Origin of the sequence: Streptomyces kanamyceticus (assembly GCF_008704495.1) — a bacterium.
Lineage (GTDB): Bacteria > Actinomycetota > Actinomycetes > Streptomycetales > Streptomycetaceae > Streptomyces > Streptomyces kanamyceticus.
The window spans coordinates 9359270-9416940 of record NZ_CP023699.1 but is presented as its reverse complement, the minus strand read 5'-3'; the positions used below and the strand labels follow the sequence as shown (position 1 = coordinate 9416940).

Annotated in this window: 42 protein-coding genes and 2 pseudogenes (2 of these 44 running past the window's edge); 16 read left to right on the top strand and 28 right to left on the bottom strand. The window is 69.3% G+C overall.

Translation table 11 applies throughout. The features are described from left to right. Together CP970_RS40710 and CP970_RS40705 are read right to left on the bottom strand one after the other, a co-directional pair. Positions 1–269, bottom strand: partial view of an ABC transporter permease gene (locus tag CP970_RS40710; RefSeq protein ID WP_055544433.1) — the beginning only. The gene continues 478 nt to the left of window position 1, outside the view; only the first 269 of its 747 coding nucleotides appear in the window; the start codon lies at positions 267–269; its stop codon lies beyond the left edge, outside the window. A 2-nt stretch (positions 270–271) separates the two neighbouring features. Then, the gene (locus CP970_RS40705; RefSeq protein ID WP_055544493.1) at positions 272–1204 is read right to left on the bottom strand and encodes an ATP-binding cassette domain-containing protein; all 933 of its coding nucleotides are present in this window, start codon (positions 1202–1204) and stop codon (positions 272–274) included. Positions 1205–1313: 109 nt separating this feature from the next. On the opposite strand from CP970_RS40705, the gene CP970_RS40700 reads away from it, so the two are divergent. From CP970_RS40700 to CP970_RS40690, 3 genes are all read left to right on the top strand, one after another. Continuing rightward, on the top strand, positions 1314–2531 hold the full coding sequence (locus tag CP970_RS40700) for a sensor histidine kinase (RefSeq protein ID WP_055544434.1): 1218 nt from the start codon (positions 1314–1316) through the stop codon (positions 2529–2531). A 14-nt stretch (positions 2532–2545) separates the two neighbouring features. Beyond that, a complete protein-coding gene (locus tag CP970_RS40695) occupies positions 2546–3208 on the top strand; it encodes a response regulator transcription factor (RefSeq protein WP_055544435.1) in 663 nt (220 codons plus the stop codon). 121 nt (positions 3209–3329) lie between these two features. Beyond that, positions 3330–4487 carry an ROK family transcriptional regulator gene (locus CP970_RS40690; protein ID WP_055544436.1) on the top strand — a complete coding sequence of 386 codons (1158 nt, stop codon included), beginning with the start codon at positions 3330–3332 and terminating at the stop codon, positions 4485–4487. A gap of 80 nt (positions 4488–4567) precedes the next feature. Here the strand turns inward: CP970_RS40690 and CP970_RS40685 are convergent, their stop codons facing one another. Both CP970_RS40685 and CP970_RS40680 read right to left on the bottom strand, forming a co-directional pair. After that, positions 4568–5329: a GntR family transcriptional regulator gene (locus CP970_RS40685; RefSeq protein ID WP_055544437.1), complete on the bottom strand. Its 762-nt coding sequence runs from the start codon at positions 5327–5329 to the stop codon at positions 4568–4570. 298 nt (positions 5330–5627) lie between these two features. Beyond that, complete coding sequence (locus tag CP970_RS40680; protein ID WP_398656674.1) at positions 5628–6503, bottom strand: RNA polymerase sigma-70 factor; 876 nt, start codon at positions 6501–6503, stop codon at positions 5628–5630. Positions 6504–6676: 173 nt separating this feature from the next. Here CP970_RS40680 and CP970_RS40675 point away from each other — a divergent pair, with 173 nt between their 5' ends. After that, positions 6677–7507 (top strand): alpha/beta fold hydrolase, encoded by an 831-nt coding sequence (locus CP970_RS40675; protein ID WP_055544439.1) that lies wholly within the window; start codon positions 6677–6679, stop codon positions 7505–7507. 48 nt (positions 7508–7555) lie between these two features. Here the strand turns inward: CP970_RS40675 and CP970_RS40670 are convergent, their stop codons facing one another. After that, the gene (locus CP970_RS40670; RefSeq protein WP_055544440.1) at positions 7556–7966 is read right to left on the bottom strand and encodes a VOC family protein; all 411 of its coding nucleotides are present in this window, start codon (positions 7964–7966) and stop codon (positions 7556–7558) included. A gap of 64 nt (positions 7967–8030) precedes the next feature. Beyond that, positions 8031–8696, bottom strand: coding sequence for a maltokinase N-terminal cap-like domain-containing protein (locus CP970_RS40665; RefSeq protein ID WP_055544441.1), 666 nt, complete (start codon positions 8694–8696; stop codon positions 8031–8033). Positions 8697–8925: 229 nt separating this feature from the next. On the opposite strand from CP970_RS40665, the gene CP970_RS40660 reads away from it, so the two are divergent. Both CP970_RS40660 and CP970_RS40655 read left to right on the top strand, forming a co-directional pair. Next, positions 8926–10506, top strand: coding sequence for an alkaline phosphatase D family protein (locus tag CP970_RS40660; protein WP_055544442.1), 1581 nt, complete (start codon positions 8926–8928; stop codon positions 10504–10506). A gap of 137 nt (positions 10507–10643) precedes the next feature. Continuing rightward, entirely contained in the window at positions 10644–12146 is a 1503-nt protein-coding gene (locus CP970_RS40655; RefSeq protein WP_055544443.1) for a GNAT family N-acetyltransferase, read from the top strand. On the opposite strand, the gene CP970_RS40650 is transcribed toward CP970_RS40655, so the two are convergent. Continuing rightward, positions 12055–13383, bottom strand: a complete 1329-nt coding sequence (locus CP970_RS40650) for a trans-sulfuration enzyme family protein (protein WP_079043226.1) — start codon at positions 13381–13383, stop codon at positions 12055–12057. The genes CP970_RS40655 and CP970_RS40650 overlap by 92 nt on opposite strands. Positions 13384–13443: 60 nt before the next feature. Between CP970_RS40650 and CP970_RS40645 the strand changes: the two genes are divergently transcribed. Continuing rightward, a complete protein-coding gene (locus CP970_RS40645) occupies positions 13444–13959 on the top strand; it encodes an Lrp/AsnC family transcriptional regulator (protein WP_055544444.1) in 516 nt (171 codons plus the stop codon). Positions 13960–13991: 32 nt separating this feature from the next. Beyond that, positions 13992–15704 carry a DUF885 domain-containing protein gene (locus CP970_RS40640; protein WP_055544445.1) on the top strand — a complete coding sequence of 571 codons (1713 nt, stop codon included), beginning with the start codon at positions 13992–13994 and terminating at the stop codon, positions 15702–15704. 65 nt (positions 15705–15769) lie between these two features. On the opposite strand, the gene CP970_RS40635 is transcribed toward CP970_RS40640, so the two are convergent. Continuing rightward, the gene (locus tag CP970_RS40635; RefSeq protein ID WP_055544446.1) at positions 15770–16615 is read right to left on the bottom strand and encodes an SDR family oxidoreductase; all 846 of its coding nucleotides are present in this window, start codon (positions 16613–16615) and stop codon (positions 15770–15772) included. A gap of 82 nt (positions 16616–16697) precedes the next feature. Then, the gene (locus CP970_RS40630; protein WP_055544447.1) at positions 16698–17213 is read right to left on the bottom strand and encodes a rhodanese-like domain-containing protein; all 516 of its coding nucleotides are present in this window, start codon (positions 17211–17213) and stop codon (positions 16698–16700) included. 590 nt (positions 17214–17803) lie between these two features. Between CP970_RS40630 and CP970_RS40625 the strand changes: the two genes are divergently transcribed. Together CP970_RS40625 and CP970_RS40620 are read left to right on the top strand one after the other, a co-directional pair. Beyond that, the gene (locus tag CP970_RS40625; protein ID WP_055544495.1) at positions 17804–18544 is read left to right on the top strand and encodes a S1 family peptidase; all 741 of its coding nucleotides are present in this window, start codon (positions 17804–17806) and stop codon (positions 18542–18544) included. 160 nt (positions 18545–18704) lie between these two features. Continuing rightward, positions 18705–19151, top strand: a complete 447-nt coding sequence (locus CP970_RS40620; RefSeq protein ID WP_055544448.1) for an Lrp/AsnC family transcriptional regulator — start codon at positions 18705–18707, stop codon at positions 19149–19151. Here CP970_RS40620 and CP970_RS46090 read toward each other — a convergent pair. The 4 genes and pseudogenes from CP970_RS46090 to CP970_RS40600 all read right to left on the bottom strand — a co-directional run. After that, positions 19152–19355, bottom strand: a pseudogene (locus tag CP970_RS46090) (SbcC/MukB-like Walker B domain-containing protein); the annotation flags it as partial. 125 nt (positions 19356–19480) lie between these two features. Then, positions 19481–19789 carry a hypothetical protein gene (locus CP970_RS40610; RefSeq protein WP_150494606.1) on the bottom strand — a complete coding sequence of 103 codons (309 nt, stop codon included), beginning with the start codon at positions 19787–19789 and terminating at the stop codon, positions 19481–19483. A 214-nt stretch (positions 19790–20003) separates the two neighbouring features. Next, positions 20004–21695 carry a hypothetical protein gene (locus tag CP970_RS40605; protein WP_150494604.1) on the bottom strand — a complete coding sequence of 564 codons (1692 nt, stop codon included), beginning with the start codon at positions 21693–21695 and terminating at the stop codon, positions 20004–20006. A 53-nt stretch (positions 21696–21748) separates the two neighbouring features. Beyond that, positions 21749–22672, bottom strand: a complete 924-nt coding sequence (locus CP970_RS40600) for a hypothetical protein (protein WP_055549439.1) — start codon at positions 22670–22672, stop codon at positions 21749–21751. A 72-nt stretch (positions 22673–22744) separates the two neighbouring features. Between CP970_RS40600 and CP970_RS40595 the strand changes: the two genes are divergently transcribed. Next, on the top strand, positions 22745–23044 hold the full coding sequence (locus CP970_RS40595) for a helix-turn-helix transcriptional regulator (protein ID WP_055549437.1): 300 nt from the start codon (positions 22745–22747) through the stop codon (positions 23042–23044). A gap of 194 nt (positions 23045–23238) precedes the next feature. On the opposite strand, the gene CP970_RS40590 is transcribed toward CP970_RS40595, so the two are convergent. Beyond that, positions 23239–23787, bottom strand: coding sequence for a hypothetical protein (locus CP970_RS40590; RefSeq protein WP_150494602.1), 549 nt, complete (start codon positions 23785–23787; stop codon positions 23239–23241). Positions 23788–24446: 659 nt separating this feature from the next. On the opposite strand from CP970_RS40590, the gene CP970_RS40585 reads away from it, so the two are divergent. After that, positions 24447–24848, top strand: coding sequence for a hypothetical protein (locus CP970_RS40585; RefSeq protein ID WP_055549683.1), 402 nt, complete (start codon positions 24447–24449; stop codon positions 24846–24848). A gap of 19 nt (positions 24849–24867) precedes the next feature. Here the strand turns inward: CP970_RS40585 and CP970_RS40580 are convergent. Together CP970_RS40580 and CP970_RS40575 are read right to left on the bottom strand one after the other, a co-directional pair. After that, positions 24868–25676 (bottom strand): IS5 family transposase gene (locus CP970_RS40580; protein ID WP_224058984.1). Its coding sequence is split into 2 segments (ribosomal slippage): positions 24868–25356 and positions 25359–25676, totalling 807 coding nucleotides; the frame shifts between segments, so codons are not numbered across the junction. A 64-nt stretch (positions 25677–25740) separates the two neighbouring features. Continuing rightward, entirely contained in the window at positions 25741–26130 is a 390-nt protein-coding gene (locus CP970_RS40575) for a hypothetical protein (RefSeq protein WP_191095012.1), read from the bottom strand. A 342-nt stretch (positions 26131–26472) separates the two neighbouring features. Here CP970_RS40575 and CP970_RS40570 point away from each other — a divergent pair, with 342 nt between their 5' ends. Further along, positions 26473–26913, top strand: coding sequence for a hypothetical protein (locus tag CP970_RS40570; protein ID WP_150494600.1), 441 nt, complete (start codon positions 26473–26475; stop codon positions 26911–26913). A gap of 4466 nt (positions 26914–31379) precedes the next feature. On the opposite strand, the gene cas6e is transcribed toward CP970_RS40570, so the two are convergent. The 5 genes from cas6e to CP970_RS40545 are packed head-to-tail and all read right to left on the bottom strand — an operon-like array spanning position 31380 to position 36343. Next, entirely contained in the window at positions 31380–32099 is a 720-nt protein-coding gene (gene cas6e / locus CP970_RS40565) for a type I-E CRISPR-associated protein Cas6/Cse3/CasE (RefSeq protein WP_224058982.1), read from the bottom strand. Further along, positions 32096–32944, bottom strand: coding sequence for a type I-E CRISPR-associated protein Cas5/CasD (cas5e, locus tag CP970_RS40560; RefSeq protein WP_055553060.1), 849 nt, complete (start codon positions 32942–32944; stop codon positions 32096–32098). The genes cas6e and cas5e overlap by 4 nt, the downstream gene beginning before the upstream one ends. Next, entirely contained in the window at positions 32941–34290 is a 1350-nt protein-coding gene (locus tag CP970_RS40555) for a type I-E CRISPR-associated protein Cas7/Cse4/CasC (protein ID WP_055553061.1), read from the bottom strand. Before CP970_RS40555 ends, cas5e begins: the two co-directional genes overlap by 4 nt. Beyond that, positions 34287–34880, bottom strand: coding sequence for a type I-E CRISPR-associated protein Cse2/CasB (casB, locus tag CP970_RS40550; protein WP_079043857.1), 594 nt, complete (start codon positions 34878–34880; stop codon positions 34287–34289). The genes CP970_RS40555 and casB overlap by 4 nt, the downstream gene beginning before the upstream one ends. Further along, a complete protein-coding gene (locus tag CP970_RS40545) occupies positions 34877–36343 on the bottom strand; it encodes a type I-E CRISPR-associated protein Cse1/CasA (protein ID WP_398656664.1) in 1467 nt (488 codons plus the stop codon). The genes casB and CP970_RS40545 overlap by 4 nt, the downstream gene beginning before the upstream one ends. Before the next feature lie 196 nt (positions 36344–36539). Between CP970_RS40545 and CP970_RS40540 the strand changes: the two genes are divergently transcribed. Then, the gene (locus tag CP970_RS40540; RefSeq protein ID WP_055553062.1) at positions 36540–37406 is read left to right on the top strand and encodes an HD domain-containing protein; all 867 of its coding nucleotides are present in this window, start codon (positions 36540–36542) and stop codon (positions 37404–37406) included. A gap of 137 nt (positions 37407–37543) precedes the next feature. Here CP970_RS40540 and CP970_RS40535 read toward each other — a convergent pair whose 3' ends face one another. Both CP970_RS40535 and CP970_RS40530 read right to left on the bottom strand, forming a co-directional pair. After that, positions 37544–41998, bottom strand: a complete 4455-nt coding sequence (locus CP970_RS40535) for an AAA family ATPase (protein WP_055553064.1) — start codon at positions 41996–41998, stop codon at positions 37544–37546. 38 nt (positions 41999–42036) lie between these two features. Then, positions 42037–42900 carry an alpha/beta hydrolase family protein gene (locus CP970_RS40530; RefSeq protein ID WP_063806196.1) on the bottom strand — a complete coding sequence of 288 codons (864 nt, stop codon included), beginning with the start codon at positions 42898–42900 and terminating at the stop codon, positions 42037–42039. Positions 42901–45354: 2454 nt separating this feature from the next. Between CP970_RS40530 and CP970_RS40520 the strand changes: the two genes are divergently transcribed. Then, positions 45355–46557, top strand: a complete 1203-nt coding sequence (locus CP970_RS40520; protein ID WP_107099142.1) for an IS110 family RNA-guided transposase — start codon at positions 45355–45357, stop codon at positions 46555–46557. Positions 46558–49145: 2588 nt separating this feature from the next. After that, positions 49146–50348, top strand: coding sequence for an IS110 family RNA-guided transposase (locus CP970_RS40510; RefSeq protein WP_107099142.1), 1203 nt, complete (start codon positions 49146–49148; stop codon positions 50346–50348). A 440-nt stretch (positions 50349–50788) separates the two neighbouring features. Here the strand turns inward: CP970_RS40510 and CP970_RS46085 are convergent. The 5 genes and pseudogenes from CP970_RS46085 to CP970_RS40485 form a co-directional block, all read right to left on the bottom strand. After that, positions 50789–51031: pseudogene (locus CP970_RS46085) on the bottom strand (transposase); the annotation flags it as partial. A gap of 12 nt (positions 51032–51043) precedes the next feature. Next, positions 51044–52489 carry a transposase gene (locus tag CP970_RS40500; RefSeq protein ID WP_107099085.1) on the bottom strand — a complete coding sequence of 482 codons (1446 nt, stop codon included), beginning with the start codon at positions 52487–52489 and terminating at the stop codon, positions 51044–51046. A 457-nt stretch (positions 52490–52946) separates the two neighbouring features. Continuing rightward, a complete protein-coding gene (locus CP970_RS40495) occupies positions 52947–53747 on the bottom strand; it encodes an SAM-dependent methyltransferase (RefSeq protein ID WP_150494597.1) in 801 nt (266 codons plus the stop codon). A 698-nt stretch (positions 53748–54445) separates the two neighbouring features. Continuing rightward, entirely contained in the window at positions 54446–57514 is a 3069-nt protein-coding gene (locus tag CP970_RS40490) for an AAA family ATPase (RefSeq protein WP_150494595.1), read from the bottom strand. Then, positions 57511–57671: the 3' end of an exonuclease SbcCD subunit D gene (locus CP970_RS40485; RefSeq protein WP_055544450.1), read on the bottom strand. The gene runs 1003 nt beyond the window's last position; 161 of the gene's 1164 nt are visible here — the last part of the coding sequence; its start codon lies beyond the right edge, outside the window; its stop codon occupies positions 57511–57513. The genes CP970_RS40490 and CP970_RS40485 overlap by 4 nt, the downstream gene beginning before the upstream one ends.

Below are 57671 nucleotides of genomic sequence, written 5' to 3'. Positions count from 1 at the left end.
CGCAGGGCGCCGCTGGTGTACTCCGACGACACGGCGGTGGTGCCGAAGCTGATGGCCGCGATCTGCCCGAAGTTGAAGGCGTAGAAGGCACCGAACAGCGGCTCGGCGTCGGCGTTGTCCGCCTCGGCCTTGCCCACGGTGGCGAACACCAGCGCGGTGATGGCGACGCTGACCAGGAACACGGCGAGCAGCGAACCGACGCTGGACCGCAGGGACTTGATCTTGAGCCACTCGGCGTGGGCGACGGGCAGTGCGGCGGTGTGCGCCATGGTCAGACCTCCTGGCGGGTGGTGGGTGCGGTGGCCGCGAACTGGGTCTCGTCGGCCGTGAGAGCGAGGTAGGCCTGCTCCAGGGATGCCTGTTCGTCGGCGAGTTCGAGGACGGGGATACCGGCGCGGGCCGCGATGGCACCGACCTCCTCGGCCTTGGCCCCCTCGACCGTCCACCGGCCGTCCTGCGCCGCCCCCAGGACGTAGCCCTTGCCCGAGAGGACGCCACGGAGCGCGTCGGGGTCCGTGGTGCGCACCCGCACGCGCGGGTGGCTGTGCCCCTCGATGAACTCCCGCATGGGGGTGTCGGCGAGAAGCCTGCCCCTGCCGAGGACCACGAGGTGGTCGGCGAACGTGGCGGTCTCGTTCATGAGGTGGCTGGAGACCAGGACCGTGCGGCCCTCCCCCGCCAGGCGCCGCATCAATTCGCGGATCCAGATGATGCCTTCGGGGTCGAGGCCGTTGGACGGCTCGTCGAGCATCACCACGCCGGGGTCGCCGAGGAGCGCGGCCGCGATGCCGAGGCGCTGGCGCATGCCGAGCGAGAACGTCTTGATCCGGTGTCCGGCCACGGACATCAGCCCGGCCTCCTCCAGGACCTCGTCGACGCGGCGCGCGGGCAGGCGGTTACTGACGGCGAGGGCGAGCAGATGGCCGCGGGCGGTGCGCGAGCCGTGCGCCGCCTGGGCGTCCAGGAGCGCGCCGACGTGGCGCAGCGGGTCTTCGAGGGCGGCGTAGGCGCGGCCGCCGACGGTGGCCGTGCCCGAGGTGGGGCGGTCGAGGCCGAGGACGAGGCGCATGGTGGTGGACTTGCCGGCGCCGTTGGGACCGAGGAATCCGGTGACCCGGCCTGGGCGGACGCCGAACGTGAGGGCGTCCACGGCCCGGGTCGTGCCATACACCTTGGTGAGGTCTTGGACGTCGATGCTGGTCATGGGCATCAGCCTCGCTGCCTCCCCCACCCGCGGTCTTCCCCCGCCCGGGGAGGCCGTCTCCCTCGCGCGGGGGAGCCGGGCGGGGCGGGGTGCCTGGCACGATGACGGAATGCCTGGCTTCTTGAGACCCCTGACGCGCGCGGTCACCTTCACGCGCGGTCTGCATCTCCTCCTGGGCTCCGGGATCGCCTGGGTGAGCGCCTCGATCTATCCGGGGCTCTCCAGTCCCACGCTCACCGACTGGGCACTTGTCCTGGTCGTCCCCATCCCCCTGCTGGTGGCGGCCGCCATGGTTCCCGCCATGCGTCGGGCGGAGGGGCTGCAGGCGCGGCTGATGCTGTTTCCCGGCCCGCACGCGCGCGTGGAGGGTGGCGACGCGGATACGGATGTCTCCGTGGCGCCGTCCTCCTCCTGGCGGGACCGGGCCAGGACCGCGGTCTGGCTCGTCCTGCGCCTCGAGGTCGGCTGCGCGCTGGTGCTGGGGACGGGCCAGCTGATCGGCATGGTCTTCGCCGTGGCGGGTGCCACCGATGAACCCCCGGAGACGGACGGACTCGCCTTTCCGGTCCCCCACTGGGGCTGGGGCAGTCTGCCGTTGTGCCTGCTCCTCCTCCTGGCGGAAGTCGCGATGATCATGGGGGCGGGGCGACTGATGGCCCACGCGGCCCGGCACCTCCTCGGTCCCTCCCCCTCGGAGCGCCTCAACGCCCTGGAGGAACGCACCGAGCAACTCCTCGAACGCAACCGCATCGCGCGCGAACTGCACGACTCCATCGGCCACGCGCTGACCGTCGCCGTCGTCCAGGCGGGCGCCGCACGGGCCGCGGCGGATCCGGCGTTCACCGAGCGCGCCCTGGAGGCCGTCGAGGAGACAGGACGGGCGGCGCTCGAGGACCTGGAGCGCGTCCTGCGGGTGCTGCGGGAGGACGAGAAGCCCGTGAGCGGGCGGCCCACCCTGGCCGACGCCGAGCGCCTCCTCGACTCGGCCCGCGCCTCGGGCGCGAAGGTGGACGTGGAGGTGACGGGCCCCGTGGAACGGCTGCCGGGGCCGGTCTCCCGCGAGGGCTACCGCATGCTCCAGGAGGCGCTGACCAACGTGCTGCGCCACTCGGGTCCCGTGCCGGTGCGGCTGCGCATAGCCGTCGACGACGCCCGCATCGTCATGAACGTACGCAACCCGCTCCCCCTGTCGTCCACCGGCGTCACCGGACGCGGCGGCAGCGGCCTGCGCGGCATCCGGGAGCGGGCCACGCTGCTCGGCGGGCGGGCCGCCACGGGCCCCGACGACGGTGAATGGCAGGTGCACGTCGAGCTTCCACTGGCGTGATCTAGGCTGACCGGATGCCGGTCACAGTGCTCCTGGTCGACGACGAACCCCTCGTACGCGCGGGTCTGCGCGCCGTCCTCGCGGCACAGCCCGACATCGAGGTGGTCGGCGAGGCGGCGGACGGCGCGGCGGTGATCCCCCTCGTGCGCGAGCTCCGGCCCGACGTGGTCGCGATGGACGTACGCATGCCACTGCTCGACGGCATCGAGGCCACCAGGGCCGTCCTGCGCACGGTCCAGGACCCGCCGAAGATCCTCGTGATCACCACCTTCGAGAACGACGAGTACGTGTACGAGGCGCTGCGCGCGGGAGCCGACGGGTTCCTGCTGAAGCGGGCCAGGCCCGCGGAGATCGTGCACGCGGTGCGGCTCGTCGCCGAGGGCGAGTCGCTGCTCTTCCCCGCCGCGGTGCGCCAGCTCGCGGGCGAGTACGGCGCGGAGCGGGGCAATCCGCAGGCCAGGGCCGCACTGGACAAGGCGGCGCTCACCGAGCGCGAGGCGGAGGTCCTTCGGCTGATGGCCCGCGGGCTCTCGAACGCCGAGATCGCCTCCGGTCTGGTCGTCGGCACGGAGACCGTCAAGTCGCACGTCAGCTCCGTGCTCGCCAAACTGGGGGCGCGCGACAGGACGCAGGCGGTCATCGCCGCCTACGAGTCCGGATTCGTCGCGCCGGGATGAGGACCGCGCACCGCGTCCGGATGAGACCGGCGCACAGGACGAAGGCGGGCCCGGCACTCGCCGCGGCCACGCCCTGCGAGTACGATCCGGCCATCATGCGCACGAGCTGGGAGGACGGACGTTGGGGCAGCTGACCGGCGGGGACCCCTCTCTGTTGCGGCGGATCAACTCCGCGGTGGTGCTGCACGCACTGCGCGCCGCGGACTTGGCCACGCTCACGGAGATCACCCGCGTGACCGGACTCTCCAGGCCCACCGTCGAGGGAGTCGTCGAGGGGCTCATCGAGGCCGGGCTCGTGGTGGAGTCCGACGCCGAGGAGAGCGGCGCTCGGCGTCAGGGACGGCCGGCACGGAAGTTCCGCTTCCGGGCGGAGGCAGGGCATCTGCTCGGTCTGGAGATCGGCCCGCACCGTGTCGCGGCCGCCCTCTCCGACCTCGACGGCAAGATCCTCGGCACCGCGTCGAAGGACGTCTCGGAGGCCGCGTCCGCGGACGAGCGGCTCGAAAAGCTGCGCACCGTGGTCGCCGACCTGCTGCGCCGCGCGGGGATCGCCCGCAGCTCGCTGCGCGCCGTCGGGGTCGGCAGCCCCGGCATCGTCGAGGTCGACGGCACGGTACGCCTTGGCACCGCGCTGCCCGAGTGGACGGGGCTGCAGCTGGGCGAACGCCTTCGCCGGTCGTTCAAGTGTCCGGTGCTCGTGGAGAACGACGCCAACGCCGCGGCGGTGGCCGAGCACTGGAAGGGCGTGGCGACCGACACCGACGACATGGTGTTCGTCCTCGCGGGCCTGAGCCCGGGGGCGGGGTCGCTCATCGGCGGGCGGCTGCACCGCGGCTACGGCGGTGCGGCCGGGGAGATCGGCGCGCTGCACCTGCTGGGCCGCGAGGTCACTCCGGAGACACTGCTCTCGACGACGGACGAGCCGCTGCACCCGCTGGACGAGCACGCCGTCGCCGAGGTCTTCGCGCACGCGCGCGAGGGCGACGAGCGGGCGCAGGCGGCCGTGGAGCGCTTCATCCAGCGGCTCGTGCACGACGTGGCCGCCCTGGTGCTCGCCCTTGACCCCGAACTGGTCGTGGTGGGCGGCTGGGCCGCCGGTCTGGACGGCGTACTGGAGCCGCTGCACCGCGAGTTGGCGCGCTACTGTCTGCGGCCGCCGCGTGTCGCCCTTTCGCTGCTCGGCGAGGCCGCGGTGGCGACGGGAGCACTGCGGCTCGCACTCGACCACGTCGAGGAAGAGCTGTTCGCCGTCGAGGGGACCGTCACCGCGCGCCGGTAAGGGACAACACGAAGCGCCCGGCACAGGGCCGGGCGCGGGGTGGCGGGCCGACGCCCGTCAGGACGTCGGCACCGACGGTGTCAGGAAGCGTGCCGCTCCGGTCCGTGGTGGATCTCCACGCCTCCGGAGTCGCCGAAGGTGAGACGGCAGGTGTCCGCGCGGTAGGTGGCCACGGAGACCGCGGCCGTGCGGCCCTCGGCGAAGAAGCGGGTCGTCACGACGAGGACGGGCGCCCCCGGGAGCCGGTCGAGCGCCTTGGCGTCGTCCGCGCGGGCCGAGCCGAGTTCGACGGCCCTGTCCTGTCCTTCGAGTCCGAGCCCGGCCAGCTCGCGCAGCACCGCACGCGCGCGTGCAGCGCCGGACGGCGCGTCGATGCCGGTCAGCTCGGGCACCGAGGACGTCGGTACGTAGAGCAGTTCGGCCGCGACGGGCTGGCCGTGCGAGACGCGGGTGCGGCGCACCATGTGCACCTGCTCCTCCGGGAGCGTCTCCAGCATGCGCGCCACGTCCGCGGACGGGACCGCCGGGCCGCAGTCCGCGGGCTGCCAGGCGTCGCCGACCGCGCCCGGCCACGTGCCCTGCGCGGATCCGACGGCCACGCCCATCCGCGGCGGAGCGACGGTCGTGCCGACTCCGCGGCGGCGCTGCAGCCTGCCTTCGAGTTCGAGCTGTTCGAGCGCTTGGCGCAGTGTGGCTCGGGCGACGCCGAACCGGGCGGCGAGATCACGCTCGTTGGGCAGGATCTCCCCCACGGCGAACTCGGAGTCGAGCGCCTGACTGAGCACGGTCTTCAGATGCCAGTACTTCGGCTCCGGCACCGTTTCGAGCTGCGTGGTCCCCACCCTGATCCTCCGCAATCGCCGTGCAACCGGCGGCGTTTAAGCGCCCTTGTTTATTAAAGGTTCCTGCACTATCTCTGCGACCATATTGCCGCACCCACCCTTGGTCAAGACCAATCCTCGATCCGTTACAGCCTGCACAGGGGTGATGCCACAGAGCATTCATGCGCTGTTCGCGGGAGGCCAAGCGGGCGTAACCAGCCACGCGCGCGCGGTGGGCACAAAAGCGAGCCCCCGCCGACGCGGCGGGGGCTCACTTCATACCGATAGATCCTATGGCAGGCGATATTCCCGAGGGTTACTACGAAACGAACGATACGAGCTTGTCCGGATTTCGGACGATGAACACGCGCTGGACGCGCCCGTCGGCGACCTCCAACTGAAGGAGGCTGTCCGGCTTGCCGTCGACGACGACGAGCAGGGACTCGGCGCCGTTGACCTCCACGAAGCGGAACTCCACGGCGGCCCCCTCGACGATCCCCTTGCGGGCGGCGCCCTGGACGAAGCGGCCCACCTTGTCCGCGCTCTCGATGATCCGCAGCGGCGCCCTGGACTTGCCGCCGCTGTCGCCGACCAGGGTGACGTCCGGGGCAAGCAGCGACATCAGCCCGTCGAGATCGCCCTCCGTCGCCGCCGCCAGGAACCGCTCGGTCAGATCACGGCGTTCGACGGGGTCCACCTGGTACCTCGGCGTCCCCTCCTCCACGTGCTTGCGGGCCCGCCCGGCGAGCTGCCGTACGGCCGCCTCGCTGCGGTCCAGGGTCCCGGCGATCTCGGCGAAGGGGAACCCGAACGCCTCGCGCAGCACGAACACGGCGCGCTCCAGGGGCGAGAGGGACTCCAGGACGACCAGGACCGCGAGGGACACGGACTCGGCGAGCACGGCCCGTTCCGCGGTGTCGGGGACCTTGGCGCCGAAGTCCGTGACGTACGGCTCGGGGAGCCAGGGCCCCACGTACGACTCGCGCCGGGACTGGAGGTGGCGCAGCCGGTCGATGGCGAGGCGGGTGGTGACGCGCGCCAAGTAGGCGCGCGGCTCGCGCACTTCACCGCGGTCGACGCTCGACCAGCGGAGCCAGGCGTCCTGGACGACGTCCTCCGCGTCGGCCACCCGGCCGAGCATGCGGTAGGCGACACCCATCAGGACGGGACGGTGCTCTTCGAAGACATCGGTCATGCTCTCGGTAACCACCCCTCCATCCCAACCGACGGAACCCCCTCTGTCCAGGCGAAATCGGTGCGGCGCACAGCACATCCGGCCGCCCTCTTGAAGTGGGGCCTACTGAACGGTAATTGTTGCTGACACCACGTCTAAGGAACCGTCGTCCAGCGACGGGGACAGGAGCAGCCATGGCCGCACAGGTGTCCTTCAGCGTCGCATCGCCCGGCGGTCCCCGGGAGCTGACCGTCGCCTACGAACGGGCGGGCACGGGCGAGCCCCTGCTGCTCCTGCACGGCATCGGGCACCACTGGCAGGCCTGGTCCCCGGTCCTGGACGTCCTGGCCACCGAGTACGACGTCATCGCGGTGGATCTGCCGGGCTTCGGCGAGTCCGCCGCGCTGCCGGACGGACTGCCCTACGACCTCGCGACGGTGACGGCGGCGCTCGGCGCGCTCTGCGAGGCACTGGAGGTCGAACGACCGCACGTGGCGGGCAACTCCCTCGGCGGACTGCTCGCCCTGGAGCTCGGCAGGGAGAAGCTCGTACGCTCGGTCACCGCGCTCTCCCCCGGTGGCTTCTGGACCCAGGCCGAACGCCGGTACGCCTTCGGCACGCTCCTGGCGATGCGTCAGGGCGCGCGCCTGCTGCCCCGGCCCGCCATCGAGCGACTCTCCCGCTCTGCGGCCGGGCGGGCCGCGCTGACCAGCACCATCTACGCCCGCCCGGCGCGCCGTTCGCCGGAGGCGGTGGTCGCGGAGACGCTCGCGCTGCGCGCCGCCACGGGCTTCGACGAGACACTGGCCGCGGGGCGCGACGTCCTCTTCCGCGACGACGTGCCGGACATCCCGGTCACCGTCGCCTGGGGCACCAAGGACCGGCTGCTGCTGCGCCGCCAGGGCATCCGCGCGAAGCACGCCATTCCCGGCGCGCGCCTCGTCCGGCTGCCGGGCTGTGGACACGTGCCGATGAACGACGATCCGGCCCTGGTCGCCCGGGTCATCCTCGACACCTGCCGCTGACCGGCGCGCCGCCGGGGGCGCCGCCCCTCGGCAACGCCCCCGGCCGGTTCAGGAGTTGGACCAGCCCCGCCGGGAGAGGACCAGGCGGTAGCCGTCCGGGTCCTCGATCGTGACTCCCCACTGGTTCCAGTAGGGGTTGGGCGAGAGCACGCGTCTGCCGCCGTGCTCCTCGAGGCGCACCACCAGGTCCTCGGGCACCTCCTCGTCCACGTAGACGACGAGGAGGTCCTCCTCGGTGGGCCGCGGCTCGACGGGCGCGGCGGCGTCGTGGACGAGTTCGAGGTGCCAGGAGGCGTCGGGCCAGCCCAGCATCAACAGGTCGTGCTCACCGTGGGTTTCACCACCGGCGGAGCGCCACACCACGCTCAGCCCGAGCCCGTCGGCCCAGAAGCGCTCGGCCGCCGCGAGGTCACGCGAGGGACGGGCTATGCGGATGTGACTCTGACCGTTGACCGGCACGGCGTACTCCTTCTGTCGGGCACACCCCGTGGCGTGCCGTGCGCCGAGCTTAGACATCGCTGATCTACGAACCGCTGCCGGTGTACAGCGTGGCGAACAGCCCCCGCGCGCGGGTCCCGTCCGGTGCGGACCAGGCACCGGCGACCTGACCGGTCGCCTCCTTCGCGGCGAGCGGCGAACCGTCGGGGGCGGGCCGCAGGATCCGGTGCAGGCTGAGGCGCACGCCGTGCCGCGCGGTCAGCTCGGTACTTCCGGAGCCTTCGGCGACGATCGCGGCGAGGTCCCCGGCGATGAGGCCTTCGCCCGTGCGTGAGCTGACGACCTCCTGGTCGACGGCGTCGCTCGTGTTCTGGTCCTGCGCCCGCACCCGCCCTTCGACCAGGGCCCACAACTGTTCGACGAGGACCGGGTCGTAGCAGCCGTCGTACGCCCAGCGCCGACCGAGGACCCCGTGCTCCATCGTGCCGACGAGGGCGTGTTCCATACCGTCCAGCGGGGCACCGCGATAGGTGAGGGGCAGCAGATAGGTGACGGGGCCGGGCCCCGCGCCGTCGGTGACCACGATGAACTCCATACCGACCTCGCCCCGCGGGTCGTCGAGCCGGAAGCCGCCCGCCTTCGCGAGGCGCGGCTCGCCCGCGCCGCCCCGGTACCACGGGCGGGAGGGCAGCCAGGAGGTGAGCAGTTCCAGCTTGGTGGGCTTCAGAACGGTGTGGTGAATGACGGCCATCGCGGATGATCTCTTTCCTGAGTGGGTCCTCGGCGGATCCTGGGCGAACCCTCGACGGACCCTGGGCGGGTCCTGGGCAGGCACGGACGATCACACCTTCGCATCCGGCGCGCGCGGCGGTTCCCCTGAAGCCGCCACGAGTTGTTCACTTGTGCTTCGCGTGGGCGCTGTGGCGCGTCACCCGTCGGCCCACCGCACACTGGTCGCACCCGTCACTGGAGGCGCATTCATGTCACACCGTCAGCCGAGTCCGTCCCCCCGTCGCCGCAGCGTGCTGCGCGGATCGCTCGCCGTACCGGCGGCGCTCGCCGTGCCCGCGCTCACCGGGGCCGCGCCTTCGCTCGCCCTCTCGGGCCGTCCGAAGGCCGACTGGGGCGTGCAGGCCGGGGACGTGACCGCGCACGCGGGGCTCGTGTGGGTCCGCTCGGACAGGACCGCCCGCATGATCGTGGAGACGTCGGCCACCGAGTCGTTCCGCAACCCCCGCCGCTGGCACGGTCCGGTGCTCGGCCCCGACACGGACTTCACGGGCACCACACGCCTGCGCGGCCTGCCCGCCGGTGAGCAGATCCACTACCGCGTACTCCTCGCGGATCCCGACGATCCGCGGCGTACGAGCCAGCCGGTCACCGGCACGTTCCGGACCTCCCCCAAGGGCCGCAAGGAAGACGTGCGCTTCCTGTGGTCCGGCGACATCGCGGGACAGGGCTGGGGCATCAACCCGGACCGCGGCGGCTACCGCGTCTTCGAGGAGATGCGCCGGCGCGATCCCGACTTCTTCCTGTGCAGCGGCGACAACATCTACGCGGACGGGCCGATCCTGCCCAGCGTGACGCTGCCCGACGGCACCGTGTGGCGCAATGTCACGACGGAGGAGAAGTCGAAGGTCGCCGAGTCGCTCACGGAGTTCCGCGGCGCGTTCCGCTACAACCTGCTCGACGAGAACCTGCGCCGGTTCAACGCCCAGGTGCCCTCCATCGTCCAGTGGGACGACCACGAGGTGCACAACAACTGGTACCCGGGGCAGATCCTCAACGACGCCCGTTACACGGAGAAGGACGTGAACGTCCTCGCGGCCCGCTCGCTGCGGGCGTTCAGCGAGTACTTCCCCATCTCTACGCTGCCGCCGGGCGACGAGGAAGGACGCGTGTACCGCGTGCTGCGGCACGGGCCGCTGCTCGACGTGTTCGTGCTCGACATGCGCTCGTACCGCAACGCCAACTCGCCCGGCAGACAGCCCGACGACACCACCGGGATCCTCGGCGCGCGCCAGCTCGCCTGGCTGAAGCGGGAGTTGTCGCGCTCGCGCGCCGTGTGGAAGGTGATCGCGTCCGACATGCCGCTGGGGCTCGTCGTGCCCGACGGCAGCACCAACTTCGAGGCCGTGGCCCAGGGCGACCCGGGCGCCCCGCTCGGCCGTGAGCTGCAGATCGCCGAGCTGCTTCGGCACATCAAGCACCGCGGGATCACCGGGACGCTCTGGCTGACCGCGGACGTGCACTACACGTCGGCCCAGCATTACGACCCCTCGCGCGCGGCCTTCAAGGACTTCGCGCCGTTCTGGGAGTTCGTGTCGGGACCGCTGTCCGCCGGTGGCTTCCCCGCGACGAAGCTCGACGGCACGTTCGGCCCCGAGCAGCCGTTCATCAAGGCGCCGAGCCGCGCGAACACCTCGCCCGCCGAGACTCCGCAGTACTTCGGTGAGGTCGACATCGACGGTGGCAGCGGTGTGCTGACGGTGCGGCTGCGGCAGGAGGGCGGCGGGGTGCTGTTCACCCAGGAGCTGCAGCCTGGGCGTGTGGGGCAGTAGGGGCCTCGGCGACGGCCGGGGAGTCCGGGGCGCCGCACGGCGCCAGGCAAATAAGAAGCAAACCGGCAAATTACCTCTTTACCCATCGGTCACAGGGCGTTTGTGATCACGCAACACCGATCCTCCACAGTGGCCGTATGCGAGCTGATCTGTCTGATGTGACCCGGACCAAGCACGGCCGCCCCGTCCACCACTGGCGGCGCGACGTGGTCGAACTGGCCGCCCTGTTCACCGCCGTCGCGGTGGCGGACGCGGTGGCGAACATGGTGGGGCACGGTCCCGACGGCCCCGCCCTCCTGGTGATCTCGGCCGTGGTGCTGCTCGCCACGGCCGGGTTCCACACCTGGTGGGCACGGCGCCACGGCCACGCCCCGCCGCCGCACGATACCGGCGCCCGGCCGCCCGCAGCCGCGGAGCAGGCCGGGCCCGTGCCGTCCCCCGCCGCGAAGGGAAGCCCCGGTGAACCGTCGGCGTCGGAAGCGACGACGCTCTGGCGGATGCGTACGACCGTGCGGGACGAGCCGGGCTCGCTCGCCGCGCTGTGCGTGACGCTCGCCGAACGGCACGTCGACATCCTCAGCCTCCAGGCGCACCCGCTGGCCGAAGGCACCGTCGACGAGTTCCTGCTGCGCGCGCCCCGAACGCTGTCCGCCGCCGAGATCACCCGGGCGCTCGCCCGCGCGGGCGGCACGGAGACCTGGCTCGAACGCGCCGACGCGCACGACCTCGTCGACGCGCCCACCCGCATCCTGGGCCTGGCGACCCGCACCGCCCTGGACGCCGCGGAACTGCCGCTCGCGCTGCGGCACTTGCTGGGCCGCTGCACCATCCGCTCGTCACCCGCGGGCGCACGGTCCGCGGCGCGCGAGGACGAGGCCGCGCCCGCTCACGACACGCCCGTCGACGGCGCGCTGGAAGGGACCCTGCTGCGGCTCAAGGGCCCCGACGGCGAAGTGATCACGGTGGAGCGGCCGTATCTCCCCTTCACCCCCACGGAGTTCGCGCGAGCGCGGGCCCTGGTCGACCTCGACACCCGGCTCGGGCCGCGCATGCCGCGCGGCCAGGACGTGCTGACACTGCCGGAGGGCAACCCCATCACCGTGCGGCGGGCCGACACCGCCGACGTCGAGGCCGCGAAGGCCATGCACGAGCGCTGCTCGCGCCGCACGCTCGCCCTGCGCTACCACGGCCCGGTCCAGGACGCCGACCGCTACCTCAACCACCTGCTCAGCCCCCGGTTCGGCCGCACCCTCGCGGTGCAGACCGCCTCGGGGCGCGTCGTCGGCATCGGGCACCTGCTCTGGGACGGCGACGAGACCGAGATCGCGCTGCTCGTCGAGGACGAGTGGCAGCGCCGCGGCATCGGCGGCCTGCTGCTCGGCCGTCTGGTGACGCTCGCGGTGGAGGCGGGCTGCGAGAGCGTGTACGCGGTGACGCAGGCGTCCAACACGGGGATGGTCGCGGCGATGCGCGGGCTCGGCCTGCCGCTCGACTACCAGATCGAGGAGGGCACGCTGGTGATCACGGCCCGCCTCGACACCACGCCGGTCAACTCACGACTGCCGTACGACCGTGCTCAGGGGCAGGACGCTCCGGGGCAGGACGACCGGCTCGGCGAACGCCACCAGGCCGACCGCTGACGGGCCCGAGCGCCTGGTCGAGGTCCTGCCACAGGTCCTCGACGTCCTCAAGCCCCGCCGACATGCGCAGCAGCCGGTCGCTCACCCCGCAGGCGCGCCGGTCCGCCGAGTCGACGACCCGGTGGCTGATGGACGCCGGGTGTTGGATGAGCGTGTCGACGCTGCCGAGGCTGACCGCAGGGGTGACCAGGCGTACGCCCGCGATCACCTCGTGCGGGTCGCCGTGCACCTCGAAGGCGACCATGGCGCCGCCGAGCCGCGGATAGTGGACGCGGGACACGCGCGGGTCGGCGGCGAGGCGGCGCGCCAGTTCCGCCGCGTTGGCCGACGCCGCGCGCACCCGCACGGGCAGCGTGGCCAGGCCGCGCAGCAGCAGGTAACCGGCGAGCGGGTGCAGCACCCCGCCGGTGGTGAACCGGACCTGGCGCAGCCGTCGCGCGAGTTCCTCGTCGCAGGCGACCACACCGCCCATGACGTCGCCGTGCCCGCCCAGGTACTTGGTCGCGCTGTGCAGCACGAGCCGGGCGCCGCTCTCGGCGGGCCGTTGCAGCACGGGCGTGGCGAAGGTGTTGTCGACGAGCAGCGGCACCTCGCCGCAGGCGCGGGCGACGGCGGACAGGTCGAGTTCGGCGAGCGTGGGGTTGGCCGGTGACTCGACCATCACCAGGGCGGTGTCGGGACGGACGGCGGCCGCGATGGCATCGGCCGTGCCGTCCGCCCCTTCGGGGCCCGCGAGGTCCCACCGGTCCACCCAGGTCACCTCGGTGCCGACGAGGCCCGCGGTGAGCAGGTGGTCGCTGCAGCCGTACAGCGGACGGACCGCGACGACGTGGCGCAGGCCCGCCGCCGCGCGGGCTAGGACGACCGCGGTCAGCGCCGCCATGCCGCTGGCGAACGCCACCGCGCTCTCGGTGCCTTCGAGCCGGGCGAGTGCGGTCTCGAAGCGGGCGACGGTCGGATTGCCGAGACGGGCGTAGACGGGCGGCCCGCCGTCCACCGCGCCGTTCGCGGCGAAGGCGTCGATGCGGGCGGCCTCGCCCCTGCTGTCGTAGGAGGGGTAGGTCGTGGAGAGGTCGATCGGCGGGGCGTGCAGGCCGAGTTCGGCCAGATCGTCCCGCCCGGCGTGCACGGCCTCGGTGGCCAGGGCGCGCGAGGGACGGGTGCTCGTGGCCACCGCCGTCGCCGGGTCGCCGCCGTCGGTGGTGGGGCGCCATGCCGTGTTCGTGTTCGCGTCCATGCCGCACAGCCTGAACATCGGTCGGGTCCTGAGGGCCAGGTACCGTGCTACGTTCGGCCGATGGCCGAATCTGTCGCACTCGACCCGGTGGATCTCCACATCCTGCGGCTGTTGCAGAACGACGCCCGGACCACCTACCGGGATCTCGCCGCGCAGGTCGGCGTCGCGGCGTCCACGTGTCTGGATCGTGTGACGCGGCTGCGGCGCTCGGGGGTGATTCTCGGACATCAGCTGCGGCTCGACCCCGCGAAGCTCGGGCGCGGCCTGGAAGCACTGCTCTCGGTGCAGGTGCGCCCGCACCGCCGCGATCTCGTGGGGCCCTTCGTGGACCGGATCAGAGCGCTGCCCGAGGCGCTCTCGCTGTTCCACCTCACGGGTCCCGAGGACTTCCTCGTGCACGTGGCGGTGGCCGACCCGGCCGATCTGCAGCGGCTCGTCCTCGACGAGTTCACCGCGCGGCCCGAAGTGGCCCGCGTGGAGACCCGGTTGATCTTCCAGCAGTGGGCGTGCGGCCCGCTGCTTCCACCGACCGCCGAAGCCGTCGGCGCCCGTGATTCCTCCGACCAATCATGGTGACGCACACCCCTTCGCCGTACGAGGATGTCCGCATGTCAGCCACGAAGAACCCGCAGGCGAACACCGCCCCGCTCCCCCGCGACGTCGCCGACGCCTACGTCGACGAACTCATCGCGCTCGACCCGATCACCGGCACCTTCCTCGGCGTCAAGGAGAGCCATCGCAGGCTGCCCGACACCTCTCCCGAGGGCCAGGAGGCGCTGGCGCGGCTCGCGCGGACGACCCTGGCGCGGCTCGACGAGGCGGAGCGCGGGCCGGGCGCCGAGAGCGAGATCGAGCGCCGGTGCGGGCGGCTGCTGCGCGAGCGGCTCACCGCGCAGCTCGCCGTGCACGAGGCCGACGAAGGGCTGCGGGCCGTCGGCAATCTGCACACCGTGCCGCACCAGGTGCGGGAGATCTTCACCGTGACGCCCACGGACACCGAGGAGGACTGGGCGGCGGTCACCGACCGGCTGCGGGCCGTGCCCGCCGCGTACGAGGGGTACCGCGCCTCGCTCGAACTCGGCCTGGAACGCAAGCTGTTCGCGGGCCCCCGGCCCACCGGCACCTTCATCGGCCAGCTCACGCAGTGGGCGGGTCCCGGCGGCGCGGACGGCCGCGGCTGGTTCGAGGACTTCGCGGCCACCGGACCCGACGCGCTGCGCGCGGAGCTCGACGCGGCCGCGCGGGGCGCCACCGCGGCGGTCGTGGCGCTGCGCGACTGGATGCGGGACGTGTACGCCCCCGCTGTCGAGGGCTCCTCCGACATCGTGGGCCGCGAGCGCTACGCCCGCCTGTCCCGCGAGTGCAACGGCGCAGACCTGGACTTCGACGAGGCGTACGCGTACGGCTGGGCGGAGTTCCACCGGCTGCTCGGCGAGATGCGGTCCGAGGCCGAGAAGATCCTGCCCGGCGCGGCGACCCCCTGGGTGGCGCTCGCGCACCTGGACGAGCACGGGACGCACATCGAGGGCGTCGAGGAGACCAGGGTCTGGCTCCAGGAACTGATGGACGAGGCGATCCGCGAGCTGGACGGCACGCACTTCGAACTCGCCGAGCGGGTGCGGACGGTGGAGTCGCGCATCGCCCCGCCGGGCGGTGCGGCCGCGCCCTACTACACGGGCCCCTCCGAGGACTTCTCACGCCCCGGCCGCACCTGGCTGCCGACCATGGGCGAGACCCGCTTCCCCGTCTACGACCTCGTCTCCACCTGGTACCACGAGGGCGTGCCAGGACATCACCTGCAGCTCGCCCAGTGGGCGCACGTCGCCGCGGACCTCTCCCGCTACCAGGCGACCGTGGGCATCGTCAGCGCCAACGCGGAGGGCTGGGCGCTGTACGCGGAGCGGCTGATGGACGAGCTCGGCTTCCTCGGGGACCCGGAGCGCAGGCTCGGCTACCTGGACGCGCAGATGACGCGCGCGCTGCGCGTCATCGTCGACATCGGCATGCACCTCGAACTGGACATCCCCGCGGACTCGCCCTTCCACCCGGGCGAGCGCTGGACCCCCGATCTCGCCCAGGAGTTCTACGACGCGCACTGCAGCCGTCCCACGGAGTACGTGGAGAGCGAGATGACGCGCTATCTGACCATCCCCGGGCAGGCCATCGGCTACAAGCTGGGCGAGCGGGCCTGGCTGCTCGGGCGCGAGAACGCCCGGCGGCGGCACGGCGACGCGTTCGACGCCAAGGCCTGGCACATGGCCGCGCTCTCGCAGGGCTCACTGGGCCTTGACGACCTGGTGGACGAGCTGTCCGCACTGTGAGCGCCGCGTTGGCGTCCCTACGGTGAGCGCCGCGTTGACGTCCCTCGCCCGCCCGGCGAGGGACGTCAACGGCGGAAGCCGCCCTCCGAGTCGATGACCTGTCCGCTGATCCAGGCGGCCTCGTCGGTGGCGAGCCAGGAGATGAGCCGGGCCGGATCGTCCGGCATCCCCCAGCGGCCCGCGGGGAAGCGCGCCTCGACCGCCGCGTAGTCGTCACCGGTGAGGTAATCCGTGTCCACGGGGCCGGGGTTGACGCAATTGACCGTGACGGCGAGATCGGCGAGCGTGGTCGCGAGGGTGCGGGTCGCCGAGGCGAGCGCGCCCTTCTGCAGGCTGTAGGCGATCTCGTCCGGCATGCCGCCCGCGATGTCCTGCCCCGACGTCATCATCATGATCCGCCCGCCGGGCATGCGGGACGGGAGCTTCGCGCGCCGCCTGGCGTACGCCTGGACGAGCAGGATCACGGAGCGGGCGTCCACTGCCCAGTGCGCGTCGAGCATGGCGGCGTCGATGGCGTCGAGCGAGCCGTCACGGCCGCTCAGCGCGTGGTTGGCGACGAGGATGTCGAGCCGCCCGCCGAGCGCGTCGGCGGCGGTCTCGATCAGCCGGGCCGGGGCGTCGGCCTCCGTCAGATCACCGGGCCCCGCGTGGAGCGGCGCCGCCGGATCTCCGAGCACCTCACGCACGCCCTCGACGACGTCCTCGGGGCGGTCGGTCCCCCAGGGCATCGCGGCATCGTGCGGAACATGGTGGTGCAGATAGACACCGGCGCCGTACGCGGCGAGCCGCCGTGCGACGGCGTACCCGATGCCGCCGCGCCTGCTGGCACCGGTGACGAGTGCGGTGCGGCCGCGCAACGGCAGCGGATCGCGGCGGAGTTGGTCGGCCGTGGGGTGCGGAAGATGGGGCATGGCAGATCATGATGCGCGCGTCGACAACACATCGCACGGAGATTTTCGCGGGTGCAGACCTGCATACGTGCGCCGCGGCGCGTCAGCAGCCGCAGTCCTCGGCGTCGACCGGCGCCGTGAGCGCGTCGGGCGTGCGCTGCTCGCGGCCCTCCCACGTCTCGAACTCGAAACCCTCGCGCGCCCAGTACTCGAAGCCGCCGAGCATCTCCTTGACCTGGAAGCCGAGTTGCGCCAGGGCGAGCGCCGCGCGGGTCGCGCCGTTGCATCCGGGGCCCCAGCAGTAGGTGACCACCGGCACCGCAGGGTCGAGCAACGCGTGCGCCTGCTCGGGGATGAGCGCGGTGGGCAGGTGGAGGGCGCCGGGGACGTGACCCTGGTCCCAGGACGCGGTGGACCGGGTGTCGATCACGACGAAGCCCGGGTCGCCACCGGCGGCGAGCGCGGACGCCACATCGGAGACATCGGCGTGGAAGGCGAGGCTCGCGCCGAAGTACGCCGCAGCGGCGGCCGGGGACGCCGGGGGCACCCGCAGCACGGAGTTGGCGACGCCGGGGGCGACGGAAAAAGCAGTGCTGAGCTGCGTGTTCGTGTTGTTCATGGCGAAGAATCTACGGTCGGCGGCCGGAACCCTGAAGGGACGATCCCCGGCATCCCGATGATGCCGCAGTGGATTCCCCGGTAAGTCACCACCTCTTCATAGCTGATGCACGGCGGGCCGCCGCTTAGGCGCCCGCACGGCCCCTTCGGGCCCTCCCCGAGTGCGGGAGCGGGCGCCCGAGGGCCAACAGGTTTGTCGCGAAAGAACGTTGCCAGGAGAGCACCGCTTCCGCCGAGAATGGTCCAGACCTGAACTGCTTGACCATACGGCGATCCGCAAGCCCACACGGTGGTTCCGCCCTGCCGGAGGCCGCCACCGCATGCCGTCTCGCGCCGCACCAGCACCCCCGCGGCGCGCCCGCCCGCCATCCGGAACGACGAGTTTCGGGCACGCGCAGACCTCTTGCGCCGCCGGCGCCCCCTCTGTCAGATTCACCCCAGCCAGAGATGGCATGCACGCGACAGAACACACCCGCCTTCCGCGCGTGCGCCCAGGGGCCGCATACCTATGCGCCACACCTATGCGGCCCTGTCCTCACCCAAGGACGTTCCACCCCCACACAGTTCCATCCCCACACAATGGAGACGAACGTGCGAATACCCAGACTCGCCCCCGCACTCGCAGCCACCGCGCTCGCCGTACTCGGCCTCGGGGCCCCCACCGCCGCGGCCCAGAGCGCGGCGAACACGCAGACGCCACCCGCGGCAACCGTCGACGCGCCCCGTCCGATCATCGGTGGCGGCTACGCCAGCAACGCCCCCTGGGCGGCCAGGCTCTTCTCCAACGGCCGGCAGACCTGTAGCGCCACGATCATCGCCCCGACCTGGATCCTCACCGCGAAGCACTGTGTCAGCGGCGGCGGCCTCTCGTTCCGCATCGGCAGCCTCGACCAGACGTCCGGCGGCACGGTGGCCAACGGCATCCGCGTCCAGAGCCACTCGACCGCGGACCTCTCCCTCGTCCAGCTCGACCGTTCCGTGCCGGGCACCTACGCGCGACTGGGCAATCCGGGATCGGTCCAGGTGGGCCAGACCGTGCAGGTGTACGGCTGGGGGGCGACCTCCCAGTGCAGCCCGGAGATCAACTGCCAGTCCCAGCGCCTGAAGGTCGCCAACGTCGTGGTGACCGGCGGCTGCACGGACGCCTACGGCGGCAGCGCCATCTGCGCCCGGCGCGGCGACGGCATCACCGCGGGCGGCGACTCGGGCGGACCCATGATGGCGGGCGGCGCGCAGGTCGGCGTCGCCTCCACCAGTGACCGCCAGTCCACGACCGCGTACGGCAACGTGACGGCGTACCGCTCCTGGATCCAGAGCGTCGCGGGCGTCTGACCGGGCGCACGCGTCCGACAGGACCGCGTGCCGCCCCCGCGCTCTCACCGCGCGGGGGCGGCACGGCGACACACATCACGCCGGGCGAAATGCGGACGAGCGGGACCGTTCCCCGGCATCCCCCTTGTACGGCCGGGGATTTCCCTGTTACCTCTCCGGCATGACCGGTTATTCCACGGACGCCACCGACTGGCGCATCCTCGACGTCCTCCAACGCGAGGGCCGCGCCAGCTACGCGGAGTTGGCGCGCGCCGTCTCGATGTCCCCGAGCGCCGTCACCGAGCGCGTGCGGCGCCTGGAGGAGGCGGGTGTGATCCAGGGGTACGCGGCCGTGATCGATCCGGAGCGGCTCGGCCTGCCCATCCTGGCCTTCGTGCGGCTGCGCTACCCCAACGGCAACTACAAGCCGTTCCACGACCTGGTCGAGGCGACCCCCGAGATCCTCGAGGCGCACCACGTCACGGGCGACGACTGCTTCGTCATCAAGGTCACCGCGCGCTCGATGCAGCACCTCGAAGAGGTCTCGGGAAAGATCGGCGCACTCGGCTCGGTGACGACGAGCGTCGTCTACTCCTCTCCCCTGCCGCGGCGCCCGCTCGGCCGCTGATCAGCTCCCGCCCCGCTGCCGCACGGCCGATCCCGCGCGGCCCTTCACGACCTCAAGCTGCGCGTGCACGCGGCGCCGCAGGTCCGCGACGTGGCTGACGATGCCGACGCTGCGGTCCCGTTCGCGCAGCGAGTCCAGGACGTCCAGGACCTCGTCGAGCGTCTGGTCGTCGAGGCTGCCGAACCCCTCGTCGATGAAGAGGGTGGCACTGGTTCAAGTGCTGTGCGGCACACCATCTCTGAACTGGGAAAATAGTGCGCAAAAGACCCCTCGGAGTGATCTCCGAGGGGCCATCTTCGCGGGCAGGGGACGAGTGGGGGACAACGCGCTCAGGCGGCGTCCTGCGCCGCCTCTTGAGGGCTGGTGCGCACCGTGTGTAGATGCCAATCCACTGTTGCCTCGGTGGCGGTGGCGGGGGACGTCTCTTGCTGCGCCATTGGGTCCTCATGGGCTGAGGCTGGGGGCTGTGTGAAGTCTGCTTCGGCTGCAGGGGGTTGTGGGTCGGCAGGCTTCTCAACACCGTTGCGGCGCGGTACTAGGTCGACGGGGGCGTTGGCGGCAGCCTGCTCGAACTGCGGCAGCAGACTGGTGTAAGTGTCGGCGGTGAGTTGGTAGGGGAAGTTCTTGAGTTCGCTCAAGGTGGCTTCCCGAGATCCCGTCCGATCGAGTCGATTGGGCGGGATCTTGCAGTTTTCGGAGGTCTTTTGAGGCCCGACCGGGGCTGAGTGGCGGTTCCGGGGTCTCGGAGGTGCCTTCCGGCGGTGGCCGATGCGGCGGAGCGCGCGGTGGTGTGGCTGCGGGACCGGGAACGTCTCGTGGCGGCGGTTGGTGTGGCTGTTCACTTCCGGATCATCACGAGGGTCGGGGTGGGGGACGCCCGGTCGGATGGGGTCCGGGCTGGTCGGGCTCGGGTGTGGAGATGTCGGTGTAGGCGGTGGCGGACAGGTGCTCGCCGCGCGTGGTCTGGCAGTAGACGTCCAGGATCATCAGGTTCGCGATGGTGACCATGAGGGCGGTCAGCAAGGTCTGGGCGACGCGGCCGTGGGCGAGCCGGTTCTTCGGTTCGGAGATGTCGATGCGGTGGCCTTTGAGGATCCCGTTGATTCCCTCGTTCTGGGCTCGGATCACAGGGAAGGCCCCGCGCCAGGTGTCGGTGAGGTAGGGCAGGTCCTGGCGGAACTTCTCGATCGTGCCGAGGTCGCCGGGGTGCAGGGAGATCGACTGCTGGTAGCAGATATCCGGCATCTTGCCCTTGAGGATGTCCGGGGCGGTCACGGTGGGCCGGGCCGCTGGATGGGTGCTGCGCTGCCGCGGGTCGGTCAGATCGACGGTCTGTGGGGGTGTGCGGGGCGACGGTCGGCGGGGGCAGTTGACGGTGGGCGAGGTGCCGGCGGCTGGGCAGGCGAGCCGGATCGTTCCAGTGTGGTCCGGGCCCTGCTTGAGGTGGAGGAAGTACGGCTTCCGGTTGTTGATCTGCGTCTGGGTGGTCTCGTCCGGGCGGCGGGCGGCGCGGTCGGTCAGACGGCGGGTGGCGTTGGCCAGGGCGGGTGGGATGAGCGGGCAGGTGAGGGTGCCGTCGATCATGACGGAGCCGCGGAAGGGATGGTCGCCCTGGGGGCCGCGCTGGTCCTTTTTGTAGTCCAGGACGAGGCGATAGCCCAGCGCGCGGACGGGCAGAGCGAAGGACTCGGGGCGGGCATCGGTGTAGAGGCGGTCGACCGCCAGCATTCCGGCGGGCAGGCCGAGTTCGGCCAGCGGTGTCAGCAAGGTGACCGCGTTTCTCCCGGTGCGGCGGCCGGGGTGGTCGACCGCCAAGCCGAGCACGATGTGCGCGATCCGTCCCCGGGCGGGACGGGCCTGGGCTGCGAGTGCGAGATGCCCGCTCAGGCCGAAGGTGCCCGTGCCCGATCCGCCGCTGTAATGCCAGCCCGCGGTCAGGTCTACGGAAGCCAGGCAGTGCTGCTCGTCCGCGTGTTTGTGCCAGGAGGCCAGGGCGGTCGCGTCGATCCCGACATCGCCCTGCCAGTGCCTCAGGGCCCCGCAGCGCCGGGCGATGTGGATGGTGGTGGTGACCAGGGCGGTGCAGATCTGCTGCTGCACCGCCTTTTTGCGGATGTGCTCGGGATCGTCGTCCTCCCAGGCGGCTGCGAGGCGGGCGGCCTCGTCGAGAGGAAGGCGGCGGCGCCGGTCAGCGCGGGCCGGGTCGAGCACTGTTGTGATGCGGTCGAAAGCCCGGTAGATCCGGCGCGACAGCGCCAGTTGACGTGTGGGGCTGAGGGTCTCCTCTGCCCGGATGCCCATCCGGTGCCGGGCAGTGTCCGACAGGCAGAAGGTGAGGATGCGCCAGGCCTCGGCCAAGGTGGCCTTCCCGGTGTAGTGGATCGCCAGCAGCAGACCGGTGAGCACCGTCCGCGCAGGCAGACCCGCAGGGCCCGGCCGGTCGGCCAATTCCCGGTCAATCAAGGCGAGGACGCCGGAGCGATCAAGCAGCGCGGCCAACTGGAACACCTTGGAGTCGGGGATGCGCGCGGGTGCGTCACTCACCGGCCGTGGACGGCCGCGCCCGGCGGCGGCCGGGTGCCCGGGCGGCGGAGCCCTCACTTGTTACCTCGCAACAGCCGGGCCGTCTCCCTCACGCTGGGCGGGGCCACGAAATGCTGGTAACGCGCGAGCGAGGCGGTCGAGGCAAGCCCGGCAGCGGCCGCGATCACTCCGGGATCGATCCGGCGCCGCATCAGCGACACGATCCAAGACGCCCGCAGACGCCGGGCGTTCAGCCGAGGCAACGGATCGTCGGGCCGATGCTGCCAGGTCCACGCGGCGACGAGGTTGTCCGGCGGAGGGTCCTGGTGGCCGGGACGGAACAGGAAATCGTCTCCGGCTCCTCGGGCCAGCTCGGCGAGGTCGTCCTCCCACTGCGCGCGGGCCACCAGCAGCCGCCCGAAAACTTCGGAACCCAGCACGCAGGCCCCCGAACGGGTGCGGCGGAGGTGACTGCCGCGCAGACGGGCGACCTCCCCGGGAGCCAACCCCAGGCCGTCGCCGAGCGCGAGCAGAGCCAGCGCATCCGACCTGGCCCGCGGCCGCAGCCGCTGGGCCCAGGAACGGAGCTGGACAAGCTCGTCCGGTTCGTAGGGCGGTGCCGGCGCAGGCGGGGCCGACAGGTGGATCCCTTCGCTCTCGCCGCCCTCATCCCAGATCAGCACGTCTCGGACGCGTCGCAGCCATGTGCGATAGGTCCTCAACGTCCCCGGTGCCAGGCCCGCGCAGCCTGTGAGGACGAACCCATCGATCGTCTCGGTGCGCAACCAGGCCGACGGCTCCCGGTCAACCCCTCGCCCTTCCGCCCAGATCGCCAAGCGTGCAACGACGTGCAACAGGTCCTCGACCGCGTAGGGGACCCGCTCGATCGTCGCGGTCACCACGGCCTTCACCAGCGGAGCGACCTCGTCCCAGACGGGCGGCGGCTCGCGCGGAGAATACGCGCCGATCACCGAAGACGCCGCAGAGTCGATTGCCATGGACCACGAATACCGGCAGTTCAACCTGCCACCCAAGTCGCGTACGACCTCGACGAACAGGAGCGTGGAAGCATGGTCGGAGGGAACGCGCGCTCCCGCGCGCCCAGGGAGTGCGCCCACGATCCGGAAGCCTGGCCCGACGCGGTCGTCGACGACATCGCCGCAGCAGTCGTCCAGACCATCGCCCGCTGCCTGGCCGCTGCGCTGGCTGAACGCGGCCTGAGCAGGCGCGGCGCCGCCGACCTGCTGGGTATCAACCGTCAGACCATCGGCGACGTCCTCGATGGCCGAACCTGGCCCGATGTCGCCACCATCGCCCGGCTCGAGGCGGGCTTGAACACCCCGCTGTGGCCGCCGCTTGCGCGCCGGTAACGGTGCAGACATGCCGCCAAAGCCCTCCCAGCCCACAGACTGCAATAACTGCAGGCCAGAGCCTAGTTACGGCTCAGCGAACCCAACACGCTGCAACAGCACTATCGTCAAGGACGCGTGAGCCTGTCCGATATCTCACCAGGGCGCTCTCGCAACCCAGGCGCCGTCGGGATGGCCATCCCGACGGCGCCGCCTCACGCGTCTGCGACCGCGGTGCCATTCACGCGCCCGCCCACATCGGGAGGATCCCCGACCCCGGGCGCGATCGCGAACAGTCCCACCTCTCCTTCGATCAGCCAGCCCTGCTTGACCAGCCGCTTCAGCTTCACCCGCATCCTCTCCACCCGGCGGTGATCCAGATCCCAACCGACGGCCTCGCAGATCGGCTTGGCCCGTAGCGGCCGTCCCGCCGATGCCAACGCGAGCACGACATCCTCATTCGCCTCACCCAGAACCTTGCCGTCCGCCCGCGTCACCGGAGCTGACACCACCACTCGCTCCACCACAGCCGCAGCCACTGACGCCTGGCCGCTGGGCGCCGTCGGGGTAACGTCCACACTGCCCGGAGCCTCGTCCTCGGCCAGCAATTCGTTCAGAGCTTCCTCTGCCACCGCCCATCGCGACAGCCGGTCTTCCTCCTCGGCGAGCCTCTCCTGCAACGCGGCAATCTGCATTCGCAGTTCTTCCACCTGAGCACGCGACGCCGATGCCCTTGACCGCAGCTTCTCCATGAGCTCTGCCATGAACCGCCTCCTCGCCCCGAGGTCGGAATCCGCCAACTCATAGAGGGATAATTTGAGTTGGCAGACAGTTCACTCCACACTGTAGGAGGGGATCACGAATCGCCGCCAACAGATCCCAACATTCCGCAAGCGGCATTGCGGTCCCCATCGCGGCCACGCGGAACCTGGCCTGTCACCGAGCCGGGACGGGTTGGTCGGGGTACCGATCCCGGTGCTCAGAAGAAGATCATGAGGACCCTTCCGATCCTCCAGGAGGAAGAATCTCTGGTGCGCAGTGAGGACACGGCCTGGGACTATGACCTCTGTGGACATCAACAGCACCGGGTCAGGACGCGACGACCTGGCCAGAGTCGCCGAACTCGCCTCTGAGGCAAGCGAACACGTGACTCACCAGCACCTCGTTTCCCAAGTGCTGCTGAAGCAATTCGCTACCCCGACGAAGCGAGTTAGCGGCCTTCAGGTGCAGCCCTACGATCTGCGCCACCCGGACCGCACTCCGAAGACCCGGGCGCCGAGAGGGATTTGCCAGATCGAGAACTTCGTTTCCTATGAGCTCGTAACACGATCATGCGAGCCAGCCCCGGTAGTCGTGTCGTGGTGGAGCAGGGGAGCGTGGCCCTGGATCGTGGGCGAAGGCCTGTGTGGGGAAGCGGAACTGGGTGAGCGTTGTGTGGGCGGCGACGTCGCCGAGATCGGGACTGTTCGATCCGGTTGAGCGCCGCACCGAGGTGGAGGATCTGTCGGATCGTTTCGGCGACCTGCGTTCCTGTGGCCGGGGATACCTCGAGGTTCGGTCGCCGATCAGGGAGTTCCCGGTGCTGACCCTGGCCTTTCGAGATAATCACGCGGTTGTTCACCTGATGAGTGACACCGAGCGGATGTCTCTGCTCGTAGGAGACGGCACGGCACCCTCGGGTGCCGAGGTCGAGGTCCCGATCATGGACGATCTCACTGTGTTCACGGGGGACTTTGTCCTGGACATCGATCGGGCGTGGGACCTGGTGCACGACTTCACGCAGACGTGGGTGGCCGGCGCTATGGATGAGTGGTGTGAGTTGTAGCCAAAAGCTCGTGACACGATCATTGTCGGTGTTTCTTCAGGCGCCTCCAGCAGATCAGACCGCAGGCCAATGAGACGAAGGCATCGTGGAGTTCGAGGCGTCGTTCCCATCGGATGGCCAGGCGCTTGAACTGGTGGAGCAGGGCGAAGGTCTGCTCGACGACGTAGCGGAGTTTGCCCAGGCCCTTGATGTTCGGGGCGCCCTTGCGGGAGATCACCGGCATGATCCGGCGGCGCCGCAGCTCCCGGCGCACAGCCCGGGAGTCGTACGCCTTGTCGCCCAGGACGCACTCGGGCCGGCGTCGCGGTCGGCCGGGCCGTCCGGCGACGGGCGGGATGCCGTCGATGAGGTTCAGGGTCTGGGTGATGTCGTTGACGTTGGCGGCGGTCGTGATGACGTGCAGCGGAGTTCCCTTGCCGTCGCAGATCAAGTGGTGTTTGCTGCCCGTCTTCCGCCGGTCGACCGGTGACGGACCGGTCGCGGCACCCCCTTTTTCGCGCGGATGTGGGAGCCGTCCACGCACGCGCGGGACCAGTCGAGTTCGCCGGCCGCGTTCAGCTCGGCGAGCAGGAGACGATGCAGTTGCTCGAAGACCCCAGCCTGCTGCCAGCGGGCCAGGCGCCGCCAGCAGGTCTGCCCTGGCCCGAACCCCAGCTCCAGGGGCAGGAGTTGCCAGGCGATGTCCTGGTGCAGGACGTAGAGGATGCCCTGCAGGCACAGCCGGTCCTCCACAGGTTTCGGACCCGGAGACCGCTCCGGCCAGGACGGCAGCAGCGGTTCGATCCGCGCCCACAAGTCGTCGTCCACGATCCACGGCCGAGTCGTCACACGACACGAACGGCCGGATCATCGCATCGGTCACGCCCTGCCAGGACCGGTCAGCAAGATCCTGTTACGAGCTCATAGCGCCGGCCACCCACGTCTGCGTGAAGTCGTGCACCAGGTCCCACGCCCGATCGATGTCCAGGACAAAGTCCCCCGTGAACACAGTGAGATCGTCCATGATCGGGACCTCGACCTCGGCACCCGAGGGTGCCGTGCCGTCTCCTACGAGCAGAGACATCCGCTCGGTGTCACTCATCAGGTGAACAACCGCGTGATTATCTCGAAAGGCCAGGGTCAGCACCGGGAACTCCCTGATCGGCGACCGAACCTCGAGGTATCCCCGGCCACAGGAACGCAGGTCGCCGAAACGATCCGACAGATCCTCCACCTCGGTGCGGCGCTCAACCGGATCGAACAGTCCCGATCTCGGCGACGTCGCCGCCCACACAACGCTCACCCAGTTCCGCTTCCCCACACAGGCCTTCGCCCACGATCCAGGGCCACGCTCCCCTGCTCCACCACGACACGACTACCGGGGCTGGCTCGCATGATCGTGTTACGAGCTCTAAGTACTGAATCTGGCCAACACCCCATCACCGAGAGATCTCTCATTCGGAACTTAAGGTTCGGATGAACATTTGACCTGCGCGCGCCGAAACTGCCGTCAGTTCCATGCATTTTTTGCGCCAGCCCCATCCACCTACCCGCCGCGGTAACTGTGTATCGATGTGACCTCGACTTAACCGGGTGAACTTGTTTCGCTAGTGAACACAGATCTCCACTCAACAAGGGGTGAACGATGCGCATTGCACGACAGGCATTCATGAGCGCCACGGCACTACTCCTATTAATTGGTCTAGGTGGGCCGACGGCCGCCTATGCAGGCCAGCCTGGAGCCGATCTCTCCGCATCTTCAGTGCAAGCACCGTCCGGAAAATGGAAAGTCAAGACGACATTTTTCGGGAAGAACGGCGAAGATTTACCCCTCCGGGTAGGCGACTCTAATTTCGGGTACAAGCACATACAAGCCAGCCACCCCGAGCCGGACACCTCGTTGTACGGATGGATCGATGATGCCCTGGATGACGGGAAGTACAGCAGGCCAGACGTCAACAGGAAGGTCACTGTCAGGTATCAGATGGTGACGGGTAAATGGTTCCGGGTAGTCTTCACTGAACGCGTAGACAGCCGTTCCGATGATGGTCGACCGATCGGCATCATCACTGCCTTCAGGGAATGATGGAAACCGAGGATGCCTCCAATGGAACATGTGCCACGGGGTGGAATCAGCGCAGACGCTTGGGCCGCCCAGTTCCTCAGAGCCGCCGAGGAGAACTTGCGGAGTCAGCTCAGCACTGAAGCTGATCAGGGAACTCTCCATGAACTGGCCCTCGATCACCGCGAGGGCGGTGTCTGGGCTACTGCAACCTTCTCGATGGCGGCTCGCCCTGGAGTCCGATTCATCCGTAGTCAGAACATCATTCCGGGTCTAAGTGCGGACTGGGAAGCTGACTTTGCCGCCACGCTCTTCGAAACCCACTTGATCGAATGGTTCCACACAAGGGCGAAGGAGATGCTCCCAGACTCCGACGGCGTCGTCCGCAGCTGATATCCGAGCTCGCACGCTCGGACAGGGCCGCTGCGCGCGTCCTCATTGGTGGAGCATCACCGGTGGCCTGCTCAACGTCGGCGCCCTCTTGGCGCCCATAGGCGGCCCGGCGGCCCCAGGGACGGACGTGCCGAAGACCGCGGCGAGGCCGACGAGCTTGCAGGGACGGGGCCGGTGAACTCCCGCCCGTACACGACCAAGCGGCGGATCTCGGCTTCGGTCCGCTCCTTCGGTAGCGAGCCATGCTAATGACCGACGGCAGCGGATCCCTCTCCTCCGGGGCGCTGTCGGAGGCAGCCGAAATGACGGCCAGTGGAGACTATGAACTGCAGGCACTTGCGGGGCCGCCAGTGTGATGCGGCGTACCGGTTGCGACGACGAACCTTCGAGAATCCTGAAGTCACCTGCCGCGCATCATGACCTTCTGCTCACCATGCACCTGTGTACGCGGCCCAGGCGATGACGACTTCTCCATCCCCGTGTGTGCGGGCAGCCGACCCACGTAGCAAGGGTGCGGGCGAGGTCGGGTCCACCCCTGAGGGCGCGGGGAGCGGCTTGCGGGAGTTCTTCAGCAGCCGTTGGAACAGGGAACATCCCCCGCAGGTGCGGGGAACAGTTGTCGGTCCGCTCGTCCCACCAGTTGACCTCGGGAACATCCCCGCGGGCGCGGGGAGCAGCGGGTCGTGGAGAAGCCCTCGGTGTCGTCGTTGGGAACATCCCTGCGGGCACGGGGAGCATGCACGGATCACGTCGTACAGCTTGTGTCCGTGGGGTCCATCCCCGCGTGCGCCGGGAGCAACCCCGGGTGCGGCGTACCGAGAGGTCGAGCTCGGGATCATCCACGCGGGCGCGGGGAGCAGCCAACTCCAGAGCGAGAGCACTTCATTGCCTGTGATCCATCTCCGCATGCGCGGAGAGCGTAGGTACTCAACGGGGGTGACGTTCTCCTCAATGGATCCATCCCCGCGGGTACGGGGAGCAGCGGCATCGGGCGAGTTCGTCGGCGAGCATGGTGGGTCCATCCCCGCGGGTGCGGGGAGCAGGACGCGACCGCCACGCTCACCCAGACCTTCCGGGGTCCATCCCCGCGGGCGCGGGGAGCAGAGTGCAGCGTATCGAGTGGATCCAACGACTCATGTTCCGGAGGCTCGTGCACCCTCTGCCGCCCCCTCCCTCGAACCGACATCCGAGACGGCGACTTTCGCACCTGACTCCCCGTAACTGCGGGGATGCCCCCTCCAGACTGTCCATGGAAAACGCCTCGCCCTTGTGCTCCCCGCACCCGCGGGGAGCGGCGCACGGTGACCGCCTACCTCGACGGCACCGCGGGTCCATCCCGCGGGCGCGGGGAGCAGCCCGGCCCCGCATCCCGTCGTGCTCGTGTGCCGGGTCCATCCCCGCGGGCGCGGGGAGTAGTTGCGGCCCCCGGCAAAGTCCTCCCCGGTCTTGGGGCCATCCCCGCGTACACGGGGAGCAGTTGCGCTCCCGGGCGCGGGGAGCAGGCCAGCGCCGGGCCGTCCACGTCCTCAAGGTCGGGTCCATCCCCGCGTGCGCGGGAGCAGTTGGACACCAGGTTGTTCCAGAGCTTGTCGTCGGGGCCATCCCCGCGTATGCGGGGAGCAGGGCAACCGGGTCTCGTCGTGAGTGCGCGAGAAGGACCATCCCCGCGGGTGCGGGGAGCAGGTCGGCGAGGCGTTCTCCACGGACAGCCTGGAGGGTCCATCCCCGCAGGTGCGGGGAGCAGAGCAGCAGTTCCCTGGCGACCTTGGCCAGGTCGGGTCCATCTCCGCGTGCGCGGGGAGCAGGACGCGCTGCCGATTGCGTACCCGGCGACGGCGGATCCATCCCCGCGGGCGCGGGGAGCAGACCGTGGGCCGGTCTGTGGAGACTGCCTGGGCGGGGCCATCCCTGCATGCGTGGAGAGCAGTCGCCCCATCAACCAGCCACGCCCCGATGGGAGGTCCATCCCTGCGTGCGCGGAGAGCAGCCGGTACGACTTCTTCACCAGCTCCCCGAGCCGAGAACATCCCCGTGGGCGCGGGGAGCAGCGCAGAGGGCAACTCGCACACAGATCCGAATGCGGGCTGTCCCCCGCGTGTGCGGGGAGCAGATGCCGGTGTACGGATGGGGCCAGGCTCCGCCGGATCCATCCCCCCGCGCCTGGGAAGCAGTTCCCTGATAGCCGAGGACGAGCTGAACCTCGGGCCCATCCCCGCGGGCGCAGGGAGCAGTCGCGGTCCGGCTTGACCGGACGCATGTTGTCAGGTCCATCCCCGCGGGCGCGGGGAAGCAGTTGTGCACGGTGCGCGGGTCCGCGTGCATCGAGGGTCCATCCCTGCAGGTGTGGGGAGCAGCCAACGGTCGCATCCGGCACGGTGGCACACCAGGGTCCATCCCCGCAGGGCGGGGAGCAGTCAGCGTCGGCGAGCTCCTGACAGCGGCGCCCGGGAACATCCTCCCGGGCATGGGGAGCAGAGCAGGTGGGCAGCGAGCCGGGGCGGGACCGCGGGTCCATCCCTGCGGGTGCAGGGAGCAGTGCGCGCATGGCGTCGTCGAGCTGCCGGTGACAGGGCCATCCCCGCGGCGCGGGAAGCAGGCCCGACCCATGGCGAAGTGGTGGAAGTTCGGGGGTCCATCCCCGCGTGCGCGGGGAATAGGTGCGCGCCGAACTCGATGTTGCGAGGTCATCCCCGCTTGTGCGGGGAAGCAGACCCGGCGCAGGATCTTCACGCCGACACCGTTGGGGTCATCCCCGCGAGTGCGGGGAGCAGTGCGCGCTCACCGCCCTCGTCGCGGTGGTCTCGGGGTCACCCCCGCGTGCGCGGGGGAGCAGTCACCGTTCTTTACATCAGAGATCGTCGTCTTGGATCCATCCCCGCAGGTGCGGGGAGCAGTTCGGTCGCGCGGCGCGGGCCACGACGGTGGCGGGGTCATCCCTGCATGCGCGGAGAACAGGGGGACGTCCAGTCGATCACCTGGCGGCAGATGGGGTCATCCCCCGCGCATACAGGGGAGCAGGCTGGATCTCGGTCATGGTGGGTCTCCTTCTCGGCGTCATGCCCGCGTGCGCGGGGAGCAGGGCATGTGAATGACCTGCATGGCCGCCTCGTCGGGTCCATCCCCGCGGGTGCGGGGAGCAGCGCATCCGGATTTGGGCGAGCTTCGCGTTGTGGGGTCATCCCTGCGTGCGCGGGGAGCAGCGTTTCGCACGAAACACCGCGTCAGCGAGCGGGGGGTCATCCCCGCGTACGCGGGGAGCAGATGAGCGCCTGGAGCAGCAGTCCCACCCCCTTGGGGCCATCCCCCCCCGGGTACGGGGAGCAGGCCTTCGGGTTCCTCCTGCACATCCCGGTGCAGGAGCCATCCCCGCGGGTGCGGGGAGCAGGCTCCGATGCCGCCCGCTGCGGCTCCCGTCGTGGGTCCATCCCCGCGAGCGCGGAGAGCAGTTGGTCGGGTTGCCGCCGCTCCACTTCAGAACGGGTCCATCCCCACGGGTGCGGGGGGGGGAGCAGCGAAGCTTCGGGACGGTGTCGACGGCGAGCGCGGGTCCATCCCCACGGGTGTTGGGAGCAGACGCGGCGCAGCGGCATCCGCTTCCCGCAAGCGGGAACATCCCCCGGATACGGGGAGCAGCGCCTGGAGCAGCTCAAGATGGAGGAGGGCTAGGGAACGTCCCCGCGGGTGCGGGGAGCAAGGGCCGAAGAGCGCACGGTCCAGGTCGGCCTCGGGTCCATCCCCACGGGCACGAGGAGCAGCGGCCCGACTTCAGGACCTCGTCGGCCAGCTCGGGTCCATCACTGCGTGCGCCGGGAGCAGCCGATCCCTTCCGAGAACCGCGGAGCCGGTTGCCCATCCCCGCATACGCGGGGAACCGTCGATGTTGTTCTCCAACGGCTTGTTACCCATCCCACGCGTTCAGGCAGCAGGACAGTCCGCTCAACGTCATCGACTTTGTGTTGGGAACATGCTCACCCGTATTGGACAGCCCGAACTGCTGTCTCGACACCGTCACCCAAAACCTCCGTGCGCCAGGGCACAGACGCTCTCCGCTGAAGGAAGCGGAGAGCGTACCTGAGCTAGCTCGTGTGTCGCTGCCCTCATCGAGTCAGTAGGAGGCCGCAGCCGTACGCACGAGCATGGCCGATACCCCGAGTCATCGCGTCGACTAGGGCTGCGGGGTCGGTGACTGTGAGCACGCCGCGGATCTCCGCACGGGCGATTCGCAGGCCTTGGTGAGGGCCAGGGCTGCTCACCGTGGGGAGCATACGGATGTTCAGGTTTGCTGGGTCTGCGGTGGCACCGATGCGAACGACGCCATCAGGGGCGGTGCGTGACTGGCTTTCGGGTTGGAGACGGCGGGCGAACCACTTCTTGACGTGGTCGGGACGGGTGTGGGCGGCGCGGCGGCCGCGCCCACGTTCGGCAGTAGGCAGTCCGGTTGGGCGGCTATAGGTGGGGTTGACAACCGTGCGAAAGGTCAGAGTGTCTCCGGTCCGAAGGGTGCGGTCGACCGTGATGATGCGCGGCTTGTCGGTGAGCGCGGAGCGCGGGATATTCGTCCAGTCCCCTGGAACCTGGGACTGGACGACCAAGACGAGTGCACCGGCTTTCAAGTCGACGGACCAAGTGGAAAGCACGCCCATCTGGGCGCGAGCGTCGGCGTCGCCGTCCTCAGCCCAGCCTCGGAAGCCACTCATGACCGTGCGGTGCATGTCATGGGCGTCGATGAGGGACTTGGCTGCGTAGGGGTGGCGGGCATCGAGGGTGAGGACGCTGTGGGTGGCGACGAAGCGGGCTGCGGCGGCGGTCGTGGTCACGGAATGATGTCCCATTTGGTGGCAGTCTCAGCGATGGCGATGCGAGTGCGGGTCTCCCAGCGAGTGGTGTGGGCGCGACGGTCCACGTCGAAGGTGACCGGCTGGTCCTGCACTTGTGTCGCTGCTGCGGTGCCTGGTGCTGCTTCGATCCAGGCCCAGGGGCGGGTTCGCGGGCGTTTCTCGCCCCCCTGGAAGGGGAGTAGGGCTGTCGACCGGAAAGCTTCTTCGATGGTCCCGGTGCGTAGGGGGCCAGCCAGAGTTCCAGATGGGGGACAGGATTTGCGCCCCAGCCACAGCAGGCGCTTGGGGCTCTCCAGAGCACTGGCGATGCTCTCGAGGAAGGCACGGTCCGGGTGTTGCAGAGCGGCGACGAACGCCGCGTCCGAGAGGTACCAGCGTTCCGTGATGAGGGCTTTTCGTGCGAGCTCCGCCGAGACCAGAGCACCCGATGCGGAGTCGGAGACGATGTACTTCGGGACTCCGTACCAGTGGGCGAGTTCATGATGCCCAAAGGATGGTTCGTCGGCGCTCGCGAGGTTCGCGGAGAGTGCTGCGGCCCGTCGAGGGTCGGTGATGATGTCTCGCGGTCGGAGGGGGTAAGTGCCCGCACCGACCGTGTGGTAGTCACGCACGGGGGTGCCGGGCTGGTCAGCCCGGACTCCGAAACGAATAGCAGCGAGTTCGCCGAGATCGTCACCTCGATCGCGTCCGAGGGCTGCCGCACACAGGCCGATCACCCCAGACTTCGTCGGGCGACTGTGGGTGTCGCGGCGGGAGAAGCGGGATACCACCCCCCAGGACTGCAAAGGGGCGGCGAGCCGGACGAGCAGGACGTGCGCTGTCACGAGGTCAGACCATCGACGGAGTCCACGTCCTTGATCCCGAGCTCTTGGAGGACCGCGTGGATGGTGGGGTCGTAGGTGAGGATGCGGCCAGCGGAGATGTCGGTGCGCCGTTGACGGACGAAGTTGTGGTGAGCGAGAAGGCGCCGTACAGCGAGCTCCCCGGCGGGGCCTCCTTCGGCAACTTCGTCGATGGGCCTTTGAAAGGCGGCCGCGTAGTTGAAGGGGCGATCCCCGTCGAAGGAGAGGACAAGGGCGGGCAGCGACCCAGTGGAGGCGGTGGAATTCTTCTTGGCCTGCGGGAAGGCGTCGACGAACGCGCTGACGAACTCCGCCTCGGCTGCGACAGCGGCGGACTCGGTGTCCTGGTCGGACATGCCTGCGGCGCGGAGGTTGCCCCGCAGTTTGCGACGGTCGAGAACCGCGTGGCGATAGAAGGTGCCGGAGATGAGCGACTGGTAGCCGGTCATACCGGCGCCTGCGTCGTCGGCGGCTTCCAGGAAATCCAGAGCGTTACTCTTCCGGTCGAGCTTGGCGTCGTCGGCTGCCGCGTAGAAGTCGTCAGTGTGCTCGGCTTCGTGGACGGTGAATGCATGGCTGCTCTGGATGGCCCCGTCAACGTTCGGGGAGTCCGCGATCTCGGCCAGGAAGCGACCGTACAGCGCGATATCAATGGCGTCGCGCGGCGCGAGCGCGGTCAGTACGGCATCCCGCGTCGTCTTGGGTAGGGGAGGCATCTTGCTCGCCACGCCTGCCGTATCAGTCTCGGTGTCAGCTGGGGTCGCGCCCGCCTCCTGTTCCTCCTGTTTCTTGTTCTTTCGGCTGTTCCTTGCCGGCTTGGCTGCTGCAGCCTGTGCCAGCGGGATGTACTCGGCCGCCCACGCACCCACCGTCTCGCGTTGGGCGTGGACATGTGCGGCGATGCGCTCACCGGCATCGGACGGAGCGAAGAGCAGCACTTTTGTCAGGTTTGCCACGGTCTTCTTTGCCGGGTCGCCGAACTTCAGGCCGGTCGCCTGCAGCACGGCACGTGCCGTCTGGACGGCCTCCTCTTGCTCCCAACCATGGCTAGCCTCAAGGGCGCGGGCTGTGATGAGCGCCCACTCCCGGGTGCGGACGCCCATGGTGTGCCCAGCCAGGGGGCCCTGATGGGCGTTGGCCCGGTCGCGCGAGTGCACCCGCTCGGCGCGACGGCGAGCCTGACTGGTGATCATGTGGCGTTCGGCTCCGCCGTAGACGATGGACTTGGGAGCGCCGTTCTCATCCCGGACCGGCAGGACAGCGACGAGTGTCTCCAGTAGGTGGAGAGAGAGGAACTGGTGCCCGGTCACGGCAGGATGGGTGCTCACGTCGCGTTGCCCTTCGTCATGGTCGTTTCGGTGGTCTTCTTGCTCTTCGCGGTCTTCGGCGGCGCATGGAAGTCGACGGCCCAGCGGTAGCCGATACGCGCCTCGCGGTCATTCCAGCGGGCCAGATCGTCGGCGAGCCGGGCCCAAGAGGGGGGCGGCTCGCCGCAGGAACGGAGCCGGACGATGGCGTGCTGGAGATGGCGCAGGGGAGGACGCCGACTGGCGACAATCCGGTCCATCAGCCGACTTGCTCCGGGGTCATCGGGCCCACGTCCAATGCTGTTGCCGATGCGGCGGGTGGCAGTACCCAGGCTCCCGTACCCTTTGGACGCTTCAGCGGCACCTTGGTGGTAGAGCGCGAAAAGGAAGGCGACCTGCTCGAAGACTTCGCGACGCCGGGGATCGAACCAACCCGCCTGGATGTGCGCGTTCTTGCTGACGTTCGGACGGCGCAGTTCGGCCAGCTTGCCCCAGTCACGGCTCCGAACCAGGCTGAGGAGCCAGTCCGTCAGATGCTCGCTGGGGGTAGGATCGCGGCGGGGTTCGACTCCGGCGGCAGTTCCGGTTTTCCCATCTGTGGTGCCGGTCATGCTCGGCCCTCCGTCAGTTCGTCTGGGGCTGCAGGCTTGGTGAGGTCTCTCTCCAGACACCGAATGGCTTCCGCCCGGGCTCTGAATCCCCGGGAGTTGGCGGGCAGCGAGTCAAGGCGGTTCCGTAGAAACCCTTTGGCTCCTGCGGCGACGATGTGCGCGTATTCCACGAGTGCCTCGTGCACCTGGTCCTCGTCTTCAGCTGCTGCCGTCTCCTCCAGCAGAACGTGGAATGGCTCCTGCGCGTGGGCCCAGTGCTCCGGCTGTGCGTCGAACCGGGCGATCTGAGCCGCCTTGTCGGCTGGCTTCGGATTGGGATACGTCACGGTCCAGGCAACGTAAGCGGCTTTCGACAGACTCGCGGCGATGTACTCAGCGATCACGGATCCTCGTTTGGCCGCGTACCGCAGTTCGCTCTCGCGGCCGGGTATGAAAGGGAAGGTGTCCGACACCCAGGTGACGGCTGTGGTCTGCTTGGCGAGGAGTCCGACGGCCCAGAGATTCAGGCGAAGGCTGGGGAGTCTGGCAAGACGGTCATAGAGGTCGCGGCCGTGATCACGGTCGGCGACAGCGGCATAGAGAGCGTGCGCCTCGCGCCACAGAGCGCGGGACGCAGAGGGCCGCAGTGGCTTCGCCGCTTCGCTGGTCGTGGTGGCGTAGACCGCGTCCTGCATGTGGTGGTGGGGCAGCGGCTCCAGCAATTCGCCGGCGGCAAGGAGGACACGGTCGACCGCAGGCTGCCCTTCCCTGGTGATTGCAGGGCGCATGAGGATGGAGCGTCCGAGGATGGTGTGCAGGTCCGCCGGTCCGTCGATCTGTCGCCCGCGTGGTTTCGTCACGAATCCGCGGCGGGGCTCGGGGGCCACTGTCCAGGTGCGGTTGAAGCGACCGGGCGCTTGTTCGGTCGGCACCAGGTTGAGTCGCAGAGTGTCGCCGAGGGTCTCTCCAAGCGCGATGACGCGAATTCGTCCGGCTAAGCGCCCCAGGGCCAGGTTGGTGAGAGCGTCCCCGAGGGTCTTCTTGCCCGAAATGCGGGCACGGCCGCTGGGGCCGTAGGCGTGCTGCGTGAGCATGGCCCGGAATGCGGCGTCTGCGGCAAGCGGTGTCGGGTGTTCGAGGTGGTGGTGGTCGAAGAATTGGTTGTAGTCGCCTACGTGCTCGATCACCAGTTGGGCGGGGCCTGCACCATGCTCGTTCAAGTAGGGGGCAAGGAGTGCGTTCTGGCCTAGGGGTTCAGTGGGGTGGAAGAGGTCCCAGTGTTCGTCAGGTCGCTCCTGCAGCCAGTTGGCAGCTTCGGTAAGGGGGACCCGCCTATGGATCCAGTCCAGCCAGTCTTCGACGGTGGCCGGATAGGCGTCAGCCGCATAGCAGATGGCCAGCAGGTACTCCAGCAGCGCCACGGTCTCTCCCGGCGTCGCCGCTGAGATGGCGAGCAACTCGTCCGCGTGGTGCAGGGCATGCACCAGAGAGACGGGGGCGTGTTCCCCGGCCGATGTCAGTGCAGGCAGGCATGCGTCTCGCCGGGGGTCCCATCGGGGCCGCACAGCTGCGCTGGGAGATGGTTGCGTTTCGGACAGTGGCACCGCTTTGCCCTTCAGTCTCCACAGTTGTCTGCTGGGATGAGGCTGGACCGTAGCACGCTGAATGAGGGCGGCACACATGAACACGGAAACCCCAACTACCCATGCCTATACGTGGTGTTGGGGGACTTTTGATCTCTCCGGCCTCTCGGTTCAGCGGGGCGGCGCGGCCTGGAATCCGCTTGTCTGCGAGTTGGTCGGCAGCAGCGCCGTCATGCTCGAACTGTGGGACCGGGTGCTGCGGGACGAGCAGCAAGACGATCTCACCGAAGGCTTCGGACTCCAGGACAGGCAGAGCGCCCGCCTCCTGTCGGCGTTTCTGGCAGGGGTGAGCCGCCTCGGCAACGCCAGCCCTGCGCACATGGATTCTCTTGGCCAGGGACAGTGCCACTCCCCCGCCATCGAGGAAGCACACAAGGTGTGGCGGCAGCAAGCATGGGAGGCTGGGCTGCCGCTGTCCTCGACTCCCGGCCGTATCCGCCACGCCAATCCGGAGCACATCACCGCAGCGGTACTGCCGCGTCTCATCGGCTGCGACTGCGCGGGATTCGTTGACGGCGAGCAATGCCGCAACCGCGCACACCGTGGGCTCTACATGGCGGCATACGCACTCAACAGGCACGGCGGGAATGTCCTACATGCCGACACTGTGGCCGAGGCATACCGGGCCACTGGAGGAACCGCGTGGGACACAGTACGGGGCGATCTAGTGAAGGCCGTCGCGCAGTACGTCGGAGTCAACCCCTGGAGCCTGCCTGAAATGACCCAACAGGTACGTCCCGTGGCTCTGTCGGGTTTGAGTCGGCTGGTGGCCCAAAGCAACAAGCTCTCGCTCGGTAACGCAAGTTCAGGCTTCGCATCGCCGCTCGACTCATACGACGTGTGGTCAGACAGAGTACGGCTGCAAGCGAGCGAAGCGGTCACGCAGGTACGGGTGTCCGGATAACGGGCTACAGAAACCCGTCCGTCCCCGCAAGTGCGGGGCTGATCCCTCTCCCCAGTCCCCACAAGGGCCATCCCCGCGCTTACGGAGCGGAGCTACGACTGAGCGAACCGCAGCGTAGTGGGCTGAGCCCCGACTGACTACCCCGTGATCTCCCGCACCGTAATCGGCTGCTCGCCCAGTTGTGGCAGATGTACCGTCACCGCGGCAGTTCCTGCAGGGCCACCGAACGCGATCACGGGGTTGATGGTTCCCGGGATACTGCCAGGCGGCAGAACACACAGTGAGTGAACAGCGGCTCCGGTGACCAGGCGCAGCACTTCCTCGCCCCTGTTCAAGTCCCAGAGCCGAACGGTGGTGTCGTGAGCGCCAGCACTGACGAGCAACGAGTGCCCGCGGGGGCGCTGGAGCACCGCAAGGGCGGAGACCGGCCCATCATGTCCGAAAAGCTTCGAGAACACCTCATGGTCCGGTGAGGCGGGCGACCAGCTCCGGATGGCACCATCGGCCCCTCCAGTAATCAGAAGCGGATCCTCACCTGTGTCACCGGGGTAAACGGCGAGCGCGTTCACAGCGCCGGCCCAGTCCGGAAGCTCCGCGTGCGGATCCTCCAATGGACGGCACAGCCGTACAGCCTCCCCAGCTGCGACGGCGAGGACGGTGCCCGTTGTGAGAGGCAGAGCGGCGAGCGCATGGACAGGGCCGTCGTCGTCGGCGCTTAGGGGGGCGTGTAGTGCCCCCAGCCCCGCTCCAGTCGCAAGGTCGCAATACACAACAACCCCATCGCTCATCCCGGTTGCCAGGACGGCTCTCTGCCCGTCCTGGAAGGTGGCGAACGTTGCCGCACGCGCCTGCGCTGTGGACCAGCCGTCCGTTAGGTACCAAGTACCGTTCCAACAACCGACGGCGCCATCCGGCAGTCCCACGGCAACAGTCACCGACCCGTCCGGCCAGGAATGCGCGGCGAGAGCGGTCGCAGGGCCCGAGACGGGCGAGTCGGGCAGCTCGGTCGACCACACCGTGTCGCCGGTGTCGGCAGACACCGCCCTGATTGCGTGCCCCGGTCCGCGGGACAGCAGCCTGGCAGGGCCCGAGGCTGCGGGCCATACCGCGAGCAAGGTTCCGGTGACCGGCCGGGCCGATACCGCTCGCCGGGCCCACACCTCAGGGTTCCAGACCCGGACGGACCGATCCAGCGAGCCGGAGATCACCACGGGGACATCCCCGCGGCCGGCTACCACACCAAGTCCCGTCACCGTCTTGGTGTGATCGGCGGGGAACCGGCAGAATTCCTCTCCCGTGCCGGGGTTCCAGAGCTGCACAGATCCGTCATCACGGCCGCCGATCGCAAGCAGGGTGCCTAGCTCTGGATGCTGGTACCGCGCTATTACGGCGACAGACCGGCGGATCGGGAGGCGACGCTGCTCCTGACCGGTCAGCGCGTCCCACACCCGGACTCTCCCCGAGGAACCTGTGGCCACTGTAAGCCTGGGCCGTCCCTCCGCGCCTCCGAACAGAGTGAGTGCGCTGATGTCCTCTCCCAGATCCGCGGTGGTGATGACCACGTCGAGGGACTCGGTATCGAGAACATCTACCGTGTCGGACCTCCCCACTGCCAGCAGAGTCCGCTGCGACTCCATGGTGAGGACGGACAGAGCCCTCACCGATTGCGCTCGCGCTGCGTCCCCCGTATGTACAGTCTGCGTTGTCCCGGCGAGCGGGTTGCACACGATGAGGCCGCTGGTGGTGCCGATCGCCAGCTGCGCGGCATCCCCTTCGCCGGGCAATGCGGCCAGCGCCGAAACCTCATCGGTCACTGGCAGCTGCGTGACGGCAGCGGTCTGCGGGTCGCACATCCATGCGCCGTCTTCGCAGCCGACGGCCAGCCAGGGCTCGCCGTATGGGCCCGGTAATGCAGCCAACGCGCGCACGCGGGAATCGCTCGGCCCTTTGACTGCACGTCCGACCATCTTGCCCGTCGACGGATCCCACACTGCGACTTGGCCTCGGGCATCGCCGACTGCGACCAGTGAAGTCCCGTCTGCTGTGGTGAAGGAGCTTAGAGCGTGGATAGCGGCCGGTGCGTGGGCCAGCACATTGCCCGGCACAGCAAGGTCCTTCCACCGCGGCACCAGACGCCCGGCAGACGGTCTGCCAGCTGCAATCTCCGGGCCTGGCGCGGGGACGGATTCACCCGATCCGAAGGCGGAGAAGACCAGGCTGTCTGCACGGCCGTCAAGCGGGGCATCTGCCAGGAAGGGCTCGATGCACGTCCAGGCGTACAAGTGCGAGGTGTCCGGCGCGTGCTCCGACAGCAGCCCGAGGATGCCACGCACGTTCGCATGCGTGTCCCAGGGCAGGAAAGTATCGGGGATTACACCATCGTTGAGCACACCTCCGGCACCAGCGTGTTGGACCAGATGACGGCGCAAATACGGATGCGGTGGTTGATCCTTGCCCTCCAATAGAACGCTGAAGGCAAGAGCCAGCTGCTTGTGGGCCAGGCCTGCCCCTGCGGTCTGTTCGCCAGGCGCAGCACCACGTCCCCTCTCACGGCCCAGGAACGTGCGCGGTGCGTGCCGGAGTGTCTCGCTGACGCGTTCGTGGATGGGCCGGTAAACCGTCCTGCCATCCTCGACGCTGGTCGTGAGATAGCCCATCAGGCGGCTCTCAAGTACCTGCCGGATCAGTGCACCCGGAGCTCGGCCTGGTTCTGGAGACAAGGCCCTGACTGCTGTCGGCCAGATGTCGGCCCATGGCAGACCCGCTCCTTGCCCGAACGCTGTGGCCCGCAATACGTCCAGCAGCTGACCGGCCCTCATACCGGTCTGCTGCGCCACCGAATCCAGATCCTGTCCCAGGAGTAGTTCCGTACCTTGCCGTAGGCTGTTCCGCCAGTCAGAGTCATCGGGGTCGGGCAGCACGTCGCGCGCATGGAGTTGCTGAACTGCAATACGGGCGTCCAAGAACGAGGGCGCCACATCCTCTGCAATCGCGCCCGCGAGTTCACGCAGCCGCATGGCGTCAAGCCCAGCCGACGCACCGTCAGAGACGGGGAACAGCGACTCCAGCAGCGTGCTCACATATCCGGCAACGTCTTGCCTGCTATCGCCGTCGGTCCGGACAACATCACCGGCGTCTATCGACCGGATCAAGAGGCTCAGGAGGTCGGACGGCTGAGCTCGCGGAGAATGCGACCCACTGGCAGTGCCGTCTGGGGCACTACGAATCCCCAGAAGCAGGCGCACAGCGGGCTTCTCGTCATCCGTGTACAAGCCAGCCAGCGGGCGCAGCAGATCCGTAATGACCCTGGCGGGATTCTTCGCCTCGTCGATGCCATCGACGACTACCGTCAGCGGCACATTCCTCTGCCGGGCTGCATCCAGTACGTACTCAAGCAGGGCATCGAGAACGTCACCACCCCAACTCGCGGATGCTGGCTGACCGTTCAGCAGGCCGAACAACCTCGCGGCCAGCTCAGCGGCATCCGCATTACGGGCAAGGACCGCGGCATCGACGGCCCCCTCAGGTACGAGAAACTCCTCAGGAATGGCGTCGACGAACGGGCCATAGGTTGCATCCGCGCGGAACCTCGGGTCGCTGAGCGTCACGACGCGGGCCAAGAGAGCAGACTTCCCGGACCCTGCCTGCCCGGTGACGATGAGTGCCCCTTCTTCCCCCACCAGAAACTCGACCATGCGTCGCACGAGAGCGGTACGGCCAGTGAAATGCCACCCCGGTTCGGCGTGATCCAGCTGGCCCGTGGCACGAGAGACCCAGTATGTGTCCAGCTCAGCACGGGAGAAGGCCACGTCACCACGTGACGCCTCCACCAGCGGGGCAACCGGTCTGTACCCGGGATTGGGTAGGCACGGGCTCGGCTGCTGATGGTCCCTATTGGCCCGGGTACCCAGCTCGGGCCAGATGGTCTGAACATTGGCCATGAGCGCCTCGTCGAAAACGTGCGCCATGTAAGCGAAGAAGTCTTGGAAACTCAGGTGAGGAAGCGCATACCCGGTGGATTCGTTCATGCAATGCGAGTGAACGGCACTCAGGGCGGCCGCGAACTCTCCCAGGCGCGGTGTATCGCCCCGGTTGGCGGACGTGAGCACCACCAGCGAGCTCAGCTTACTGCGCTCCAAGCTCAGTGCCTTGAGTCTTTGGACCAGGTCATCACGGAGCACACCCGAGAAGCAGGAATCAACCATCACAAGAACGTGGCTGGCGCGGGAGTCCAGAACCGCCGTGATCAACTCAGCGGTCTGGAAGGCCGTTCCCAGCACGCGATCTGCGTCGGAATCTGGCAGCAGCAGAAAATGATGCCCGGAACCACGGCTCTCCCCGTGCCCTGTGATGTAAACGACCAGGGCCTCATCGTCATCGGCATCCTCCAACGCATGCTCATCCAGAAACCGCCGCAGGTGACGGACGCTCCGGAGCTCCTTCGGCTGCACGGGAGTGAAACGGCGCTGCTCGTCGAGACGTTCGTCAGCCCACCATCCCTCGACGACCTTCACCTGGGCGGCGATACCGCTCTTGAAAGCGACCTGCTCGGCAGGTGTGCCATAGTCGTAGTCCGAGATCGCGATCTCCACAAGTCGCCTCCGGAACGTCCCGGGAGCGACCGCCTGACTCACTGCTCCGTATCCGCGATAGCGCGGGCGACTGGGACGGTACGCAGATACCGCAGCGCACTGTGGGGATCACCGATGCCGTTGTCGACCTCGGAATCGACGACCTCGGGGGCAGCGTTCAAACCACCTCCGCCGGTGATGAAATCACTCGGGTCGAAAACATTGACCCATCGAGTTCCGCTGGGCAACTTCAAGGCTTCGCCCTCGGTCATGCCCAGGCCGCGACGTACCGACGGAATCCCCAAAGGTGAACCACACGTCACCAGTGTGCGCACGCCGGCCAACTGAGAAAGCGGAGTTTGCCCACGACTAAGCAGGTCGTAGGCGATCACGCTGCCCAGCGAATGCCCCAAGACAACAGAAGTCGCCGCACCAAAGGAATCAGCCACCAAACCCCGAACCTGATCGGCAAGATCCGGCTCATACAGGTAGTACCGCACCTCACGCATCGCCTTGACGAAGAGCGCGCCACCGCCACGAGAGAAACGCCGGTCGTACGCCATTACCAAACGCGTCAACCGAGACGGCCACAACTGCGGAAGTCCCAACGTCTGCACCGATAGCTCCTGACTACGGGCAACATCGTCCGGACCGAGGATCTCCTCTAGCGCCCCAGAAGCAAACTCGGCTTCCTCCTCACTCAATGGCACAGCAGCATCGAACGGGTCGTCCCCAGCCCCCAGCCGATCGGCACCACGGGCCAGCAGCGAGGACCAGTGAGGCACGTCCAAAACAGGCCCGCAGTCATGCAGTTCCCCCACACCGTCGAGACCGCGATGGATCGCCTTGCGCCATTCCCCAGTCAGCCGCGACTGCGACATCTTGGCCTGCCAAATCCCGTGAATCCCCACAATGTGCACCATGTGCGCATCGCCCCCGGCTATCGCCCCACCATGTCAGACAACGAGACTAATGCGAGCCCACGCCACGACGGCGAACTCTGCCGTTTTGCTCCTCCAGCCCTCAGGCCACTACGCCTCCGGCAGTCTGTCGTCACCAGGACTGGACCACGTAACCATCGCCGTAGGTGCAGGGAACACTGCGGTTCCAGTCCACGGCCCGTCCCGCAAGCGCAGGGAGGGTCCCCTCACCGACGGCCAGCAGCCCTCAAGGTTCTGCGCGCTCCCGGCACCCGCGCGAGTGGCCCAATGCCCCGACCGAAACCTCGAACAACGGCAGGAACTCCCTACGTCGGGAACATCTCCTTGAATGCAGTGCGACGCAGATCGGCTCCTGCAGCTCCGCTACATGCCAGGATGTTCCCGAACTTCGTTACAAAGCTGCCCTGTTGTTCCGCTACTCCCCCGCACACCCACGGATGCTCCCGACGCGGCGGCTAGGATCCAGCACGTGGCGGGCCGTTCCCCGCGCACACCGAGACAGTGTCTTCGACCGGCTCGTCCTGGCCGACGTGAACATCTACTCCCCGCGCCTGCGGGGATGTTCCCGGCTGCCGGGCGTGCGGATCCCGATACAGAACGCGCTCCCCGCACCTGCGGGGATGTACCCTACGGCTGCTTCGGCACCCCCCTCACGGCACTGTGCTCCCCGCACCCACGGGGATGTTCCCATCTCGTGTGCCATGACCACGGACTTCACCCTCTGCCCCCGCACCTGCGGGGATGTACCCAACGTCGTCCCGCTGCCGCGCCTCGGTGCTAGGCGCTCCCCGCGCCTGCGGGGATGTTCCCGCGCACCGCGTGGCGATCCTGGAGCACGGCAACTGCTCCCCGCACCCGAGGTAATGTTCCCGCGAAGGTGCCGACGAGCAGCCCCAGCGCGTGCTGCTCCCCGCGCCCGCGGGGATGTTCCCATCGGTTTCACTCCCCCGGAACCGTCCAGCGCGTGCTCCCCGCACCTGCGGGGATGTTCCCCGTCCCTCGCCGTTCGGGCCGTTGGCCTCATAGTGCTCCACGCACCCGCGAGGATGGTCCCGCCGCGCAGGACAGGAGGCGTTCGGGCATGGCGTGCTCCCCGCACCCGCGGGGATGTTCCCGGGCATATCTGGGTGGGCACAGTCGAGATCACGTACTCCCCGCACCAGCGGGGATGTTCCCGCGTCGAGCTGGGCGGCCGGGGCCTGTTCTATGCGCTTCCCGCACCCGCGGGGATGTTCCTTACGCGTTCGACCACACCGACGAGATGGCTGACTGCTCCCCGAGCCCTCGGGGGATGTTCCCATCAGATGGCATGGTCTCGCCTCTCTCTGAACCTGCTCCCCTCACCTGCGGGGGTGTTCCCATCGGTGCCGCAACGGGTCCGGCCCGTCTGATGTGCTCCCCGCACCCGCGGGGATGTTCCCGGCGGAACGATCACGGAACTGGACATGATTCTGTGTGCTCCCCGTGCCTGCGGGGATGTTCCCGACATCACCCGCGCCGAGTACGCGCTCCGCCTGTGCTCGTTCCCCCTGCCTGCGAGATCCCCGAGCCGGACCCGCCGTGCTCCCCGCACCCACGGGGATGGGCCCCACACCCTGATCGCTGGCGCGACGGACAACGGTTGCTCCCCACACCCGCGAGGATGTTCCCTCCGCCTACCTGACGTGCAACATGGTCGTGGAGCACTCCCCGCACCCGCGGGGATGATCCCGTCCAGACCCGGTACGCACCGCTACACCAGGCCTGCTCCCCGCACCCGCGGGGATGTTCCCGACATCGGCCTGTTGGGCAACACCACCCAGCTGTGCTCCCCGCGCCCGCGGGGATGTTCCCTCCGCGTAGTCCGTGGTCCCGTCGGATCGGTGGTGCTCCCACACCCGCGGGGATGTTCCCACCTGCTCGGGGTAAGGCGAGAGCAAGGCCTCGTGCTCCCCGCACCTGCGGGGATGTTCCCCGCTACTGCAATGCCGAACGCCGCCGATTCGCGTACTCCCCGCACCCGCGAGGATGTTCCCGTGACCTACCACCTGTCCGAGCAGGCTCACATGTGCTCCCCGCGCCCGTGGGGATGTTCCCGCCACCGGCGTCCCCAGCGGCGTGCACCACCCGTGCTCCCCGCACCCGCGGGGATGTCCCAGCTTCACGTACTCCTTGGGTTCCTTGTCCGAGTGCTCCCCGCACCCGCGGGATGTCCCCCCCCATTACCGTTCTCGTAGTCCCGCAACGGGACTACCGGCCTTCGGAGTTGGCATGACTACCTCCCCTTGTCGAGTGCATGGCCCGGGGGGTGGTGTCACCGGCTCCGAAGGCACTGACAGACCGCTGATTAGAGGCATGACCACCGGCCTTTCCCCAGGTCGGGAGGCTCTTCGTAATGTGGATGTGGCGATCAGTGCCGTGGCGAGGCCGGGTGAACAGCACCGAAGGAACCACGACGTGATCGACATCAGCGACATCGACGTCTTCCTCGGCCTGGACGTCGGCAAGGGCGAACACCACGCCACCGCTGTCACATCGGCCGGGAAGAAGGCCCTCGACAAACGCCTGCCCAACAGCGAACCCAAGCTCCGCGAGGTCTTCACGAAACTCCAGGCCAAGCACGGCATCGTGCTTGTGGTCGTCGACCAGCCGGCCTCCATCGGAGCCCTGCCGCTGGCCGTTGCCCGAGCCGTCGGCTGCCAGGTCGCCTATCTGCCCGGACTGACGATGCGGCGGATCGCCGACCTCTATCCGGGCGAAGCCAAGACCGATGCCCGCGACGCGTTCATCATCGCCGACGCCGCCAGGGCGATGCCGCACACGCTTCGCTCCATCGAGCTGGACGACGAGACCGTCGCCGAGCTGGAGATGCTCGTCGGGTTCGACGACGACCTGGTCGCTGAGGCCAACCGGCTCTCCAACCGGCTCCGCGGCCTGTTCACGCAGGTCCACCCGCACCTGGAGCGGGTGCTCGGCCCGCGCATGCAGCACCCGGCCGTCCTGGTCCTGCTGGAGAGGTTGGGCTCGCCCGCCCAGATCCGCCAGACCGGACGCCGCAAGGTCACCCACCTGCTGCGGCCCAAGGCTCCGCGGATGGCGGCCCGTCTGACCGAGGACGTCTTCACCGCGCTCGACGAACAGACCGTCGTCGTCCCGGGCACCGAGGCGGCCGCACTGATCGTTCCCAGCCTCGCCCGGTCCCTGACCGCCGTGCTCGACCAGCGCCGTCTGCTGGAGAAACGACTCGACGAGCTGCTGGAGACACACCCTCTTTCCCAGGTCCTGACGTCGATGCCCGGCGTCGGCGTCAGGACCGCGGCCCGCCTCCTCATCGACGTCGGCGACGGCACCAGGTTCCCCTCAGCCGCCCACCTCGCCGCCTATGCGGGACTCGCGCCGACGACCCGCAGCTCGGGCTCCTCGATCCGCGGCGAACAGCAGTCCAGGAGAGGGAACAAGCAGCTCAAGCGGGCTTTCTTCCTCTCCGCGTTCGCCGCCCTGTCCGATCCCGCCTCCCGCACCTACTACGACAAGAAGATCAAGGAAGGCAAGCATCACACCCAGGCCCTCCTCTGCCTCGCCCGACGCCGAGCCGACGTGCTCTTCGCGATGCTCCGCGACGGGACCTTCTACCAACCACCAACCCCCGTTGCCCCTTGACCGAAGTCATAGAGGCACCCCCCCGGATCGTAGGCTCGCAGCGTCGGCCGCTGGTGCTCCCCGCCCGCGCCTGCGGGGATGGACCCGACGAGGCAGCCATGCAGGTCATCCACATGCCCTGTTCCCCACGTACGCGGGAATGGCCCCGAGGTCATGCAGTTGTTGAAGAATCCGCTGCGCTGCTCCCTGCGTCCGCGGGGATGTTCCCTGGCTGAGTGATCCGAAGAACTGGGTACGTGTCTGCTCCCCGCACCCGCGGGAATGTTCCCTACAGCAAGCACCCGCCCGCCCTCTTGTTCGCGTGCCCCCGCACCCGCGGGGATGTTCCCAGGGCCGGGTCCGGCTTGCGGATGCCGACCGAGTCTCCCCGCGCCTGCGGGGAATGTTCCCGCCTACAGCCGCCACCTGGTCAAGGCCGGAGTGCGCTCCCCGCGCTCGCAGGGATGTTTCCTCAGTCGCCGGTGCCATTGAGGGCGAGTACCGCTGCCCGCCACGCCCGCGGAGATGTTCCCACCTCGGCCATGTAGAGCGCCGTACGGCGCTGGCACTCCCCGCGCCGGTAGGCATGTTCCCGACGGCGACCGTCCCGTCATGACCACGGGCCTGTGCTCCCCGAGCCCTCGGGGATGTTCCCGCACGATTCGGCGCGGGTACTGTCATGCCTGCGTGCTCCCCGCACCCGGGGGATGTTCCCGGACGAGCGCGTGCTCTGGCCCGGCTCGGTGAGTGCTCCCCGCATCCGCAGGGATGTTCCAGCCGTCTGCCGGGCCGGCGGCCCCGGACCGTCGTGCTCCCCGCACCCGCAGGGATGGACCCTGTGCTGATCTGTGCCGCGAACTCCCGCTCGGCCTGCTCCCCCCCTGCGGGGATGTTCCCGGGATCGTCGCCAGCTGTCCAGTTCGTCGGCCGCTGCTCCCCGCGCCTGCGGGGTTGTTCCCGCTGCGGCCGGAGAGGTCACTAGGCTCGTGCTCTGCTCCCCGCACCGGCAGGGATGTTCCCGCCCGGCCGACGCGGGTGCGGCCCTTCTCGTCCTGTTCCCCGCCCACGGGGGCGATGTTCCCTACAAGCAAGGCGTGTTGGTGTGGGAGGACAGTCTGCTCCCCGCACCTACTGATGTCCCCAAGGGGGACGAGTCGATCTACAACGAGGTCATGTGCTCCCGCCACTCGCGGGGATGTTCCCAAACTCAACGACGTCTACCGGCCGTACACGCATTACTCCCCGCACTCGCAGGGATATCCCCGGCAGCTCGGCCTTCGTCATGATGAGCGTCGACTGCTCCCCGCATCTCCGGGATGTCTCCGACGGCAAGGCGCACAACCGCTGTGTCGTCGGCTGTTCCCCGCACCTGTGGGGATGCCCCCCGGGGCGCCAGCTGCTTCGTGGGCCACACTGTGTGCTCCCTGCGCCCGCGGGGATGGACCCATCAAAACCACCCGCCGCTCTTCGTCTTCTTCCTGCTCCCCGCGCCTGCGGGGACGGGATCCCACGGGCAGGGGCAGGGGATGCTTCGGCTCGAGCTGCTCCCCACACCCGCGGGGATGTTCCCGCCAAGGAGTCCAAGCTCAAGATCATGGCGTCCTGCTTCCCGCACCTGCGGGGATGCTCCTGCGGCGGCGATCCGGGCACTTGAGTCGGTGAGCTGCTCCCCGCACCCTCAGGGACGTTCTCTTCCGCGCGCTCGATGCCGTCTTCCAGTCGAGCTGCTCCCCGCGCCTGCGGGGATGTCCCCGTATCGCCCTCGATCTCCCAATCAATCTCCGGCTGCTCCCCGCACCTGCGGGAATGTTCCCAAGGCCGACACCGTCGCCATCCCCTCTCGGCCCTGCTCCCCGCATCCGCGGGGATATTTCCGACCCTGCCGTACTCGGCACACGCGTCTGTGCGTGCTCCCCGCGCCTGCAGGGATGTTCCCTCGGCGGACATCGTGTGGACCGGCACGCCTGCCTGCTCCCCGCACCCGCGGGATGCTCCCTCCAGAGCGAGCGAGAGGCCGAAGCCCCAGCCCTGCTCCTCGCCGCCCTCGGGGATGTTCCCGGTTCCTCGCACAGTGGGCTGGTCTCGGGGAGCCGCTCCCCGCACCCGCGGGGATGTTCACGAGCTGGGCAGCCCCCCCTGTTCAGTTCGAGCTCTGCTCCCCCCGCCTGCGGGGATGTTCCCGTCCACTGAACGACGGTGACGCAGGCCTGGCCCTGCTCCCCGCACCCGCGGGGATGCTCCCGATGACCGACGCCTACGAGCGGCCGCACTGCCGCAACACCTGAGACGAGAACACTGATGACCACCCTTCACCCCGAGCGCGGCTTCATCGTGTCAGCCTCCTTCATGAACACAGTCCCCGCCGCCCCCCCCATTACCGTTCTCGTAGTCCCGCAACGGGACTACCGGCCTTCGGAGTTGGCATGACTACCTCCCCTTGTCGAGTGCATGGCCCGGGGGGTGGTGTCACCGGCTCCGAAGGCACTGACAGACCGCTGATTAGAGGCATGACCACCGGCCTTTCCCCAGGTCGGGAGGCTCTTCGTAATGTGGATGTGGCGATCAGTGCCGTGGCGAGGCCGGGTGAACAGCACCGAAGGAACCACGACGTGATCGACATCAGCGACATCGACGTCTTCCTCGGCCTGGACGTCGGCAAGGGCGAACACCACGCCACCGCTGTCACATCGGCCGGGAAGAAGGCCCTCGACAAACGCCTGCCCAACAGCGAACCCAAGCTCCGCGAGGTCTTCACGAAACTCCAGGCCAAGCACGGCATCGTGCTTGTGGTCGTCGACCAGCCGGCCTCCATCGGAGCCCTGCCGCTGGCCGTTGCCCGAGCCGTCGGCTGCCAGGTCGCCTATCTGCCCGGACTGACGATGCGGCGGATCGCCGACCTCTATCCGGGCGAAGCCAAGACCGATGCCCGCGACGCGTTCATCATCGCCGACGCCGCCAGGGCGATGCCGCACACGCTTCGCTCCATCGAGCTGGACGACGAGACCGTCGCCGAGCTGGAGATGCTCGTCGGGTTCGACGACGACCTGGTCGCTGAGGCCAACCGGCTCTCCAACCGGCTCCGCGGCCTGTTCACGCAGGTCCACCCGCACCTGGAGCGGGTGCTCGGCCCGCGCATGCAGCACCCGGCCGTCCTGGTCCTGCTGGAGAGGTTGGGCTCGCCCGCCCAGATCCGCCAGACCGGACGCCGCAAGGTCACCCACCTGCTGCGGCCCAAGGCTCCGCGGATGGCGGCCCGTCTGACCGAGGACGTCTTCACCGCGCTCGACGAACAGACCGTCGTCGTCCCGGGCACCGAGGCGGCCGCACTGATCGTTCCCAGCCTCGCCCGGTCCCTGACCGCCGTGCTCGACCAGCGCCGTCTGCTGGAGAAACGACTCGACGAGCTGCTGGAGACACACCCTCTTTCCCAGGTCCTGACGTCGATGCCCGGCGTCGGCGTCAGGACCGCGGCCCGCCTCCTCATCGACGTCGGCGACGGCACCAGGTTCCCCTCAGCCGCCCACCTCGCCGCCTATGCGGGACTCGCGCCGACGACCCGCAGCTCGGGCTCCTCGATCCGCGGCGAACAGCAGTCCAGGAGAGGGAACAAGCAGCTCAAGCGGGCTTTCTTCCTCTCCGCGTTCGCCGCCCTGTCCGATCCCGCCTCCCGCACCTACTACGACAAGAAGATCAAGGAAGGCAAGCATCACACCCAGGCCCTCCTCTGCCTCGCCCGACGCCGAGCCGACGTGCTCTTCGCGATGCTCCGCGACGGGACCTTCTACCAACCACCAACCCCCGTTGCCCCTTGACCGAAGTCATAGAGGCACCCCCCCCGGAAGCACCTGCAACACCACCTGGACCGGCCAGTTCCCCGGCCAAGCTGAATGCGACGAATACGGGTTCTACTGCCGCCCCACCACCGACGGCTACGAACCATGCCCCGCCGACACCCCTGGCGCCATGCACGACTTCAACCGCCTCTACCGCGAAGGCCGCTGGGATCCCGCAGCCCAGCGCATGGCCCTGCCCGCCCGCCCGCACCACCTCAAGGAGACGCACCAACCGTGACCACAACACGAGCCCTCCGCGCCAACGCACAGCGCCCCGGCCTCGGCGCCACCTGGCAGGCGATCTGGACCGTCACCTACTACGAAGCAGCCGCCGACGGCACCGGCCGCGCACCCGACGCCCGCTGCTGGACCACCGAACTAGAAGCACACCCCCTGACGCTGTCGGGAATCTTGGCTGGTCAGGGTGGATTTCCGGGGGCGAGTTCGGTGAACAGGCGAGTGAAGTGGCTCGGTGGCCGGGGCTGTCGGGGTGGCTGGGTGCCGGGTGGGGTGCAGCCGCTGAGGCGTTCGATGTTGACCGCGATAGCGGTCAGGACGTGCTGGACGTGGACTTTTGTCTGGCCGCGGTAGCGGCATCGGCGCAGCCCGTGGCTCTCGGTGAGTTCACGCACGGTGCTCTCGGCTCCGGCGCGCATCGCGTATCGCTGTTTCCACTACGGGGACTGCTGCTCGATGCGGAGTCGGCCAAGGAGGTGGTGCAGGTTCTCCGGCAGCAGGGACAGGGCGCGTGGGGCGGTGGCTGATCCGGCGCACCGGATGCGGACCGGGCAGGGAGTGCAGTCGGCCTTGCGGAACTTCACGAGGATGTAGGGGACGCCTTCGATGACCTGGGCGGGGTCTTTCCAGGAGCTGCTGGTCTTGCCGCGAGGGCAGACGGCCTGGCGCCGGTCGAAATCGATATGGAAGGCGTCCTTGCCGAAGCCCTCGTTCTTCAGGTTCTGGCGGCTGTAGTTTTTGCGGACCGGGCCGGTCAGGGTGATCCCATGCTCCCTGGTCGTGCGGTCCATGAGGGCGATCGAGATGTAGCCGCCGTCGACCAGATGCTCGCGTGGCAACAAGCCCCGCGCGCCGAGCCGTTGGCGGATGACGGGCAGAACCTGGGAATCATGGATCGGAGCGTGGGTGGTGAGCACATCGGTGATCACCCGGGGCTCGTCTCCGTCGTCGCACGTCTCGGTGACGTGGGCCATGTATCCGCGCCCGATGGTGCCGCCGCGCCGCGCATAGCGGACCTCGGTGTCGTACGGCGAGACGAGACCCGTCAGCGGAGGCGGCAACCCCTGCCCGCCCTTGCCGCTACTGCGCCAGCGCAGTCGGCCTGCGTCGGCGTCGAAGAAGTACTGCTCGACCCAGACCCGGCGCAGCACCTCGACCTGCGGCAACGTCCGGAGCACGGCCGGGGCGTCGGCGGCCCACACCGCGCGCAGGATCTTCTGCCCGTCCGCGCCGGCTTGTTCCGCATGCCGCAGCCGGGCTTGAGGGGTGTGCGGAAGGCGGCCCGGCCGGGGCGGCCTGCCGTAGCGTTTGCCCCATTCCTGCTCGATGAGCGGCGCGAGCCAGGCGGGGTCGTAGCGGGCCAGGTCTTCCAGGGCGTCCCGCACCGACTCGGCCACCAACTCCAGCCGGTTCATGTCCCGCACCGCGGCGAGCACATGAGTGGAATCCGTGCGCTGCCGTCCTCGCTCCTTGACCAGGCCCGCCTCCCGCAGCCGGGTGAGCGCCAGGTCGAACAGGCCGTCCGCCCGGTCGTCCTCGGCAAGCCGGTCGCGGAAGTCACCCAGGACACTGTGGTCGAAGCCCGGGTCGTCAAGATCGAGCGCGAGGCCGTACTTGAAGTCAATGCGGCAGCGGATCGCCTCGGCGGTGGCCCGATCCGACAACCTCAGCAGATACTGCAGCACCGAGACGGTCGCCAGCTGGGCCGGCGAGATTCCCGGCCGCCCGTCCCGCGGATACCAGGCGGCAAAGTCCGCATCCGACCACAGCCCATCCAGCCGGTCCCGCACCCACATCGCGACCGTCCCCTTCGGGTTGCTCGCCCGCGCCACCCGCACCGTCATCGCCGGGATCACCGCACCGGCCTTCGCCCGCATCGCCATCTCGACCACCCAAGAACCGACCCACCCCGCCCCGTCCCGCCAACGGTCCCACCAACACCCCAGCCAGAACGAGCGATTCACCCTGACCAGCCAAGATTCCCGACAGCGTCACCCCCTGACCTCGAACCGATACATCGGCCACCAGGTATGGCTGTACATCAACCGCGAACGCCCCGACATCCCCGAAGTCAACCTCCACAGCCCGCACATCCAGCTCCAGGGCTACACCGCCAGCGAGCCCGACGAGCACGGCAACATGCCACGAATACACGGAGTGCGCTGCACCCAATGCGGCTCCCCCGACGTCACGTTCGCCGCGCGCTCCTGGGCCAACTGCCGGACATGCGGCAAGGGCCAAGCGCAGAGCGAGGCCGCGCTGTGCTCCTCACACTGTGAGGAGTGCTCGCCCTAGGAAGCGCGTCGCCCCGCGGGCCGCGCCCCGGGGCGACGAAGTCCGTCAGGGCTTGCGCGCCACCGCCCCGTACATCGCGATCGCCCGGTCGTCGACACCCTCCTGCTCGGGCCCCGGGCGCCACTCGTGGACCTGGGTGACACCCGGCTCCACAAGGTCCATCCCGTCGAAGAAGGAGGTGGTGGTCGGCAGGTCCCGCAGGGCCATGGGCATGCCCTGCTGGGCGTACTCCTCGGCGACCCGGCCGACCTCGCCGGGCGCGAAGTCGGCGGTGCCGATGGTCATCGCCAAGAAGCTGCCCGACGGCAGCGGTTCGAGCAGGCGCTGCACCAGGCGGCGGTCATCCGGCGGCAGGATGAAGTGGAGTATCCCGATGACCATCAGGCCGACCGGCTCCTTCACATCGATCAGCGCACGGAACTCGGGGCTGCCCAGGATGGTGTCCGGGTCGTGCATGTCGGCATCGACGTACGCGGTCGCCCCCTCGGGCGAACCCTGAAGAAGAGCGCGGGCGTGGGCCAGGACGATGGGGTCGTTGTCGACGTAGACCACATGCGACTCGGGCGCCACCTGCTGCACCACTTCGTGCAGGTTGGGGGCCGTGGGCAGGCCGGTGCCGATATCGAGGAACTGCCGGATGCCCTGCTCCTTGGCCAGGTAGTGCCCGGCACGATGCATGAAACGACGGTTCTCCACCATGTGCACCGGCAGCGCAGGCCAATGCTCACACATCTTGTCGCCCGCCTCGACGTCGACGAGGTAGTGGTCCTTGCCGCCCAGGATGTAGTCGTACACCCGCGCCGAGTGTGCAGTCGAGGTGTCGATCCGATCGCCTGCGCCGTGCATGGGCCACTCCACTCTTCCCTGTTGCCAATGGAGTTCAGACATTACGCCGTACCACCACTCGAACAACTTGATGCCGTCACCGCACCATCAGCGCGAAGGTCACCAACCACCGCACCAAGAACCCGCGCCGCCCGGGCACCATCCCTCAGCACCATCAAAGCCACACAGCAGACGAGAGACGAAACGTCAGTGCTACCCGATACAGTCCCTGCGCGCAGTGCTCTCAACAGGACACGTCACAGTCGACGAACTCGACGGCTGGGTCGGCTCCGACCTCAACCACGCCGGCCGTCTGCTAGACGCCGATTTCCTGCGGACTGCATCGTGCGAACGCGACGACGGTTTCGCCCTAGTGTCTCCGACTCCGTATATCAAGGGACCGTACGGCACGGGCACCCCAGCATCCCGCCCGAGGGCTATCGCCAGGTGGCCTTCAGCACCAAGGACAGAGCATCGACAGCTTGGCTTACCCACCCGGGTTGACTCCAGTGCCATCCCCGAACTTGAAGCGGTAGTCACTCGAATCAATCGGGATCACTACCTGCAAGAACCGTCGGACCATCGATTCGACGAAGGTAGTGGCTAGGCCACTCGGACAGCCCGGGGGACAGCCGGGGGACACAAGGACAAAGACGACCAAGGAAACAGAGAGCAAGACCGGGAAAGAATCCCTCCCGTCAGACCACCCCGGTCGGCCCTCATCCCCCGCCCTGCTGCCGCACGGACGACCCGGCCCGCCCCTTCACGACCTCCAACTGCGCATGTACTCGCCGCCGCAGGTCCGCGACGTGGCTGACGATGCCGACGCTGCGGTCCCGTTCGCGCAGCGAGTCCAGGACGTCCAGGACCTCGTCGAGCGTCTGGTCGTCGAGGCTGCCGAACCCCTCGTCGATGAAGAGGGTGTCGAGCCGGACTCCGCCCGCCTCGTCGGTGACCACGTCCGCGAGGCCGAGGGCGAGGGCGAGCGAGGCGAAGAACGTCTCGCCGCCGGAGAGCGTCGCCGTGTCGCGTTCGCGGCCCGTCCAGGCGTCGACGACGTGCAGGCCCAGGCCCGAACGGCCGCGCCCCGTACGGTCGTCGGAGTGGACCAGGGTGTAGCGCCCGGAGGACATGCGGCGCAGCCGGACGGTCGCGGCCGCGGCGACCTGTTCGAGCCGGGCGGCGAGTACGTACGACTCCAGGCGCATCCGGCGTTCGTTGTCCGCCGAGGTGCCCGCTGCCAGACCGGCTAGTCGCGCGACCCGGTCGTACGCCGAGCGCAGCGGTGCCAGCCTGCGCGTCCGCGTCGCGGCGCGGCCGGAGAGCCGGTCGAGTTCGGCGCATCGGCTTGCCGCCGCGTCCCGCCCGGAGGCGGCGGTGCGCAGGCGGTGCGCCGCGGCCTCGGCCGCGGTGCGGGCCGCCGCGAGATCGGCGGCGGGCTGCCGTGCGGCGGTCGACGTGTCCGGCTCCGCGAGGACGGCGCGCACCGCGGCCCGGTCGTTGCGCCAGGCGTCGATGCGGTGCTGGATCTCGCTGTACCTGGCGTCGTCGAGCAGGGCGGCGGCCGCTGTCACCGGCGTGTCGAACCCGGCGCGGAACGCGGCGTCGGCGAGTCGCGCGTCCGCGTCCTTGAGCCGCTCCGCGGTGTCGGCGGCGGCGCGGGCGGCGTCCGCGGCCTCGGTGAGCAGGGCCGCCTGGCGCTCCAGCTGTGACGCGCGCGCCGCGACACTGCCGCTGGCGCCCCGCGCGCGGGTCAACTCGGTGTCCAGGGACTCCTGTTCGCGGTCGAGGGCGTCCCGCAGGGTGGCCCGGGACGCGGCACGTGTCGTGGCTTCCTGCTGTCCGGCGAGTCTGCGGTCGTACTCGCGCTCGGCACGGGCGAGCGCCTCGCGGGCCGCGTGCAGCCCGGAGGCGCGGTCGCGGGCCTCGGCGTGCGCGCGGCGCAACGTGTCGACGGATGCGGAGAGTTCGGCCACGGACAGCTCATCTGCCGACGTCTCGGATTCCGTCGTCGCCGCGCCCCGCGCCGCCTCCGTCGCCGCCGCAAGCGATTCGCGTACGTCGCCGAGAGCGCGATCGGCGGCGGTGCGCTCCTGGTCGGCACGCCGGTGGGCGGCGAGTGCCGTCTCCTCCGCGCCGCGGTCGACGTGGCCCGCGATCTTCCGGGCGGGCTCGGGGTGTTCGGTCGCTCCGCACACCGCGCACGGTTCGCCGTCGGTCAGGTGCGCGGCCAGCTCGGCCGCGATGCCGTTGAGGCGCTGCTCCTTGAGGGCGAGCCAGTGTTCGTGGGCGGCGGTGGAGTGTTCGCGTGCGGCGAGGGCGCGCTCGTGCGCGCTCGCCGCGTCCTGGGCGAGCCGGTCGCGTCGGCGTGCGGCGTCGAGACGGGCCTGCGCCGGTTCGATGCGGCCCGCCAGTCGCTCGGCGTGGGTCGCGGACTCCTGGGCGGACTCGATGCGGTCCTGGAGCGCCGCGCGGTTCGCTTCCCATCCCGCGAGCCAGCCGGTGGCCTCCTGGAGCAGCTCGTCGTCGGCCCGCTCCTGGCGCTCGACGGCGGCCCGCTCGGCGCTGATCTCCGTGAGCCGGTGCTCGGCGCGCCGGGCACCGGCGAGGCCGCCCAGTTCCTCCGCGGCCTTGCGCGCGGCGGCGGCCAGACCCGGCGCGCCGGAGTCGGCGAAGGTCTCGGGGAGGCGGGCACGCGTGCGTGTCTCCTCGTGCGCGGCGCGGCGGTGCTCGGCCTCGGCGGATGCGCGCAGGCCGAGCGCGGGGGCGACCTGCCCGGCCTTCCTGGCCCGGTCGAGGCGCTCCTGGAGGTCCCGCATCTCGTCCGCGCGCGCGTCGAGTTGCTCCGCGCGCTTCGTGGCCTCGGTGAACCGGCGCTGCAGGCGGTCGAGTTCGCGTACGTCACCGAGCCCGCGTTCCGCGGCGGCCTGGGCGGATTCGGCGGCCGTGAGCGCGCAGTGCGCGATGGTGAGGCGTTCGCGGGCGCTGGTGCGGGCGACGGCGGCCCAGGTGAGCACGTCGGCCGCGAGCCCCGGGTCGCCGGGTGCCACGTCGGGCAGCGGCAGCTCGGCGCCGTGGCGGCCGTCGTCGGCGGCCTGCTGCATGCGGTGGGCGTCGGCGAGGAGCGCCGCGTCACCCTCCTTGACCTCGGCCTCGGTCGTGCGCCGCTGCTCGGCGAGACGCTGTTCCACGGCGGCGAACCTGCGCGTGTCGAAGAGCCGTCCGAGGAGCTTGCCGCGCGCCTCCGCGTCGGCGCGCAGGAACCGCGCGAAGTCGCCCTGGGGCAGGAGCACGACCTGGCAGAACTGCTCCTTGCTCATGCCGAGCAGCTGCGTGATCTCCTCGCCGATCTCCTGGTGGGAGCGGCTGAGGTCCTTCCAGGAGCCCGCGCCACCCTCCCCCGCCGCCCCGGGGTCGTACGCGCGCAGCCAGCTCTGGGCCTTCTCGGTGGTGGTGCCCGTGCCGCGCTTCTTGGGGCGCTCCCACGGAGGCTGGCGGGTGACCTCGATGCGGCGCCCGGCGACGGTCAGTTCGAGGCACACCTCGGTGCGCGTGCCCTGCCGCGCGTGGTCGCTGCGCAGGCCCATGCCCTGTCCGCCGCTGCCCTGCCGGGGTCCTGGCACCGAGCCGTACAGCGCGTAGCAGACGGCGTCGAGGACGGAGGTCTTGCCCGCGCCCGTCGGGCCGTGCAGCAGGAAGAGCCCTGCGGAGGAGAGCTCGTCGAAGTCGATGTCCTGGGTGGTGCCGAAGGGGCCGAAGGCGGTGAGGCGCAGCCGGTGCAGTCTCATCGGGCCACTTCCTGGAGCGTGTCGTCGGTGCGGACGGCGTCGAAGGCGGAGCGCAGCACGGCCTGCTCCTGTTCGTCGGGTCCCGCGCCGCGCACGTGCACCACGAAGTCCTCGGCGATCTGCTGGTCGCTGCGGCCCTGGAGGCGCTGGGCGTACG

Excerpts from the sequence above, each read along its gene's own strand:
- CP970_RS40705 (WP_055544493.1), bottom strand. The coding sequence starts at position 1,204 with ATGACCAGCATCGACGTCCAAGACCTCACCAAGGTGTATGGCACGACC.
- CP970_RS40700 (WP_055544434.1), top strand. The coding sequence starts at position 1,314 with ATGCCTGGCTTCTTGAGACCCCTGACGCGCGCGGTCACCTTCACGCGC.
- CP970_RS40695 (WP_055544435.1), top strand. The coding sequence starts at position 2,546 with ATGCCGGTCACAGTGCTCCTGGTCGACGACGAACCCCTCGTACGCGCG.
- CP970_RS40680 (WP_398656674.1), bottom strand. The coding sequence starts at position 6,503 with ATGACCGATGTCTTCGAAGAGCACCGTCCCGTCCTGATGGGTGTCGCC.
- CP970_RS40675 (WP_055544439.1), top strand. The coding sequence starts at position 6,677 with ATGGCCGCACAGGTGTCCTTCAGCGTCGCATCGCCCGGCGGTCCCCGG.
- CP970_RS40665 (WP_055544441.1), bottom strand. The coding sequence starts at position 8,696 with ATGGCCGTCATTCACCACACCGTTCTGAAGCCCACCAAGCTGGAACTG.
- CP970_RS40660 (WP_055544442.1), top strand. The coding sequence starts at position 8,926 with ATGTCACACCGTCAGCCGAGTCCGTCCCCCCGTCGCCGCAGCGTGCTG.
- CP970_RS40655 (WP_055544443.1), top strand. The coding sequence starts at position 10,644 with ATGCGAGCTGATCTGTCTGATGTGACCCGGACCAAGCACGGCCGCCCC.
- CP970_RS40650 (WP_079043226.1), bottom strand. The coding sequence starts at position 13,383 with ATGGACGCGAACACGAACACGGCATGGCGCCCCACCACCGACGGCGGC.
- CP970_RS40645 (WP_055544444.1), top strand. The coding sequence starts at position 13,444 with ATGGCCGAATCTGTCGCACTCGACCCGGTGGATCTCCACATCCTGCGG.
- CP970_RS40640 (WP_055544445.1), top strand. The coding sequence starts at position 13,992 with ATGTCAGCCACGAAGAACCCGCAGGCGAACACCGCCCCGCTCCCCCGC.
- CP970_RS40635 (WP_055544446.1), bottom strand. The coding sequence starts at position 16,615 with ATGCCCCATCTTCCGCACCCCACGGCCGACCAACTCCGCCGCGATCCG.
- CP970_RS40630 (WP_055544447.1), bottom strand. The coding sequence starts at position 17,213 with ATGAACAACACGAACACGCAGCTCAGCACTGCTTTTTCCGTCGCCCCC.
- CP970_RS40620 (WP_055544448.1), top strand. The coding sequence starts at position 18,705 with ATGACCGGTTATTCCACGGACGCCACCGACTGGCGCATCCTCGACGTC.
- CP970_RS40600 (WP_055549439.1), bottom strand. The coding sequence starts at position 22,672 with ATGGCAATCGACTCTGCGGCGTCTTCGGTGATCGGCGCGTATTCTCCG.
- CP970_RS40595 (WP_055549437.1), top strand. The coding sequence starts at position 22,745 with ATGGTCGGAGGGAACGCGCGCTCCCGCGCGCCCAGGGAGTGCGCCCAC.
- CP970_RS40590 (WP_150494602.1), bottom strand. The coding sequence starts at position 23,787 with ATGGCAGAGCTCATGGAGAAGCTGCGGTCAAGGGCATCGGCGTCGCGT.
- CP970_RS40570 (WP_150494600.1), top strand. The coding sequence starts at position 26,473 with ATGCGCATTGCACGACAGGCATTCATGAGCGCCACGGCACTACTCCTA.
- casB (WP_079043857.1), bottom strand. The coding sequence starts at position 34,880 with ATGACCGGCACCACAGATGGGAAAACCGGAACTGCCGCCGGAGTCGAA.
- CP970_RS40540 (WP_055553062.1), top strand. The coding sequence starts at position 36,540 with ATGAACACGGAAACCCCAACTACCCATGCCTATACGTGGTGTTGGGGG.
- CP970_RS40530 (WP_063806196.1), bottom strand. The coding sequence starts at position 42,900 with ATGGTGCACATTGTGGGGATTCACGGGATTTGGCAGGCCAAGATGTCG.
- CP970_RS40500 (WP_107099085.1), bottom strand. The coding sequence starts at position 52,489 with ATGGCGATGCGGGCGAAGGCCGGTGCGGTGATCCCGGCGATGACGGTG.
- CP970_RS40495 (WP_150494597.1), bottom strand. The coding sequence starts at position 53,747 with ATGCACGGCGCAGGCGATCGGATCGACACCTCGACTGCACACTCGGCG.
- CP970_RS40490 (WP_150494595.1), bottom strand. The coding sequence starts at position 57,514 with ATGAGACTGCACCGGCTGCGCCTCACCGCCTTCGGCCCCTTCGGCACC.